The following is a 49,379-nucleotide window of genomic DNA, read 5'->3' on the forward strand; positions in this document are numbered from 1 at the left end:
AGGGCATGAGGCTCTCCTCACCACGCTTGAGAACCGCTATATAGCAGAAGGAAGAAGTCAGTAGTCAGTAGTCATTAGTCATCAGGAAGAAGGAAGAAGGAAGAGTTAATAAAATCAAAGATTTCACCGCAATGCGCACCTTACCATTCTTCGGGTGCGCAATGCGCACCCTACTACTTAAAAACTCAAAACCATCAACCCGTATTCCGCATCCCCGCGGCAATACCATTAATCGTCAACAGAGCTCCCCGCAACAATTCACCCTTGCTGTAACGCGAGTGAATCACCCCCGGAACGCTGCCAGTACCGTGCTGCCGCAAGCGTTTTAGCAGCGAAACCTGCAACAAACCCAAAGGCACAATCGTGGCATTTCGCAACTGCACGGATCGCTGAAGCGACGGATCGCCGTCCAACAAACTCTGGTGTCCGGTAATAGTTAAAACCAAATCCCGAATCAAGTAAAATTCGGCAGCCATTTGCTCGAACAAAGCCTGAAAACGCTCCTTGTCAGCAGGCAAAGCCAACTCCCGCACGTAGTGTTCTGCAATCTGCAAATCTACCTTCGATAAAGTCATTTCCACCTTGGAAATTACCATTTTAAAAAACGGCCATTTCAAGTAGAAATACTGCAAAAGTTTTAAATGTTCTTCTGGTTCCTCCAGCAAAAACTCTTGCAAAGCTGTGCCGACACCGTACCAAGAAGGCAGCAAAAAGCGGCTTTGAGTCCAGCTAAACACCCACGGAATTGCCCGCAAACCGCTGATGTCTTTCTTGCCGCCGCGACGGGCGGGGCGAGAACTAATTTGCAACTGGCTGATTTCTTGAATCGGGGTAACGTGGTGGAAGAAATCGACTAAATCCGGCTGTTCGTAGATTAAATGACGGTAGTGCGATCGCGATCTCACCGACAACTCCTCCATAATCTCATTCCAAGGGTCGATGCCGTCAAAACCAGTGTGCAGCAAACTAGCTTGAATTACCGCCGCCGCCACAGTTTCCAAATTGTAAAGCGCCAACTCCGGCAAAGAATATTTAGAAGCCAAAACCTCCCCTTGTTCGGTAATCTTAATTCGCCCGTTGATACTCTTTCCGGGCTGAGCCAAGATCGCCTTGTAAGCAGGCCCGCCGCCGCGCCCTACCGAACCGCCCCGGCCGTGAAAAATCCGCAACTCTACATTGTAGTTTTCCGCAACCACTTGCAAAGCTTTTTGAGCTTTCTGAATTTCCCAATTGCTGCTGAGGAAACCAGAATCTTTGTTGCTGTCCGAATAGCCCAGCATCACCTCTTGCAATCTGACCTTATGAATTGTGGATTGGGAATTTTTTTCGCTTTTTTTCGCTATTTCCTGCGCGTATCCTCCGCTTAGCAAAGCCCCATAAAGCGGCAGTTCAAATATCTGCTGCATTACTTCCGGCGCTTTTTTCAAATCTTCCACTGTTTCAAACAGAGGAACTACTTGAATGCTGCTAATTCCGGTTGCTGGATCGTAAAGTCCTGATTCTTTTGCTAACAGCAAAACCGCCAGCATATCGCTGACATGGTGGGTCATGCTGATCACGTAAGTTTCGCAAATTTCCGGGCCGAATTCCTGGTGCATTTGCCGCAATATGCGGAAGGTATTAATCGTCTCGCAAGTTTTGGGAGAGAAGGGCAATTCTGCGGGAATTAAAGGGCGGCGAGTTTGCAGTTCAGTTGCGAGCCAAATAATGCGATCGCCTTCCGACATCTCGTTATAAGACTTGGGCAAAATTTGCAAGTATTCTGCAATTTCGCTCAAAGCGTCGGAGTGTACTGTTGACTCTTGGCGGATATCTAGGTAAGCCAAGTTAAATCCGTAAATTTCTACTTGACAGAGCAGATTTTCCAAGTCGCGACAGCTCAAACCTGTTTCGACTAAATTGTGCTCGATGAGCTGCAACTCGGCCAAAAATTCAGCGCCCGATCGATAAAGGCCGGTCATTCCGGGATGTTCTGAGAGAGCCTCGCGCTCCCGCTGCAACTCGTCTCCTTTGTAGAGCCGCCAGTTGCGATCGCGCGTATTTTCCAGCCGCTGGAGCACGTAGGCCAGTTTCAAGCGATAGGGTTCTTGGCGGTAGCGGATCGCCCACTGTTCGTAAACCTCGGGAAATTCCGATTTGTCGCGATCGAGAGATTCCAGCAATTCTGGCAATACGTCGCTCCAGTGCAGCGACAAACTCAAAAGTTCGTTCAACCGCTTCACCGCATTAATGTACTTGCACAGCACTAAATGGCGTTGATAGCAAGCAGTTTGCCAAGTAACTTTCGGAGTCACAGAAGGATTGCCATCTCTGTCGGAACCTACCCAAGAACCGAACTTGCAAAAATTGTAACTCGGCGGTTTCAGGTAAGGGTAAGAAGCGTGTAGAGCTTGCTTTAAGCGCTGGTAGAGTTCGGGAATCGCATCAAACAGCACTTCATCGAAGTAGTGCAGGGTGTACTCTACCTCATCTAGCACCGTCGGCTTGAACTGGTGCAGCTCGTCAGTGCGCCACCAGAGGCGAATTTCTTCCATCAGTTGCTCTTGCAGGGCCGCAGCTTCCCAGGAAGACACCGGGTAGGGGCTTTCAGTTTCGGCCCCCAGTACCTGAAATTTCTCGTCAACTTGGTCTAGCTTTTGGAGAATTTTCGCCATCCGCCGCTGCTTGGTGCGGATCGTGTTGCGGACAATTTCCGTGGGGTGAGCGGTGAATACTAAGCGGATGTCTAACTGATCGATCAAGCGCTGGATTTGCTGGCTGGGCACGTTTAAGCGCAGCAGCATCGGGAACAGTTGGTGAAATGTGCCGGCGTCTTTGGCGATCGCCTCGCTGCTGTCTACTTTGCTCAGAGCTGTTTGGGCGGGGCCTTCCCGGTGTCGCGGGCGATCGGGCGCATCCGTTGCTTGTCCCGGCAGCTTAGAAAACATTCGTCCGCCAGCATCGTTGCTGCCAGAATAAGCTAGCTGTTGGTCTCGCTGTTCGTAGTGCTGTTCGACAATGTTGATCAACTGAAAATACAGTGCAAAAGCCCGCGCCGCGCGGATGGCGGCGTTGAGGTCGAGTTTTTCGATTAGCTGTAGGACATTCGACTCGCGAAAGTGGGTGGCTTGTCCCTCGGCGGAATTGACCGATCGCATTTGTTGGAGCAAATCTACCAATTCCTGCCCGCACTCCTGTCGCAGCACCGATTCCCACAAGTCCTCTACTACTTTGAGGCGATTGCGCAGAAACAGGTCGGATTTTGAGTATGGGGCAGAATGGGGAATAGATGTTGCATCAATAGCCTGTTCTGAAGACTGGAGGACTGAACTCATCGGGCTGTTCCTCAATAGCTGCGGGTGTCAAGAAGATTGTATGGTTTAGTTTCACCTAAAACACTTTTGTTTGCAGTCAAATTTGAGACATCTTATACAATTTTCGATTGGCGATTGCAGATTGTCGAAAAGCGGATAACTTATGACAACCAGGGTTTGGAGTAGGGGCGCAGCCTTCCCTGCTGTTTTCAAACTAATCTGAGGTGAAGCGGGCGATCCACAAGGCACTTATAGCCTTTCTCAGAAAGATCAGGTACGCGAACGGCATAGGGCATAGGCCTCCGTGGGCATAGGCCTCCGTGGGCATACCTCACCACGCTTGAGAACCGCTATATGTAGAAGCTAAAAGCAAAGACAAATTTTGTTAGCACGATTTTTACCGATTGTCAAGCTTTTCTGTAAAAAAAATACATTCTAGCTTTCTTGGGCGCTCTCGTCGTGCGATCGAGGAAAGTTGAGCACCGGGAGGCGCGCTCCCCGAAAGACTTCTTCGCTTTCAACGCCGATCGAGCCAACAAAATCAGCAGCAGCTTTGGCCGCCAGCAACCCGCCCAACATGGGTAAGGCAACCAAGCTCAATAAAATATCTGAGGCAACTGGTAACTTTGGACTCTCAGGTGTTTGATTTTTGGGCAAGTCTTGGTTTGGCGACGGCATAAATCTCTCCTGCGTGATTCGGTATCCCCAGTTTACAGCAGAAGTCATTAGTCATTAGTCATTAGTCATTAGTCAGGACTTCTTGCTTCGCTTAACTTTGGCCGATCGTGTGTCAAAATACAGTCGATGTACTATCAAAAAAACTATTCTCCAACGATCGCAGCCGAGGGGATGCAGGAGTCCGCATTCTCCACCAAGAGTTAAACCAGACGAAACGGTTAGGCTCGGTAAATAAAATACTTGTATGTAAAACCTGTAAACTGTGCTATCTCTAGAAAACAAAACCAGCCTTGACGAAAATTAAAGTCCCATGTTGAATGCGAACGGGAGCATATTGCCAGATAATCGATCGCCCGCATCGCAGTGGGCGCAATCCGCTTTAGGGCTTCGGGAAGTGCAGGTACAAGCGCGCTTGCGCGGAAATCACCTGCATATTTTGTGCGAAGCGCCAGCGTGTCCGTCTCAGGAATTGGTGACGGCGAGATTTATGCGGGCGATCGAACAAACTGATTTAACGCGACTGTTGCCCGATCGACCTAAAATTTACCAGTTATTTCTGTGCGGCCGCAAACTGGGTTCCCGACAAAACGACTGGACAGTTCGCCTCGATTGCAACACTAAACAGCAACAGCCACAGCAACCGGAACCAAAACCAAAACCACAAGTTTCAGAAGTGCCGCCAGCGACTCCCCCCGACAGCGAACCGCCAGCAAATCCTAAAGGCGGCGGATTTTTTGCCAAATTTAAGAACGAAAACCGCAAACTCAAACAGACACCCGTGCCGGTAGAAACCCCCGCAAATCTCCAGCAGGTGCGGGAAGAAATGGATTTTGACGCCGCCGACGCAAGTATCCCCATCGCCGAGCGCATTGAATACCCAGAAGTTTTTGAAACTTCCCAGGTGACGATCGACACAACGCCCGTGCGGGAAGCTTTCAGTCCCCCAATTTCGCCCCGCGAGCCGGAAAAAATTCACCAGAAAAAAGCAGTTGGCGGCGGTGTGGCTGTGATTCCATCCCCCAAATCCGGCTCGGGCGACAGCGGTGGCGGTGGCACCCTAGCAGTTTCGCCAGAAACTTTGGCGCGCATGGGCTATCCAGATGCGATCGCCAGCTATCTCAGCGAAATCCTCGGGCCAATGGGAGTTTCCGTAAAAGTCAGCATTCGCGAAAAAGAAGTCAAAAGCAGGGGTGAAACTAGCGCCGATGCGCCGGAAAATCTCAAGCCCAAGCAGAAGGAGCGCAGGCTGCTGGTGCTGTGCGAGTCAGCTTACAGCCCCGATCCCTCCTTGCTGGCAGAACCGATCGCCAGCAGGCTGCGGAAACTGCAACTAGAGGATTTCGCCGCAGCAGTAATCGGCAGCCAAGTTGCAGGCGAAGCAAAACCGGACTGGGTGCTGCGAGTGGATTTGACTGCGCCGGACACAATTCTCAAGGAATGGGCGCGCTGGGGAGATGTACCTGCGATCGCCAAACTGCTGAATCAAAACTTGGCAGCATCGAAAGTCGAAGTGCGGGCCACCCTCAAAGAAGCAACGCTGCACCTGTTTTGCAGTAAAACTGCCAACAAAGGACAAAAATCCAAACGGCAAGAATACCCCGACAAGCAGCAAACCACCGACGCGATCGCCCCAATGCTTGCCTCCTTCGCGCCCCAAGGCATCCGCGCAGCTACAATCTACGGCGTAGAACCCCTCACCGACAGCAAGACAGAGCCCGAGTCACCCGTGTGGATCGACTGGGTAGACTTGGCGGCAGCCCACCACCCCGAGTTAGCTGCGAGCCCCAGAATATTGGCAGCCGCAGGCGACCAATTAGCCTTAACTTTTTTGCTCGACAGGTTCCTCAATCCCAATCTCAACCGCAAGCTGGAAACTGGGGGGATTCGGGCTGTGGCGCTACACAAAGCCAACGTGCTGCACGTCATGACTGAAGCTCTGACTTGCCCTTCTCAGTCGAAGGTAGGGCCGCCGGTGGCTAAATTCTTGCGACAGTTACAAATTCCCGGAGTGGATGGGGTGCGAGTCTACGGACGGCGCGCCGGCCAGAAACTGCCCCTGTGGCGCTACGGAATCGACCTCAGAACGGCGGTTGACCTGGAATCACAGGCCCCAGTACCCGCGAGTTCGCAACTAGCTGTGCTGACCCAGGAATCGGTGCCGGAGTTTGCGGCAACCGAGGAGGGGAATTTTTCGGGTTTGGGCGAGAATCTGGTGTTCGATGCTCCGGCTGTAGACGGCCCGCGCCGCGGCTTCAAAATCAGACTCCCCGGCTACAAGCTGGGCGAGCAGTTAGTTCATGCTGCGGTGCAACCGCTTGTGGCTTCGGGTTTGTTTGTTCCCAACGAGGGTTTGTCAACTTCGGCCCAGGCCCCGGGCGGCGTGAGAGCCGATCGCGCGGCGGGAATGGCCTTGATTTGGCTGATCGCTGGCTGTCTGCTGACTTTCAATACCGATTGGTTCCTAGGTCTATTTCTGAAATCTGCGACGGTCAGTCAAGCTCCTAGCGCCTCGGAAGTTTGCAGTGGCCCAAATTGTCAAAATTCATCCCCCAAGCCTCTGAGCGAGGCTCAAGCCTCTGTAACGAGCCCGGAATCCCCGCAACCGGAACCTGCTTCGGCGGAGGTGAATTTGCCTCAAATTCCCTTGCAGCCATCGCCTGAAGGGAACCGGGAACAGGCTTTTAACGGCTCTGGGTTTACCAAACCGGGAAATACTAGCGTTCCTGTAGCTGATGTTTCTGTTGCTCCCGTGTTCCCGACTTTGAGGAGCGAGCAGCTTGACGAACAGATTGCGCGCTACCAAGAGTACATCCGCCAGCACAAAAAACCGCCGGATATTTTAATTGTGGGGAGTTCGAGGGCGCTGCGGGGCATCGACCCGGCGGTTTTGGAAACGGCTTTGGCGGCTGGGGGCTATCCGGGGCTGAAGGCATACAATTTTGGAGTCAACGGAGCTACTCTGCAAGTGGTAGATTCGATCGTCCGCCGGATTTTGCCGCCGCAACAATTGCCGAAATTGCTAGTTTTGGCGGACGGGGCGAGAGCTCTCAACAGCGGGCGGCCTGATTTGACTTTTAGTGCGATCGCTTCTTCCGAAGGTTACAGGCAATTGGCCCGGGGCAGTTTTCTGATCCGCACCAATCAATTAGAATCCCCAACATCGCCCAGCGGTGTCAACAATCCGGTGGCGACAGCTACTGAATTGGTGCACAATTTGGAACAAAGTCAAGTTAAGATTCAGCAACTGCTGAGTCAAAAGTTGGTTGATGGTTCTGCAACTTACAAAAACCGCGATCGGCTTAAAGGATTTTTGCGATCGCTGGCGAATCCATCAGCCCCTGCTGTAACCGCCAGCCCCCAAACCGCAGCCAGCGACAAACAAACAACTGAAAACGCCCAGCCAATGGCTGAGGGTAAAGCACTCAGCGACTTTCAACCAAACGGCTTTTTGCCGATCGACATCCGCTTCAATCCCGATACTTACTTTCAAAAGCACCCAAAAGTATCTGGCTATTACGACTCCGACTATCAAGATTTTAAATTGGCAGGAGAACAAACTGTAGCACTCAAAAACATGATCGAATTTACCAAAGTTCGCAACATCAATCTGGTGTTTGTGAATATGCCTCTCACGGTCGATTATTTAGACCCAGTGCGGACAGGTTATGAACAAGAATTCCGGCAATATATGCAACAACTCGCAGGTCAAACCGAGCTAATTTTCCGAGATAATAGTTTATTGTGGCCCGAGGCGCGGGAATCTTTTTCTGACCCCAGCCACCTCAACCGTTACGGTGCTGTTGCAGTTTCTAAGCGGTTAGCTCAAGATCCGATGATTCCGTGGCCGGCCGAGAAGTAGAGAGGGTGGGAGAGTGTGAGAGTGGGAGTAATTAACAGCTACTGCTAAGCGAGAGATTGTCTGTTATGTTCGAGGGAGAGAGTGGCAAAATTACGGCTGACGCACGCCGATTTCAGAAACCGGGTTTCTAGGAAAATTTCTCGTAACTCGTTGCAAAATCTCGTAGAAACCCGGTTTCTAGCCCCCACCGCCGATTTCAGAAACCGGGTTTCTAGGAAAATTTCTCGTAACTCGTTGCAAAATCTCGTAGAAACCGGGTTTCTAGCCCCCAGGCGCGTCAGTTTGTAGGGTGTGCACTGTGCACCAGTTGACTTCGTGGCCCATTATTCCCCCAGCGGTTGACTTTTTCTGTGCTATGAGAGCGCACCCTACAAGATGAGCCGGTGCCAAATGTGTACCCTACAAACACTGAACATGAAAAGATTGATATTTCCTAAAAATAGCCAAAATCAACAGATAAAAAATCCTCGAAAAAATCTGCCTTTAATATTTTTTATATTATCTCTAGTATTTTTCCTGTTTAGTTTGTATAAAGGTTTATTTTTATCTCATGCTTTATCAGCGCCGCCGGGGAAAGAACAAACTAGCGAACAGGAAGCTCTGCAACCCTTTGAACAGGTTGTCAAAGATGCCCAAAAGTTGGAGGGACTATTTACCCTTTACCGCAATCCAGCAACTAATAAAGTTTATCTGGAAATTACACCGCAACAACTCACCAAAAAGTTCCTGTGTTTTGTGACATTGGCCTCGGGTTTGGGGGAAGGAGGCATTGTTAGCGGATTGCCGATCGGCGATTTCTTGTTTCAACTGCGGCGAGTCCAGAATAACGTGCAGTTTGTCATCCCAAATATCAATTTTCGCACCAGTCCGGGCGACCCGCAAGCCGGTTCGGTGGAAAGGGCATTTAGCGAGTCGATTCTCTATTCTTTGCCGCTCAAAAGCATTCACCCGCAAAGGCAAACTCTGCTGATCGATTTAGGCGATTTGCTGATGAGCGAAAAGCGCGATTTACCGGGGGTTAAAGCGATTTTGCCGACGATTTTGGGTGCTTCTTACTCGATCGATGAAGACAAGTCTTATTTTAAAGATGTTAAAGCGTTTCCGCTGAATGTAGAAATTGCTTCTATTTACGGCTTTTCCAGCGATAATGACAGTGCCGTTAACTATTTACCTTCGGTTCCCGACAGTCGCGCTTTTAACCTCCGCATTCACTACAGTTTCTCGGAAGTGCCGCTAAATAACGGCTACCGCCCCAGACTTGCAGACGAGCGAGTGGGCTATTTTCTGACAGCATATAAGGATTTTTCTGACAAAACTGGCCGCCAGCCTTTTGTGCGCTACATCAATCGCTGGCATTTGCAAAAGCAAATCCCCACCGCGCCAATGTCGCCTCCGCTGGTGCCGATCGTCTTTTGGATTGAAAACAATGTGCCTCTGGAATACCGAAACGCAATTCGCGAGGGCATTTTGGAGTGGAACAAAGCTTTTGAAAAGGCAGGTTTTACTGATGCGATTCAGGTTAAACAAATGCCGGATAATGCTAAATGGGACCCGGCTGATGTCCGCTACAATACTATTAGGTGGTCGAGTTCTTTTGAGCCTGAGTTTGCCGGCCTCGGCCCGTCTCGCACTAACCCGCTGACTGGGGAAATTTTGGATGCTGATATTTTGTTGGATGCGAATATTGTCCGGCAAATTAAACAGGGATATCGGTCTTTGGTGGAACAAAATAGATCGGTTGCTCGGAGTTTTCAAGGGCGAAACGGCTCTAATACCAATCCCTGTCAGTTCGGGATGTATTCTCGCTATTTGCAGATGCTCGAAAATGCGGATTTAAAAAAAGATGGCGAAAGTTCTTCAGGTGGAATTGCTGGGGATTTGCCGACTTTGGTGGAACGCTATCAACAGCAAAAACGCTCGCCTTTGGATCGGTTGCTTTCGAGTTCGGATATGTGTTTTGGGCTGGAATCAAGTCAGCAATTTGCGATCGGGGCAATGTCGATGTCGCTGTTGGAAAATGCAGCGCCTAACAGTCCAAAAATCGAGAATTATGTTAATGAATATATCCGACATTTGACTGCGCACGAAGTCGGTCATACTCTAGGTTTGAGGCACAATTTTCACGGTAGTACGATGCTGCAACCGGAAGATTTGAACAATACTCAGGTAACTCGCGCGCAAGGTATGGTGGCCTCGGTGATGGATTATGTGCCGATTAATTTGGCACCGCAGGGAACTGTTCAGGGCGACTATTATCCGACGATTGTAGGGCCTTATGACGATTGGGCGATCGAGTACGGTTACAAAGTTATGGGTGGCGTAAACCCCAACAGTGACTTACCAGCGCTGCAACAAATTGCCAGCCGCGCAGGGGAACCACAATTAGCTTACGCGCCGGATGAGGATGCTGTTGACATTCTCGATCCGGCTGCGAATACCTTCGATCTCAGCGGCAATATGTTGAGGTATTCGCAATGGCAATTGGATAATTCTAGGGCGATGTGGAAGCGTTTAGAAAAGCGAATTCCGGTTGGGGAAGATGGTTATAACGAACTGCGGGTGATGTTTGATTCGGTGTTCGGGTATTATTTTCAGCAGGTGATGAATGCTACTTTGTATGTGGGGGGACAGTCGTTTAGTCGGATTCGCCCGGGAGATAGCAATGGGAAATTGCCGTTTGTGCCGATCGAGCTTTCGCAGCAGCGGGAAGCTTTAGCAACATTAGATAAGTACGTTTTTGCCCCGGATGCGTTTAGTTTTGCGCCGGAATTGCTGAACAAATTAGCACCTGCGCGCTGGGATCACTGGGGAAGTCCGGCTTTGGTGTTTCCTCTAGATTACCCGATCGGCGATCGAATTACTTTTATGCAGCGATTTGTGCTGCGAGTGTTGCTATCTCCGGTGCGGCTAACGAGACTGCGCGATGCTGAGTTAAAATCATCGCCGGGAACAGCTTTAAAGTTGCCAGAAGTGTTGGATACCGTGCAAAAAGATGTTTGGCAGGAGGTTTTGCAGCCGACAAATAAAAAGATGGAGATTTCGACTTTTAGGCGATCGCTACAGCGGGAACATTTGGCAATTTTGATCGGAATGGTGCTGCGAAAAACGAATGTTCCAGAAGATGCGCGGAGTTTGGCTTGGTACGAGTTGCGGCAGTTACGGGAGGGTTTGAGCAAGAGTATTCGGAATTTGGACAGGAATGCGGATGCTTATACGCGGGCTCATTTGGAGGAAACGCGCGATCGAATTTCTAAGGTTTTGAATTCGCAGATTCAGTCAAATTAATCTGATCATGGGGGCAGAAGATGTTAAATTTTGTAGGGGCGGGTTCACCAAAAATAATTGCTAATAATCAACAATCTCATAAACCCGCCCCCGCCCATACTTTGAGAGATTCTTTAAACAAGAAGTTGGGCAATTATATCCAATCCGGTAGCATGGGAATTATTAGTAGCCGAAATTAGGAGACGGCAGTGCCGTGTCCCTACCGCGATTAATTGTAGGGACACGGCACTGCCGTCTCCTCTATATCATAAGGAGTGTAACCGGAATTGATATTGCTAGAAGAACCATGTTTTCGTATGATAGTTTTTGACCAAAACACGGAGGAGATTATCCAATGGCAACCGCAAATCAACCCGTAGACCAATGGCGTGAGACGTTGGAGCAAATTCTCCAATATTATGCGGATATTCCTTACACTTATGGGGATGTGATTACCTATTTGGTTGTCAGCCGCGATCGCAATCATTTTATGCTGATACATGAAGGTTGGGAAAATCATCTGCGAGTTCATGGTACTGTGGTTCACGCCGAAATCCGCAATGACAAAATCTGGATTCACTATGATGGCATTGAAGACGGCATCACTGATGAACTCGTCGCTGCTGGTGTGCCCAAAGACTGTATTGTTCTGGCTTTCCATCCACCGGAAGTCCGAGAGTATACTGGATATGCGATCGCATAGTTTCTCGTCTTGACCAAGATTTTAGATAATATCAGCATGAACTTGGAATATACTGTACAAATAATTTGCCAACGCTAAATTTCGGTCATCGCAACGATTTGAGCGATGGTTAATACCAACTGAGGAAACGTTGGAGAAACAATAGTGGCTTCTCCTTTATATCGCAGTGCCTGATATTCACCATCGATTAAGCGGTTGATGGTCACCGTAGACTGTTTTGGAGAACCAATATACTGAACGCCTCCCAACCCTGCATAATCAACGATCCAATACTCCAGGATTCCTAAAGTTTCATACTCATTCAATTTGATGCGGTAATCATCCCGCCAATTCGTACTGACAACTTCGATCGCTAAGGGAGGTGGAATATAGGCAGCAGCAGAGGCAGAACTTTGACGCATTCTGACCCATTCTTCCTTGGCAAACACCACAATGTCGGCTTTACGACTCGATTCACTTTCGCCCGGGGCAGCGTTCAATCTGACTTGTTTACTTTGTCGAGGAACGTAGGGAAGGTTCAAGGATTGGCAATGATCTACCAAGAGACGACATAAACCATCGACGACATCCTCATGTTTGGCTGTGGGTTCACTCAAGGGCATGGCAACTCCATTGACTAGCTCAAATGACCTGCCGGAGTCGTCATCCCAGTTGAGAAATTCCTCGAAGGAAAGGGTTTTTTGGGCGATCGCAATCATTGATATTAACCTTTTGCGTAGGTTGACTCTCTGTTGTCTGTTTCTAGCTTAACGGTTTCGATCTCCATTTTATTGTGCATCAAAGGGGTAACTTAGCAATACGATCGATCCATTCCTCTGCACCAGATACTGCCCAAATCAAGAGTAGTTCTTCGATGACAACTTCCATCGGTATTTTTCGGGAAACAATAATGACACCAGCACTCTGATTGGTAGTAATGAACTCAGCAAATTCCGATGGCATTGTTTTGCGATCGTGGCTAACAAGAACACGTCTTTGCTGTGCTGCAATTGCCAGCACATCTAAATCTTTAACGCCTTCTAACCCAGCAGCAAAGGCAGTTTGAAAGTCGATTGTAGATTCTCGTCGCAGTAATCCTGTGACGATCGCCTGATTCAAGTCAGCATCAGCTTGGTAGCACACATTCACGATCGTACCTGCTTTCTTGCTGCCTTAGCTGCCATCAGTTTGTTGTACAAAGCTGGATCGCTGGTTTGTAGAGGTTGAGGCATGGCATCAAATGCAGCTTCTTCGGCGGCTAGGTAAGCGTCGATTTCAGCGCGGTTGGCTAAATAAAATGCGATCGCCCCATAAACCTGTTCCAGTGTCAGTAGTGGGAAAGACTGAACAATACTTTCGGGCGATAGTCCTTGTTGGAAAGCATAGGCGATCGAGTCAAGAGAAATCCGAGTTCGTTCAACCCAATAGGCATCATTCCGATACTCTATATAAGTTTTAACTGCTACAACTGGCATACATTTTTTGGGATTTTAACTACTTATTATTGTAGACGGATTCGATCGAGTTCGTCTGGAGTGGAATTGCGATCGACGCTTATCGGTTAGCTAGTTGTTGCTTCAAATCGCGGATTGCAGCGCTGGTGTTGCGTTGGTAAGCAATTTCTACACAGCGGGCGATCGCACTTTGTAGATCGAAGTCGGGAAAATAGAGGCTTTGGGTTTGAACTTGATAGTTTGCACCTTGCAGCCGATAAATTAATAGTTGTTGTTTCTTATACAGCCATATTTCAGGAACCCGATAGGGAAGATAATCTTGCACGTCGGAATAACTGGTGACATCAATTTCGATGACTAAATCTGGCGGCGGATCGTTTTGCCAATCAATCCGCTTTTTGCCACAAATGGCTTGCCAGTTGTTAATATAAAAGCAATAGTCTGGTTCAATTCCGCTTTCTTCTGGCACTGTCATGGTGATAGGAGTAAACGCATCGTATTCCCGCCCATCGCTATCTAGGATGGCTTTTACAATGTCAGCAATCAAGTTTGCATCTTTTCCGTGTACGGGTAAAGGTGACATCAGCAATACTTCTCCATTGCGATACTTCAGACGCGGAATTGAGCCATCTCCTCGGCGATCGTACAAACTCTGATAATCTTGCCAGGTTGCAGGTAAGCGCACTACAGAACCCGCAGGCAATTGAATTTTTTCTGGTGATACGAGGGCAAACATGGTCTAAACTCCCTTTTTGCTACGAATCATTGTGAGGTGGATGTAGATCGATAGAATGCAGAACTCCTCGAAGATTGACTACTCCTTCTCGGTTGAGTTGGAGCCGATCGATGGTAGCGCGTCCAGTCGGTGTTAAGCCCAACATTTGAGTCGAATCGCTGCTCCAAGTAAAGTGTTCGCTCCAGTTATCCCGTCGAGGATGATAAAGTGGGACAGAGCCACCTGTAACGGGGTCGATCGCCTCACTATGACTGTATTTGAAATTGTTGCACCCTTGACAAGCGATCGCCAGATTATCCAAATCACTGGTGCCACCTTTGGAGCGAGGGATAATGTGTTCAATGGAGAAGGGATCTGGAGAGAATTTAGCTTGACTGAGACAATACTCGCAGCAACCATTGGCGCGTTGTTTAATGAATTGTCGTTGCTGCTGTGTGAGGCGGGATTCAGACATAATCAACGATATCGGGATGAGGATTGATGCCGAGGGTCTGCATGAGGTCTGTCAGAGGTTGGTTGCGGAAGGTTGCGAGTTGAATTAAGGCTTGAATGCGGGTAACGTTGAGTTGTTCAAGTCGATCGCTCATTTGGATCAGTTGCTTGTGTTCTTCGGGAGTCAGGGTTTCGGCATGACGCTTGGCGATGAGGGCATGGTATTCTTCCCAGGTTTGTGCACTAAAGCCGATGTTAATTTGTTGCAGCAAGTCGGCTTCAGTAGGTTGGGTGGTTGGATGTCTAGGCTGGAGGCGTTCTTGCAGGGTGTTGAGGATGTAGCGATCGGGTTCAACGCCCTGTCGAGATGCTTCAGCACGAATCTGGTGTTCGAGTTCGGGAGAGAGGTTGAGGGTGATGGTGGTCATGGTTATCTTGGCAGCAACATCTATTTATCATTTTAGCGATCGGGCTTTCACCTTATCTCGAACTTCATCGCCTGGGACTTCTCGATTTTACTGCCCGCGTCCTGGTTTGCAATCTACGAAACCTAATGCTTCTGTGTCGAGAAAACTGGCGATCGCCGCTGCGATCGGATATTCAATTTTCGCAGCACGCGCAATTAGAGCAGCTTTAATTCGTTCTGGCAAACGTCCCAAAATAACTTCGGCATCAGGAGAAAGTTGTTCTTGAAGTTTAGCTTGCATGACATTCACCTTTGGGTTGGAATTTGATAGATACATTCAAGCCACTACCCAACTCAGATTTAGCGGTCTAACGTTGCCAATCACCCGCCGCAAATTACCTCAGACTGCCACCGACAGGATCTCGACGGTCGGGTGCATTGGCGTTGTTCGAGTGCGCGCATCTCTTGCCGTATTTTGATGCTACCGCAAAAAAGCGCGTAACTTTTCAAGTTCATCACCCTGTAAACACTTAGCAAAAGAACGGTGGGTCCGAGCATTTGGATGGGGGAGAAAAGCAAAAAATCTTTCACGATTCCCTATCTCAACGAACTCGGATATTGAATTTGCTGTAGAGATATTGAATTGGCTTTGAATCACTTGCTTTGCGCGTGCCCCCAGTACCACTATCACTTTTGCTCTTGCTAGTTCTAAAACTCTCAACAAGTAGGCTTCCACACATTGCTCCTGTGATTCTTCTACACCAGTTTCGGCACGAGACTTACAATGCACTATCTCGGTAAGCGCATAATCAATGCCTGGACTAACGTTCCGTTGAAGTAGCTCAATCGCACGTTGTCTAACCGCTGCCCAAAATCGAGTAGAGCGACTATATTTCCCGTCTTTTAGCAAGGATTTTGTACCATCAACGATCCAGTGCTTACGTCCTCCTCCAAAACGGTAATTGAAATAATCGTGTACTTCGCTACATGACCAATCCCAAGTTGGGTAATCTTCATCAGAGCCAATTGATGGATTTGAACTCAGGAAGAGAATGGGTGCTTGCTCTATCTGTCCACTCCAAGGTTCAGGCACTTGAAATTTTTCTAACCCAATTGCATTTTGAGAGTCAACAATTTTACGACATGGATTTTCAACAGAAAGATCTTCTTGACACTCTCGTGCATGGGGACAATGAACAATTTCACTTAGCAGAGTTTTTTCAGACATTCCCGAAATATATCAACTGATTACGAGTTTACGAAAATCTAGCAGTCGAACTTATAATTGTATCGCAGTTGCGGTACAATACCCAATAGAAGAGAAAAATACCGCAGATCGCTGATGTATTTCACCAAAGGTAGCGAGTAATCCACACATCAATTGCTGGCGATCGATGAGAATTCAACCAAATTGTCATGCGGCTAAAACGGGATGATCGAGTTTGCGGACTGCATACAAAAGCGCAGCTTTAATATCGTCAACTTCCAAGTCTGGCAATTCTTCAATAATTTGCTCAAAACTCAAACCCGCAGCTAGCAACTCTAGGATATCGATGACTCGAATCCGCATTCCCCGGATGCAGGGACGACCGCCACATTGTCTTGGGTTCACTGTGATTCTGTCAAACAGATAAGCAACGGATGCTGGCATTGGTTAAAATTGTTTGAAACCTTTGTCTCTAGCTTACCTCATTTATCGCCCCAAACTCACACCGTGATATAATTCTGCGATCGCAACTTCCACCTCAATACTCTGTAAAGTATTATTTGTAGGTTAGGCGTAGGCAGGAAGTGGCTAATAAACGAGTTGCATGAGTTTTTCTGAGGGAACGGTTTCCATTGCATAGGTATTACCTTGAGCATCGGCAAAATCTACTAGATAAGCGCGATCGTCAAACCTCATCAGAATCGTGCCAACTTGTCCGGGCCGCAGCAAAATTGGCCCAGAGGTTTCTTTGTGGATTGCCTGAATTCCTTCGGTCAAGGCAACAACATCATACTCGTGTAACGTCATTATAGTATCCTCACTTATTAAGCTGACAATATTGCCGTGCCACCTCGATAAAGCGGATCGACTAGGTTGCGATCGTTAGCATGAGTTCTTGAGGATTCAACAGTTGACGTTTGGAGGTATTGAGAAATTCGATGCTAACTGGTTCGTCATTTTCGTCATAACTGACAATCACGCCTCCAGGTTCAGAGATAGCATTGGCTGGAAACGCATCACGGAAGATAAAAATCAGAATGTCTGCTTCTGCATCGTATTTAACTTTCATCGGTATTCTCCTGCCAATATCGCTTAACTTGATTTGTCCAGTACAGAGTTAAAATTCGCCTGGTTTTACCAATTTCAACAAAGGGTACTCTCATGCCAGAAACCGCATTAACTTGCCTCAGAAAACAGTAAAGGTGTGTAAAATACATCTTCTTTGAGGCATTCCGCCCCAAAAGCAAACACAGCTTGGATAGATTCAGGATTAAGCGTTGGGTAGTTTTCTAGAACTTGTTGCTTCGTCCAACCTTCTGAAAATAGCCCTAAAACGAACTCCACAGATATTCGTGTCCCCTTAATTACAGGCTTACCAAGCAGAATTTTAGGATTTGAGTGAATGTGTGCTTTCCAGTTCATGATAGGTTCGCCTCTATGGAATTTTCACCTATTAAATCACTACCACTATTTTACCATAAACAAAACCCGCAAGGTGCGGGCTTCATTTTAATAAGGGCAATTTAACTGATTACTACATCACAACTGCACTAATTAAACCGTGCACATTTTGGACAACAGCAGTAGTAAAGTTATGAGTCGCAGGCAAACTATCAACCACGATTCCAGCGCACAATAGCATCAGATACAGAATAGAGTATTTAAAGAGCGATCGCGCAACCTTCTTATCTTCTGGAGTCTGCAACAGCAACCAAGCTTTTTGGGCAAAAATAACACCCAGGAAAATCGCAGTACCAGCATACACCGGGCCGGCTAAATTCAGCGGATACACTAGCAGCAAAGTGGCAGGAAGCATCAATAATGTGTAAATCCAAATTTGGCGGGCTGTCTCTTCGTCACCTTCAATTACTGGCAACATCGGTACGCCTACTCCCTCGTATTCGTCGCGAATCATCATTGCTAATGCCCAAAAATGCGGCGGTGTCCATAGGAAGATGATCCCAAACAACATCCACGCACCCCAACTCAAATCTCCCGTCACCGCAGCCCAGCCAACTAGCGGCGGAATTGCCCCTGCTGCACCGCCGATGACGATGTTCTGCACGCTGTGGCGCTTCAGCCAGTGCGTGTAAATTAGAACGTAGAAAACGATGCCGGACATCGCTAGTAATGCTGCTAATAAGTTGGCAACAACTGTCAGTAATGTAAAGGATATTGTCGCTAGGGCGATCGCAAAAATCAAAGCATCCCGTTTCTTGACACGCCCGGAAGGAATCGGCCGCCAGCGGGTGCGCTCCATAATATAATCGATGTCGCTATCGTAAATGCAATTAATCGTATTAGCCGACGCGGAAGCTAAAGCGCCTCCAGTAATAGTTGATACCAGCAATAGTGGATCGACTTCTCCTTTGGCGGCCATCCACATTCCTGCTGATGTGGTGATTAGCAGCAGTAAAATAATTCTGGGTTTTGTAAGTTGATAGTAACTTTTCACTACTTGCGAAAAGTTTTCATGGAGGCGGGGGCTGTCGGTGGTAAGGATTTCTTGCATTGTTTATTAATTGTTAGTTATCAATTGTCATTGGTCAATTGGGCTGTAGGGGCGGGTTTTACGATAGATATTTGTTGTAGCTACAACGATTAATAAACCCGCCCTCCACCGAGGGATAAATCAGCCCCTCTTACTTAAGGAATAGATAAATCTGCCTTGTATATAATGTCCGGTTGATTCGTGCTTGTATGGGCGGGGCGGGTTTATGAAACTTTTAGCTTTTAGATCGAGAATAATGGTGAACCCGCCCCTACAATACCTTGCATTATAACAACGATGCTACCGGACATGATATTACTCTCAAGCTGACAAAACTCGATCGCGCCACGACAAAACACTAAACGCTACCAGAGTTCCCAGCAACGCTGCGCCGACTGCTTGGTGGGCGACTGTCAGCGGCTCTACCTGAAGGTGCAGCCGGAAAGTTGCCAATCCCAAAACTAATTGAGCAATCAGACAAACACTCGCCCAATTCCCTAATTTTCGCAAGTTTGAACTTAGTGCTGGTTGCCGCCAAGCCATTACTGCTAATGCTAAAGTTGCTGCGGTAGCGGGTACTATACCGGCGATGTGGCTGTTCATTACCGAGCACAGTTCTGACGAGCCCAAACATTGATGCAGCGCCCATCTGGAGCCGACTAAGGCTCCTAGCAGGCTTTGCAGGTAAACTAGCAGTGCTGCGATCGAACTTACCCATGCTAATTTGCCTGTATTGCCCGTAGCTTCGTAGGGACTCAGCATAAAACCGATCGCTAGCAGGGCACAGAAAAACAGTAAAGCCGTTCCCAAGTGAGCGGTAACAATGTCAAACCGCAGCAGTTGCGTCACCGTGAGGCCGCCCAATACGCCTTGAAAAACTATTAAAAATACTGCGCCGGCGCTGGCAAGGGGCAACCATTTCGGTAGGCGGCTGCGGTAGAATACAGAAAGTCCCAAAAGGGCGATCGCGCTTAAGCCTATTGCTGCTGCGTCCAACCGGTGAAACCACTCCAGAAACACCTGCAAATTCATCTGTGCTGTGGGTATCAATTGACCGTAGCACAGCGGCCAGTCCGGGCAAGCGAGCCCCGCATTCATCACTCGCGTGGCGCTGCCTACAGCCATTAGCAGCCAGGTGGCGATCGCAATTTTCCACACTAGGCCGCGGATAATATCTTTTGGCTGCCACTGCACTTCTGCCGCTGCGTCTGGCTGATTTAAAACTGAGTTTGCCATGAACTTTACCTTAGCCTTTGTTATCGATCGAACTTAATTAAATATTGAGATTTTGCTTTGGCTCATCTTAGCACTCTTGTTCTATCACAACCTGTCATATTTACTACCGTAGCGACAATCTTATCTAATTTGTTTTTCTTGACATATTTTTTAACTTTCCTCGTTATATTACAAAAGATTGCAGTTATTTTACTAAACTTAAAAAAGTTTAATCTTTCACCCCAATCCTTGATGTTTACAACTACGCCACTGTCGATTTTTCGTTTAAAAATGAAGATATAATTAAGAAATAGATTTTAAAAAATAATTGTGATATAGACCGCTATAAAGTGTTTACAAAAAACTCAAGAGCACAGTTCCCGTTAAATAATCTCAACAGTTCGCGATCGCACGGACGATGCCTCATCACCTGAGTTTTTTACTATTTCGGCTGGCTGCAACCTGTGTATTTTCGTCCATCAAACCCGGTTGCTGGATACCCGTGCCTCCAGGACTATCTAAGATTAGTACAAAAAATGTCAAAATATAATTAAATTAGTTTGTCTGCCTTCTGCCTTCTGCCTCCTGCCTTCTGCCTTCTTCCTGAGTGATTGAATCTAAAACCTAAAATATAAAACTGTGCAGCCATGTCCCAAAAAAACGAAACCGCTGTTCTCGTATTATCGCTCCTATTTACGATCGGGCTAGCCGGCGCAGGTATTTGGTGGCTGACAAGCCGCGGCGGCATCACTCCCGGAGGTTTATCACCTCAAAATCAGACGTTTTCCAAATCCCCGACGGGGAATTCCCCGCAGTCAGAGGAGCAAATTCAGCAGCGTCTGAGTGCCGGAAAAAAACTGTTGATTCCAGACAAAGCAACCACAACTAAACAATCAGCAGTACAGGCGATCGCATCTGGCAACTACAACGCAGCTATTTCCGACTTACAAGCTTCGCTGAAAACCAATCGCAACGATCCCGAAGCACTAATTTACCTCAACAACGCCCGTGTCGGCAACCAAAAATCCTACACAATTGCCGCAGCGGTTCCCATTGGCGCCGATATCAATGGTGCTCAAGAAATTCTGCGGGGCGTTGCTCAAGCTCAAAATGAAATTAACCAAAGTGGTGGCATTAGCGGTACTCCATTAAAAGTGCTAATTGCTAACGATGACGACAACCCAGAGATTGCCTCGCAAATTGCCAGTGCTTTAGCAAATAATTCAGAAATCTTAGGAGTAATCGGGCATTTTAGTTCTGATGCAACGCTAGCAGCCAGCAAGATTTACCAGCAAAATCAATTAGTCGCAATTTCTCCGATTAGTACGTCTGTGCAACTGTCAGGAATTGGCAGCAACATATTTCGCACAGTGCCGAGCGATCGGTTTGCTGCGAATGCTCTTTCCCGCTATATGTTGACAAAATTGCAAAAGAAAAAGGCTGCTGTATTTTTCAATTCTGCCAGCAATTATAGTAAATCTTTAAAAAGTGAATTCACGACTGCTCTTTACGGAGATGGCGGACAAGTAGTATCGGAATTTGACTTTGCTAAGGGCAATTTTAATGCTGCCGATAGCTTTAAAATCGCGATCGCCCAGGGAGCAGAAGTGATTATGTTAGCAGCCAATACCGCCACGCTCGATCAAGCTTTGCAAGTAGTGCAAGTAAACGCCAAACGCCTGCCGTTACTCGCAGGAGACGACGTTTATACTGCTAAAATACTGCAAATTGGTGGCGCAGGAGCCACAGATATGGTGTTGGCTGTTCCTTGGCACATTCTCGCAGATCCGCAGTCCAAGTTTCCTCAAACATCCAAAGAACTTTGGAATGCTGAAGTCAGTTGGCGCACAGCTTTAGCCTACGATGCGGCGATCGCACTAATTGTCGGTTTAGGGCGCAATCCGACTCGTACAGGCATTCAACAAGCTTTATCGGCATCGGATTTTTCGGCAACAGGAGCATCGGGGCCGATTCGCTTTTTACCTTCGGGCGATCGCAATCGAGCAGTTCAGTTAGTAATTGTTAAACCAGGAACTCGCACCAGTTACGGTTATGAGTTTGTGCCGATATCCGGTTTGTAAATTGTATTGTAATCGTTCAACTGTTTGATCGTTCGGACTTTAGTCCTCAGAATTGAATGAGGACTAAAGTCCGAACGATCAAACCTAATTATAATTGTATATAAGTTGTAAAATACAAGTAGAAATTATGTTTATTTGTCAAGCTAAAATCTCCAATGATACTTTTATGTCCCAAAAAAATCAAGCTCCGGTTGTGATTTTGTCGCTGTTAATTACGATCGCCCTCGTAGGTGCAGGTATTTGGTGGCTGGCCGGCCGCAGCCGCGCAAATCTCCCGGTTTCACCGACACAAAGCCCAAATTTGCCCTACGCCCCCACGTCCAAACCGAAGCAATAGACTTGTGGCAAAAATAGCTAGGACGATGCTCAAAGCCCATCCCACAAGAAAAAAAAATTTTGTGGGATGGGCTTCTAGCCCGTCCGAAAATTCGCGTTGCACAGACGAAAAAGTGCAGCCAAATTGGATCTAAAGTTGCGAAACTCCGATCGGTCTAACTTGCCTGTTTCTCTCAAAAACAGCCCTCGGTTTCAAAGCAATTCTCAACAACAGCCACAAAGATCGCCATTCTCCGGGCGTTTCCTGCCGCTTCCACTGGCCAGGGCGACAGTACAGCATTTCGATCAAACAGCGGTGTTGACTAATGTTTAGGCGATCGAACGCAATTCGCACCGTCGGAAATTCCGCAACACTGCACCCCGCAGCATCGCGAAAACTCGACTCCAACTGAGATTTATCGCTAACCAACTCAATCTTAGCCACAGGAATCAAACATTCCTCTTCCATAATTTCCAGAGTCGCCGAGTCACAATCAATCAAAGGGTTGATAAAACCGGCTTCGGTGTCGAACTCCAGAACAGCCGGTGCTAGCGATTTCCTCGATTTGACGGCCGCGCTGCGAGCGATTTCTTTCATTTTACCCTGCGATAAACTTGTCTGAACAGCATATTTTTGCAACATCCCTGCTGTGGTAAAACTCTCTTTACTACCTCGATCTTTCACTGCAAAACTCGGCCGCTGTGTCAGAGCAACTTCAGCGCCACTTTCCGAAATTACAGTCGTTATTCCCCAAAAACTTTCACCGCCAATATTCAATTGTACAACCCGGCGCAAATTGAACCATTCGTAAATATCCGGCTTAGGAATATCCACCAAAATCAACAGTGCAATCCCCAACATCAGCAGGTTGTAAACGCTCCAAATCCAGCCCAAACTCATGCCTTTTGACAAATCTGTAGTTTCTGATATTGCCTGCAAGCTGCCAACATTTTTAACTAAATGAATGCTTAAATTATGCCACAAACTAAATGCTGTAGCTGCGAACAAGACAATCAAAGGCCATCCCAAATTCCAATTAAAACTAAAGCGATCGCTCGCAATTCCTTTGGGCGTCACCTTAAACCCTTTCTGAAAGGGATTCAGCATGGCACTCACCACCGTCACCGCTAAAGGAATACACTGCACGAACGAGTAAACATCGGACAGCAAAGCCGATCGCGATTTGCGGTTCAGCCAAGAAAACACCGTAACTTGCACCAAATAATAAGGCAGGAAAAAGTACAGCAATTCGCGCGCATTTGTCCGCAAAGGAAGTACGCCCAGAAACGAATAAGCTAAAGGCATCAACAAAAACAAAACCCTGCTTAAACTGGTAAACCAGTGCAGCAATCCTTCCAAATGAGATAATCTTTGGATGAGTCTGAGGCCGCGAATCGTTAAAGGATTGGAATCAATGAAAAATGCCTGAAGCGTGCCTCGCGCCCAGCGCAGTCTTTGAGTGAGATGAGCCTCTATATTTTCAGCCGCCAAACCAGCACTTAATTTTTCATCTAAATAAACTAAGCGATACCCGGTGGCTGATAGGCGAATTCCGGTAAAATAGTCTTCGCAGACTGAATCTGTGACAAAGCCTCCCACTGTTTCTAGGGCGCTGCGCCTCATCACAAAAGACGTACCAGCACAAATTACGCTATCGGCACCGTCTTTGATATTTTCAATTTGCCTGTAAAATACTTCTTCTTCCGAAGTGAGAATATTTTCTAATCCCAAATTTCGGGCGAGGGGGTCATGGTTGTAAAAGCTTTGCGGTGTTTGGACGAGGGCGATTTCGGGATTTTGAAAAAAGCCAACAGTTCTGGTTAAAAAGTTTTTAGTGGGAATGAAATCTGCATCGAAAACTACAATTAGTTCTGCATTCGTTAGGGCTGTGGCGTGATTGATGTTGCCAGCTTTGGCATAACTATTATCTGGTCGGCTTATATACTCACATCCCAGTTCTTTTGCTAGCAATTTGATGTCAGGGCGCTGCGTCTCGTCGAGCAAATATACTTGTTTGTTGGGATAATCTAAAGCTTGACAGCCGATGACAGTGCGCCGTAAAATAAAAATCGGTTCGTTATAAGTTGGGATAAAAATATCGACTGTTGGGGCGAAGTTTCCCTCTGCAACTGCAACTGCCATGCGATCGGCTTCTCGGCGCCTGTCTTTCACTCTCAGCATTAAATACATTTGAATGCTGGTACTCAACACCATCAGCATTTCTAAGAAAAACAGCCCCAAACTAAAGATACCGTTGAGGGGATTGCTTAAATTGAGAGTGGCAAGAAGTCGCCACAAAACGTAGCGAATAGTTAATGCCAAAACTATCGCAACTACCACAGCGCGCGATCGAGTCTGGGGCTGAGGCGAAATTTTCATGGCAGCTAAAGCAGCCGATACTAGGACAAAAGTCGGCACTAACAAATACATTTTGCTCGCAGCGGGTACTTGCAGCCACACAGGCGGGTTTTGCTGCCAAATGTCGATTGTGGCAAAAATACCGCTGACTGTACCTTCACCGCTAAACCAGGCTCCGGCGATCGCACCTGCGAAAGCAACCGTCCCCAACACGACTAGCGTTGCGGCCGGTATGCGCGAAATCCGCCAAAAAAAGCGGCGTTTCCAGTCTTGAAGGTCAAATCTTGAAGTTGTCATAAAATGTGAAATTCCCAATCGTGTCTGCAACAGTCATAATTTCCTGCTGTCGGCTTTTTAATCCAGTTGAAAATTCCCACACACCCACTTACTATATTTACATTTTTTAACATTCTGACAATTTCATGATACTTCACTTGCTGGCTGGTGGCAAACTGCTGGGCAAGTCCCATTCCGGCAAAGTATAGCAACAGATCCTTGAGATTTTGTGCGATCGAATAACTAGAATAAAATTGGTTCGATCGTTCGGAATGCAAGTCCTCATAAAACTCTGCGGACTAAAGTCCTCACTACAAACCTGGTTCGATCGTTCGGAATGCAAGTCCTCATAAAACTCTGCGGACTAAAGTCCTCACTACAAACCTGGCGTCTTTGCAGTTATTTCAACAAAAAATTATCATGTCTACAAATCAAATAGGATTGCTATATCAAACGATAGCAATCCCTAGCCCTTAACAATTAGACGCTTTTCACATCTAACTAAAGGTAGATTAATTTTATATTAATTTTAAAAAATTAGCGCGATCGCAGCACAAAAATTCAGCCATCAAAAAACTAATCAGAAATTTCTAATTGCGAGATGGCATAGCGGGCGACAGCCAAACCCACTCTCGCCTGTTCTATTTCCGACAATTGGGCCCAAGGTCTTCTAGTCTCCATCATCACTTCCACCCCGGAGGAATCAACCTCTCGCATTGCATAAGCCAAAGGACGCGCCAATACCTGCAAATCTTCCTCAGCCCACTGAGGCAAAATATCTAACACGCACTCAACCATTTGGTCAGCTAAAGATTGATACTTAACAGTTGCATTTTGGACGCTTTGAGCGATGGAAGCCAGAAAATCGTGAGGAACGCGAGCAAATTTCTCCCGCAAAGACTTTTGCAGACCCGTCGCCAGCCAAACTTGTTCTAATTGCGCGAATAAAACTTGGGACTTTTGGGCAATATCGCTGTCACTCAAGGAATCACACAGGGCAAATTCCTGTTCGAGATCCGTCAAATAAGATTCTGATTCAAGCTGTGCCGGATTCCAGGGATAAGCAACATCAGTCTGAACAATTGTGGCGAGCAGTTCCATCTGGGCTTGAGTTTGCAAGTCGCGAAAATATTGAGAATCAGGAGATTGGGTAGCCATGATGTAATACCTAAATGGTTCAAGGAAAATACAGAAGGGGGACTCTGCCAAGTGCGAGTTACCAGTGGTGAGTAACTGTTTTAACTTCAGACTTGAGACTCAACGAGAAAGAACTTTGCTGTCCCGATCGCCGATCGCCTTGATTAACTACACCCCCGCCTTAATTCGTTCCGCAATCAGTCTCACTGTAGCCCGAACTTTTTGGAACCTCAATAGTGAACTCAAAAACCTGACCTTGAGAACTACCAAATTTTAGCTGAGTGCCCGATTGCAGCAGTAGTTCTTGGTGGTGAACTCTCACCCATCCCTCCGGCCCCAAAACTAGAGTCCCGTAGCGAGAAAAATCGCGCAAGAAGTAGCTAGGTTCTTCCCGACTCTCTCTGATGCTGTTGCGGCAGAAAATCTCCGCGTGTTTCTGAGAAACCCACTGTTCTCGAATCACTACGTCGTTTTCTTCCCAGCGTCCGACTCGAACCATCCCGGTGCTAATGGGCCAAACCTGATTCCCCGATTCGCTGGATTTGACATTTGGTTGATCGCGCCCCCGCAAATAAGCACAAGACGGCAAACGTCCCAGCCAGGTAGAAGAATTTAAAGGCAATTCAGTTTTGAGGTCATCTACCGGTTCAGTCAGTTGACCGTCAAACTCCGGGTGCATATACAGTACGGGCAGCGTCCAAGCCGGTTGATTGAACTTGTAAAGTGTCAGTAGCTGCTGTCTGGCGACGGCGACGGCGCGATCGATCGACATCCGCCCGGCCAAAGCTTGGGCAAAAGTTTGGATAAAACTCAGGGCCTCCCGATCGGCGATCGAGTCCCGCATCCCCAACACCGCCGGCACCCCGTGATGAATCAGTACCTCAGCCAAACTGCTACGGGCGATCGCCTGTTGCTGGCCGTTAATTGAATGCAGCCTCTCCACCGCCGGCTGAGCTCCCCAGCAGGCATTAAACACCGCCAGCGTCACGCGGCACCGAACCAAAACCTGAGCCAATTCAGTACCGTTAATCGCCGTGTCCGGCCCCAAAAACAGCAAACCACCGTCGGGGCCTGGTATCCCGTGGCCGGCGTAGAACAGAATATTATAAGCTTGGGTTTCCAGCCGAGAAATTAGTTCCGCCGGAGTAGGTTCGATCAGAGTATCAACGTTAGTCGGAACGCTGATGTCGAAATATTTACCATTGTCATCGGTGTGAAAAGCACTTTCCAGAACGCTAGCCAGGGCGAGTGCTTCTTCTTCCAACTGCAAATGACGATGATTGCGGGAAAATTCCGAATTAGCACCGCGCCCCGGTTCTGCTTGTCCCAAAACGAGCAAAATGTTCAGCGACTCAGCAGGACGCAAGGGCGGCAAAGGCTCAACATTGCTGGTAGTGCGGCTGAAAAGGAGTTGCTGCGACAGAGAAATTGCCGGTTGACCGGCTTGAGGCTGCATAATTTCCCAAGGCAAAGCGATTAAGTACGGTTCGCGCAAATCTATACGCACTCGCAGGGGTAGATTTTGCCCGATCGCGATACCTTTACTTTCCTGAAGACTGCCCTGGATCGGCCCTTCAAACAGCCACTGCCAAAGATTCATCCCCAAATGCTGCATCAGGCGGCTGCTGTAGCTAGCAGGTGGCTGCTGCGGATTCTGCTCACCCCTCTCCACCAACCCCCCTTGACCGAGACGGAGCGGCACAGGGGGCATGGATGAAAGTGACTGTAGCGAGTTAGGGGTTTGTTGTTCAATTTCTGCCAGTATATTCTGGTTGTTTTCTGGCGAGACGAAACTGCCATCGGGATTTAGGGGCAATTCGTGAATTGTCCCTGACGGGGAAAACATTTCCTGCCAAGCTTTCCAGGATTGGGATAGGGCCAGCGGCCACATACAGTCGTGGTGAACGTACCCGCTGGGATAGGGAGCTTGTAGAACCCAAGTGGCAAAATGGTTTGCCCCAGCGGTTCTCAGGCGAGCGATCGCTATACTGAGGCAAGGACTTTCAGGGCGCGCCATTCACAACTCTGGATATAGGATTGATCGAGTTTCTCTATTAGTAGTTTATCGGGTTTGGGGTGCGATCGAGCGCGCGAGATTGCTTTGTGAGTTTTTAATGGATCATCTCAATTTTCGTAAAAAGCCTTTTTTTATAGTGCTGTCCTCGCTCGCGAGCCATGCAAGACTCGCGAGCGAGGACAGCACTCTTAGAAGCAAAACTGAGATGCTCCGGTTTTTCATTTTACCGGGCACTCAAAAATTTCTCTAAATTCGGTACATCCACCCAAGTTCCCGTAGCATTGGACTCCTGGGTCAAATCCATCAACAACTGCGAGTAAACCCCTTCTTTCAGCGACGGTATCAAAGATTTCCCCGCATCAATTGCCTCCACCCATCTATCTACTACTCGAATAAACGCTGCAATTCTGCCGTCTGGATAAACTTGAGGAAACTCCAATTTTTGAGGAATCTTAATTTCAGCTAAAGATTCTCCATGTTGGGAACCCCACAAGCGAAATCCGTGGACGTAATCTTGCTGGTTGTCACTTCCCAACACCAACGTACCCTTACTCCCGTAAATTTCGACCCAATGTCCCCGCCCTTGATAGGTAACAGAACTCAAACAAACTTGACAAGGCGTTCCCCCGGCTAATTCTAACATCAACGTGCAAGAATCATCGGCATCAACGGCTTTTAAATTTCCCGAATCATTAGGATCTGGACGCGCCGCAATTCCTGTAATCAATTGCCCAGAAAGCCTCTGCACAGGGCCGAACAGCCAGCTAATATAATCAAAAACGTGAGAACCTGTTGCGCCCAGAACTCCGCCACCTAACTCTTTTTGCGCGTACCAATTCCAAGGGCGACTCGCATCAGCCCGGCCCGATACTAGCCAATCAATCTTAATTAAACGCTGTTCTCCCACATATCCTGCTGTTAACAATTCGGCTAGCATTTGCCATGCGGGGATGAAGCGAAACTCAAAGTCCATTGTGGCAATCGTTTGGGTTTGAGATTCGCTGTTTGCTAATCGGTAAAGTTCCCTAGCTTCATTTGCTGTCAGGGCTGTCGGTTTTTCTAATAATAAATGTTTGCCTGCTTCCAAGACGGTTTTTGCCATTTCAAAATGCAAAAATGGCGGCGTGGAAATGCTAACGCCCGCTACTTCAGGGATGGCAACTAGATCTGCGATCGAGTTGCAAGCGTAGGGGATATTATGGGTAGAGGCGATCGCCTGAGCTTTCTCTAAATTCCGGTGGTAAACAGCCACAACCTCTGTGCGGTGATGGGCCTGGAATCCGGGAAGGTGTACTTTTTGACCGAAACCTGTACCGACTACTGCAACGCCAATTTTTGACATAATTTAATAATTGGGAATTGGGAATTGGGAATGCTCCCATCTGCCATCTGGGAGCATTTTTGGGGATCTCGCAGGGAACACTCATACAAAAGCTGGCGCACAGATGATTTTATAAAGCTATTGTTGAAGCAACCGATTTTTTTCTAGTCTTGTTAAAAAAATCCGCCCGAAAAAAGGAACTATTACCTATTGCTTTTTCGAGGTTTTCGGGATATATTGTAGATAATGGGAGTGGCGAGTTAAATTTGAATTTTGCCACCACTTCCATTATCTATAATATACCTTAAATAAATCTGAAAGTCAAGCTTTTAGCCCGAAAAAAAAGGATTTTTTTTTGTTTTTCTCGAACAAAAATTATTTCGCCCATGACTAATTCTGTGTTACCTTCTAACTTCTACTTTCTGCCTGGGAGACTGTCCATTCAATTACTTGTTTGCCCAAACTAACGCCGTCAAACAAGTCAATTTCTCTGATCCCTGTAGGGCTGGTGACATTAACTTCGGTAAGATAACCGCCGATGATATCAATGCCGACAAAGTACAGTCCATCCCGTTGCAGCACGGGTGCTAACTGAGCGCAAATTTGATGTTCGCGATCGGTAATTTCGGTTTTTGCGACTCGGCCGCCGACGGCCATGTTGCCGCGAAATTCATTGCCGGTGGGAATGCGGTTGACAGCACCGATGGGCTTGCCGTTCAAGAGGATTATCCGCTTGTCTCCGTCTTTTGCTTCCGGCAGATATGTCTGAACCATCACTGGAACTTGCCCTTGTTGAGTGCTAATTTCTACCAGGGAGTTGAGATTGCGATCGCCCGGTTCCAAGAACAAAATCCCCTCGCCAGCTTTGCCACCCAAGGGTTTAAGAACTGCGGCTCCTTTTTTCTCAACAAATTGCCGAATTACCTGTTTGTTTTGAGAAACAATTGTTTCGGGGATCGCTCCCTCAAATTGCAAAGCATACATTTTTTCATTCGCCGCCCGCAATCCTTTGGGACTGTTAACTACCAAAGTTTTAGCCGGATCGATGCCGTCTAGAAGGTAAGTAGCGTAGAGATAAGGGACGTTGACTGGCGGATCAGTCCGCATAAATACTGCGTCCATTGTTTCTAGTGGTTGCAAGGTAGGCTGTTCCACCTGATACCAAGCCTCAGCAGCCGAAGAGCGTCCATCTACCTGTGTTACTGGGGTCAGCGTTACCCGATCGAGCATTGCCCAGGTTTTGCCGCCGATGACGCTTAATTCGTTGGCTTGAGTCGCCCAGACTTCGTGACCCAACTCTTGAGCGGCCTCCATCAGCGCTACGCTGGTATCGTGTCCTGGAATTAGTCGCGCGAGGGGATCGATGATGAATGCAAATTTCATGGTCAGTGATAATTAAGAATTGGTCGCAGGCAAATTTGGGCAAACTCAAAATTCAACGGCGAATCGCTTATTTTGCTAGCAGCGGATCGAGCTGGCCTTGAGCATCAAGTGCGTGCATTTCGTCGCAGCCGCCTATGTGTTGGTCGTTAATGAATATCTGGGGCAGGCTGCGGCCTCCGTTAGCTCGATCGGTCATTTGATCGCGTGCTGCTGTATCTCCGTCGATCGCGTATTCTGTAAACTCAACCCCTTTTCGCTTCAGCAGTGCTTTGGCACGAATGCAAAACGGGCAGGTTCTCCAAGTGTAAATTTCTACTTTAGGGATCATCGGACGCTCAAACAATAACAATATTTTTTTATTGTAATCTTAACCAATCTTATTTTAATTTTTATATAGTTGCAGCCAGCAAGCGGTCAGGTGATTATTAATACAATTTAACTTAATTTGGCCTAAAAATAAAAAAACACCCGCCCTTGAAGAAACGGAGACATTTTGAAAACAAGCAGCAGCAGGTTGCGCCTGCCTACCGTTGCTGACCTGCGTGCTTGTTTCGTTTTCTGCCGGAACAGATGATTCCTGCCCCTGTCACCAGGAGTGCTACCACTGTACCTGGCTCTGGGATAGATGTTGCTCTCTGCGAGGTGGCGTTTGTATATATTGGAAAGGTCGGCGGGGGCGCCGATATGGGTGGAGGCGATAATACTACCGATGGCGGGGTTGCTGGCGATATAATTATCGGGTCTGGTGTTGGTTCAGGGGATGCAACTAGCGACGGTGGTGGTGTCGGTTCGATTATCGGTGATGTTGGCGGCGGTACTAGCTCGAATACCGGTGGTGGTGTTGGTTCGACTATCGGTGGTGTTGGCGACGTTACTTGGTCAACTATCGGTGGTGGTGTTGGCAGTGATTCAAATACCGGCGCCGGCGCTACTATGTCTAGCGGCGAGGATACCGGTGAGGGATTTACCGAGGACGGCGGTATCGGATCTGGTGAAGGCAGCGGTGATGCTGTTACCGGGTCTGCTACGGCTGCTGGTGATTGCCGGGCCCGGGAAGTGCCAGGCGCGCAGGCACTTGAGAAGTTTCCGGGCCCGCACACATCGACTGCTGCTGAAGCCGGAGGGGCGGCAGCTAGATAGTAGAACCCGGTTGCCATTGTGGCATAGAGTCCAATTGCTAGTTTTGCCAGTGACGTACACATAACTATTTAGTTAAACAGTGGTAAAATCGTAAAATAGAAATAGTGCTAGAGATTAGCGCTGCACGGCGGGCAAGGATTTGAGAGAGCTGTTTGAGAGAGGGGACAATCCATGGATGTTTTCTCTGGCGGACGCCTGTAAAAGATAGTATAGCGCTTGAGGCGATGCCCCAAACACTTTTATTATCTTATTCTCTTTCACCTTGAGGTCGTGTAGCCTGCTTTACACTATGATTAGTGGTTGGCACGCAGTGAAGCAACATCTTTTTTTTTGGCAGCCTCTCAACCAACGGCTTTTACAGCCTTTAACCAAGAGTCTCTTTACCAGTACCGCCGCCTCCTGAAATTAATTATTTAACTCATCGCAAACTAGATCTGCCGTATTCTAGTATTTAATGCACAATCTGACTACTCTTTTATAGTCTCATGCTGCGACGCGATCTGTCCTCAGTATATGTACGTATATTCCCGAATGTCAAATACTTAAAAACAATCTTTAAGTATTTACCGAGGGTAGAGGGCGTATTGAATGAGCTGAGCTAGTCGATCGCGGAGAGTTTCCATTCCGAGACCTTTGGCCGCCGAGATAAATACGGCTTGAGGAAACTCTTCTCGGGCGAGGGCGAGAGTATTTTCATCTACGGCATCGATTTTGTTGAAAACGACAAGGGCGGGCCCGGGAGTTACGGGCATATCTGTCAAAATATTCATCACCGATCGAATTTGGCTCTGCCACGCGGGATGAGAGAGATCCACCAGGTGCAGCAAGGCATCGGCGTCAGTAACTTCTTCGAGGGTAGCCCGAAAAGCGTCGATCAAGGAGGGGGGCAGTTCGCGAATAAATCCCACTGTATCTGTGAGGACGATCGACAGCGGTTCGCCCGCCCCGGCGCCGCTCAGCGTCAGCTTTCGGGTGGTGGGGTCAAGGGTGGCAAATAACTGGTCGGCGGCGTAGACCTCGGAATTGGTGAGCAGGTTGAGCAGAGTCGATTTACCGGCGTTTGTGTAGCCGACGATCGCGACTGAGGGTACGTCCATGTGGTGCCGGTTCTGCCGCAGCCGGAAGCGGTGGGCGAGCAGTTGATTTACTTCTTGCTGCAATCTTGAAATGCGTTTGGCGATCGTCCGGCGTTCGGTTTCGAGTTTGGTTTCCCCGGGGCCTCTGGTACCGATGCCGCCACCTTGTTTCGACATTGCCTGGCCGCGACCTCTGAGCCGGGGCAGGGTGTATTCTAGCTGAGCGAGTTCGACTTGCAATTTACCTTCGCTCGATCGCGCTCTTTGGGCGAAGATGTCGAGAATTACCTCCGTGCGATCGACTACGCGGATACCGATTTGAATTTCCAAGTTCCGTATTTGTGCGGGGGACAGGTCGCGATCGAATACCACGAGGTTAGCGCTAATCGTTTGAGCGGTGAGGGAAATTTCCTGAACTTTGCCTTCACCGACGACTGTCTGCGGATGGGGGCGCGATCGTTTTTGGCGCACTGTTTGCAGTACCTGACCCCCGGCGCTTTCAACCAGCCGCGTGATTTCTGCGAGTCCGTCCTCAAAATCCAACAAATTCATCTGCTGAGTCATTACACCTACCAACAGAACTTTGTCTTGGTCTGCATCAACCTGCTTAGCTACAAACTCTGCTTGAAAGTCTGCTTCGAGTCCTTCCACCAACTCCAGAAAGTCTTGGTCTGCGAGGTCGTCCAAACTTAGAGGTTCTGAGATTTTCCAGGGAAAGTTTTGAGTTTTGATGGGTGATTTTTGAATTAAAGACTCTTCTATTTCATCAGTTTCATCAGTTTCATCAGTTGAAGATTTTTCTAACTGAGCGCTCAACACAGAGAACTCAAAATTTGGCCGGTCTCCCTGGGGTATCAGGTGAGCGAGATAAGTTTGTTGGATGTAACCGGCCGCACCACCGCCGCGGCGCTGAAATCCTCCGCCGGTCAGCGTCAGCCACACGAGGGCATCGAGGCGCTGAATGGCCATGGCGGTGAGGGCTGCTTCGCTGGGGATTTCTGGTTTGAGGTGGGTGGCGATGCAGCGAATGCCGCTGAGGCGACCTCCCCCGTAGCGGGGCAATTCTAGGGGCGCAATTTGGGTTTGGCGGGGCGTACCGACACCGACGCGAATCACTTGTCCGCGGCGGTTGATGTAGGTGCAGATTGGTTTGTCGATTTCGGTGCTGATGGCGGCGACGCGCTGGGCGAATTCTGCCGTGGTGATGCTATCGCCCGGTAGTCGCTGGTGGTACAGCTTTTCGAGTTGCTTGAGCTGGCTGGACTTTAAACCCTGAAGATTGCCGTAGATGGTTTCGATAACTGTTTTCTCCCTCGCGCTCTGTTTATCTCCTATTTTAGTTAACTCTGGGGCGATCGTGTTCTGGTTGGCCGTTGAAATTTACTAATTTTTTTTGCCTCTAGGAGCTCGCGGATTCAGTATTGTCGAGTCACCAGCGCCGTTGTTTGTCGCTCCGGGGCGATGCAGGCTTCACAGCAGCCATCTCAACTTGCAGTTTTTTTTAGTATCTCTAGATACAGGCTAACCGTGAAAAAATCTCGCTTAACAAAACTTAACACGTAATTTGGGGTTTCAAAATCCTCCTTTAGACTTGTGTGTATTTTGAGCCTACAGGCAGATAGCAAAGTAGAAACTAGGTCGCTACGATGATAAGCGAAACATTGTTAAGGAATGTAAAAACATGGAAACTCGTCCTACCAACCTACCTCCTACCGCTAATGCCTACAACGGCAAGGATCGGAACGCCTTTTTGTTTGGATTCAACCCGCAAGCAGAACTTTGGAACGGTCGCTTAGCGATGATCGGTTTCTTAGCTTATTTGCTTTGGGACGCGGCTGGATTTAGCGTTCTCCGCGACATACTGCACTTTCTGCCTACCTACATCGTTAAATAATAACGAGCAGTCTTTCCCGTCTGGCAGCTTCAGGAAATGCCGCAACTGCCAGACAGGCTAAAAGTTACAAATGGCAGCGAGTAGGGTCTGGTCTGTTTGTATCTTTCTTTACTTTTGAATGGCATTAAGAGATTTTTTGCTGTAACTCGATGATTGCGGGTGGGGCGCGGGTGTTGGCGCGGTGAATATTGAGAGCAAAACAGATATTTATAGCGTCAAAACTCTCGCCCTGCTGTATTTGTGGCAATAAATCTCATCGACAAGTTCTGATATTTTATGAAAAATAGGAGCATCAATGATGATTAACTCAAATTTACTCGCAGTAGTAGAATCGACCGTGAGCGATGCAGCCTCAGGAAATTGGCAAAAGCCGCTAGTGATGTTTGTGTGCAATATGCTAGCATTGCTAGTTTTGAGCCGCAGAATTTGGTATCCCCACGTCGGGCCGAAAATGCCTTTGCCTTTCCCATCTTTGTTCAACAATGTTAGCGTACCGGCATTTCTCGCTTGCATGAGCGCCGGTCATTTGCTGGGAGCGTTCACAATTTTGACGATGGGCGTCAGCAAGTATATTTAGGAGCAAATGCGCGGCTGTGGCGGCGATTTTTTGCTGTAATGGGTGGATTTAAATCCGCCGCAAAATTAGGGGTTAAGCGAATAGCACTAACCCCTAATTTTAAGTTTCGAGGGAACTGTGTGGCGGCGATTTTTCACGCTTAATTGACGAGGTTTAAAACAATGGAATCTACTTCGATCGCAAATTCTGACAAAGAAAACCAAACTAACAGCGGCGATACCGAACGCTGGGCTTCATTAATTGGTGGCGGGGCGCTGGTGCTTTTGGGTTTGTCGCAGCGTTCACTCAGAGGTGCTTTGCTGGCGGTTGCGGGTGGCGGTTTGGCGGCGCGCGGGCTGGGGGTTGTGGAGGGTTTGCAGTCGGGCGCAGATGCGAATCAAAGCATTAAAGTTGAAAAGACGGTGACGATCGACAAACCGGCTGATGAATTGTACCGTTACTGGCGCGATTTTGCAAATTTGCCTCGGTTTATGAAGCATCTCAAACACGTGACGGTAATAGATGAAAAGCGTTCTCACTGGATTGCCAGCGCGCCGATCGGCAATAGTGTAGAATGGGATGCAGAGATTGTGGGCGAAGAAGAAAATCGCTTTATTGCTTGGGCGTCTGTGGAAGGGGCGGATGTTGAGAATTCGGGTTTTGTGCGCTTTCAAGCGGCACCAGCGGGACGCGGTACAGAGGTAAAAGTGGTGATTGAATACAGCCCTCCGGGCGGTGCAATAGTTGCGGGCGCTGCTAAACTGTTTGGTGAAGCTCCCGAACAGCAAATTGCTGATGATTTGCGCAGGTTTAAGCAGTTTATGGAAGCTGGGGAAATGGCTACGACGGAAGGTCAATCTTCGGGCCGCAAGTAATAATTGCGATCGTGTCCGCTAAAATAACCGTAATTCCTGTAGGGGCGGGTTTTACCAACTATCTTTCCTTCACATCGACAATATCTATAAACCCGCCCCCACCCAGCTTGCGGGCAATTCAACTGACATGATATAACAATCATCAAGTTTGTAGTGAGGACTGAAGTCCTCTCTCTGGGCATTGAAATCAATTAGGACTAAAGTCTTTACTACAAACCGTTGAGTTTGTGTTACTAAAATATTTTTTTTTGAGATGATTAGCTGATGCCGTCTGAAGTGGTTTTCGGAAATGCGGGCGCTGAAGGTGCAAGTCGCGGCGGTTGGTTTGCGGGTCACTTTATGACGGCGTTCGACGACGCGCGATCGACTTCTGTGTTAGAGGTAAAATGGGGCGTTCACCCTGCGGGAGATTGTAGGACTCAGTGGGCGGTAAATGCGGCAGCAACTACGCTTTCTATCCTGGTAAAAGGGCGGTTTCGCCTGCAATTTCCCGATCAAGAAATCTTGCTTTGTCGCGAAGGAGATTATGCTCTCTGGCTGCCGGGAGTGGCTCATTATTGGTCGGCCGAGGAGGATTCAACGATCGTGACTGTGCGGTGGCCTTCGGTGTCGGGTGATAGTTCTGGAATTAAGAATTAAGTTTAACTTCGGGAACCAAAACGCGGCCGCTATAACCCGCGCGCTGGTGGCGATCGATCGCCTCTGACGCGATAACACCCGCTTTCCCACTCTCTACCAGCGCTACGCAAGCACCGCCAAAACCTCCGCCCGTCAGCCTTGCGCCGAAGACTCCGGGGATTGACTGCAAGATTGCCGCCAGCGCGTCTACTGCCGGTGTCGAAACTTCGTAGTCGTCGCGCTGGCTGGCGTGGGAAGCATTCATTAGCTCGCCGAAACGCTCGGCGGGCAAAGATTTTACGGCTTCGAGCACGCGATTGTTTTCGGTAACGACGTGGCGCGATCGCCTTTTGAGAGGTTCCGGCAATACTTCCACTGCTTTGGGATCGGTGATATCCCTGAGAGCTTTAACGCCCAATCTGCGGGCTGATTCTTCGCACTCAGCGCGCCGCTGGTTGTAGCCGCTTCCGGCTGCTAGGTTGTGGCTTTCACCGCTGTCAACGACTAAAATTTCTGTGCCTGTGGGAAAGGGTATCGGGCGGTATTCGAGGCTGCGGGTATCGAGAAATAGCATAGTTTTGGTGTCTGCTAAACTCGACGCCATTTGATCCATGATGCCGCAGTTCAACCCGGCATATCGAATTTCGGCTAGCTGTCCGATTTGAGCGAGGCGCACGTCGTCTAGGGGAAGGTTGAGCAGGGCGCGCATCCCTCTGAGGGTGGCTATTTCTAAAGCGGCGCTGCTGGACAAACCGGCGCCGATCGGCACATCCGAGGTAATGTAGATATTTAGTGGCGGTATTTTGTATCCTTCTTTTTCTACAAGTCTGATGCAGCCGCAGATATAACTTACGAATTTTTGCGGTATCGTATCGTCGTCTGAAAAATTTATGAGTTCGTCATATTCTGCTGAATAAAAATGGTGTCTGGCGTCGCTGCTGAAGCCGATTTGTACTGTTGTGCGCTGGGGAATTGCAGTCGGAAGTACAAATCCGTCGTTGTAGTCTGTGTGTTCGCCCAGCATATTTACTCTTCCGGGCGCGCTGGCTTGGGTTTTGGGTAATGTACCAAATACTCGTTGGAATTTCATTTTTGGGGAATTGGGAATTGGTAATTGGGAATGGGTAATTGAGAACAAATAAACTTATTTCTTATTAATAATTTATTAAACCCTCTCCCCGATCGGGATCAATTAAAATCAGACGATTCATTACTCCAATCCTCTTGCTTCTAGGTAGAGGTAGCCCTCAAGCGGTCAACTGTCAACTGTCAACTGAAGGTTAATCCTTTTATGATGCCCAAGTTTTTTGCTGAATTCAACCCCTGTTTACAAAAATAAACATGAGTGTAAGTTGGGAAAAAATATGGGGTTGTGATAAAATGACAGGCTAAGATTTCTGCAAGAATTCAAAAAATGCGATCGACCATACCCCGGAAACAGTTTGCTCAACATTGGCTCAAAAGCGAGAAAGCCTTAGATAAGATTGTCAAAGCAGCGAGTTTGGAGGGTTCTCGCGTCCTGGAAATCGGGCCGGGCACGGGGATTCTGACTCGGCGCTTGCTGCCTGCGGCTGAGTCGGTTGTTGCTGTGGAGATCGATCGAGATTTGTGCCTAAAACTAGCCAAGCAACTCGGCAAAACCGACAATTTTTTACTGCTGCAAGGCGATTTCCTGGAAATGGACTTAGAAGCGGAACTCAGGGTGTTTCCCAAATTTCAAAACCCCAATAAAGTTGTTGCCAACATTCCCTATAATATCACTGGGCCGATCCTGCAAAAACTGCTGGGAACGATATCTGCGCCTGCTGCTAAACCCTTTGATGCGATCGTGCTATTAGTGCAGAAAGAAGTAGCCCAAAGGCTTTATGCTAAACCGGGTTCTACAGCTTTTGGCGCTTTGTCGGTGCGGGTGCAGTATTTAGCAGAATGCGAGTTAATTTGCGATGTACCGTCAAAAGACTTTTATCCGCCGCCAAAAGTCGATTCTGCCGTGGTGCGGCTGCTTCCCAGACAGATAGAAACGCCAGCGATTAATCCGCGCTATTTGGAGACTTTAATCAAGTTAGGATTTGGGAGCAAGCGCAAGATGCTGCGAAATAATTTGAAAGGAGCTGTGGATTTAGATAAACTCGTTCAATTGTTAGAAGAGTTACAGATAAATCCTCAATCTCGCGCTGAAGATTTAAGCGTGGCGCAATGGGTAAGCTTGAGCAATAATTTGTTTTCAGAACAGATTGTTTAGGGTTTGGCGACGGTGTGAGTAGGGATTTTTGAATGCTTAAAAAGCTCGCTCTGAAATGCTGATTTGCCCAATTTTGTTAGCTGCAAAAGATGCATTAGGGGGCAAGATTAGCTTGTTTTCTGGGGAAGACTTCACCGTCGAGCCGGAAGTAGGACTTAACGGCATCTGCAATTACATTCTCAGTCTTTCTTCCGAGCAATTATTTGTCACAGCGCCAGTGGCTATAATAGTGGAAGCTAAGAAAGAAGATTTGAAAGGAGGATTGGGTCAATGTGTGGCAGAAATGCTGGCGGCACAAAAGTTCAACGCGGCTAAGCAAATTTCTATTCCGATAATTTATGGATCTATTACAACAGGGAGTATCTGGCGTTTTTTGAAGTTGGAAGGACAAACTGTTACGATCGGTTTGAGGGAATATTCTTTAATGCCGATAGAGCAAATTTTGGGAATTTTAGTTAGCTTTATTAGTTACTAAGTTTGAGGAGTTAAATTTCACGAATTGTGGTACAATCGCCAAGATAAACTCAATCACACTGAATGCAAGCCAACACAGGAGTTTTATATGCACTTACTACGAGTTCAAGTTCCTGATTTTCGGGGTTTAAAGGACATTGACATAACTTTTGAAAAGGATTTTTTTCCTAAAATATTCCCACTGGGTAGTCAAAATGGCGGCGGGAAAAGTACCCTATTGCAGTTGATTTTTGTGTTGTTACACTGTTCTGTTGATGAGGATAAAAAACCGTTTTTAGAAAATCTACTTCAGGGATTTAAAATTCATGAAAGAGACGAAGAAAAAATTTTAGCAATCATTGACATTTGGGATGGAGAAAACATCGTCAATCTTAAATTTTATTGTTACAAGTATTCTATTGAAGCTGGGACAGAACTTGATGATGAAGAGATGAATCACATAGGGATCTCCAAAGAAATCATAGATGTCTGTTCTTTTTCAAAAGTTACAGGTACATTTTCTCAGTATGACCACGACTATGAAATACTAACAATTACAGAGTTAAAATGTCGTTTTAACAATCCCAACAAGGAGCAAGCAGAATTATTTTTAGATAAGGTATCCCGTAAAATTTTTCTAGCAGCTCCGTCCACACAAGTTTTTCTATTTCTTCCGCCGGATTCTAGAAAACTATTATTTAGCAACTCACGTAACGGAGATAATTATTACGGGATACTCGAATCTGCCCGATCCAAATTACCAGGCTTGTTTACCTACGACTTTCTTGCTGTAGAGCTACTTATTAAATCATTTAAAGCCGCTCGCGATCGCGATTTCAGAGAAGCGATACAAACAGGTAGCTACGGGAACAGCTATCAAACTCTAATTAACGACTTAAATCTGCTATTGGGTAATAAAAGGATAAATTTAAATGAAGATTTTTCGGGAGTCAACTTTAAACTGTACAATAATGATGAAACTATAGAACTATATCCAGAGGATTTAAGTCACGGCGAACTCAAAAGACTTAGCATTTTTGCTTGGCTCAAGTCCCATAACATAAAAGATGCTATTATTTTGATGGATGAGGTTGAAATTGCTTTTCATCCAGATTGGCAATATCAAATTATATCAGACCTTAAAGAGTGGGCACCCAGCAATCAATATATTCTGGCAACTCACTCCTACGAATTGTGTCAAGCCCTGACACCGGCTCATGTTAAAGAAATTGAGCCAAAACTGATCAAACAAGAATCCTAATACTAGAAATGAGTCTGAATCCAGAACAGCTAAAACAACACTGCGAGATGATTCTTGAATCTCGCAGAATTAAGAACAAAATTGTAGTGCTATGCGAAGGCCCTATTCCCGATATCGAGGGTATACGATCGCCTCAAGCTTATAAAAACATGGAGCAAATGCCGGATGCAAACTTTTATAATGCTTGCGTTCCGAGATGGTGGAGAGAGAAGCGGCCGCAATTCTTTAATTGTGGCGGCCGCTCAACTGTAATAAATACTTATTTGAATCTTTTAACATTACACGAACATGATACCACTAATTCGTATTTAGATCCAGATCGACTTTTTGCAATGATAGATTTGGACTTGCAACTGCAAGAAATTGATAATTACAGTTTTCCAGATACAGAAGCAATTTTTTGCAATCTTTACGAAAAATCGGAGGTGAAAGCACAAAATGCAGCGCTACACCGGATATGGATTACAGGTTTGATTCATAAAGAAGCATATTTTATCACACCTGAACTTCAATCAATATTTGATGATTATGCTAATTCTCCGATGTATCAGGATAATCCTGTTCAACTCAATAGTATTTATATTGATATGGCTGATAAAATTAGTAGCGATCCAGACTTGAAGAATAACCTTAACATAAAGAGAGCGCTCGATCGCATAAATCATTGTTTAAATTGTGCGGACTTAAATAAATTTGAGGATTCCTGGAAAAATGAGTTTAAAAATACGTCCGATGAAACTCGGAAGAATCAGTTAATTATGGCTTTGCTCACAATTAAAAAAGCTAAGGATTCTTGGGCAAAAATTAAGCCACCAGTTGACTGGAGCGGTAACGATCGCGAATTTAGAGAACAACTCTCACTAAAGATTGGAGAATTTTATTCACAGCAAAGTAGCGATATTAAGTGTCATATTCCTTTTTTTTTCAACACATTGCATGAGTTTGTTTAATCATTCTTGGACGCAACATTATCACGGATTGGGGACAATCACAAAGAAATTCCACCTACAAAACGCGCTTGTGTAGAAACTTTGCATCCACGACTGGATTATTCACCCATCTTGTACCATCCAAACCAGCATTCCCAAAATTTGCTCCAGCGGAACCAAGGCATAATCATTAAGATCCAATGATACAGTTTTTTCCTCCAATTTGAGAAATCGCCACTGCGTACCGTTACTGACACTTCCATAAACAACAGGAATTGGTTTTCCCTTAGCTTCATTAAACTTCTGCATTGCTACCATTTCGGCTATGCACTGTCCAATTCCTGTTTTCAAATCTGCTTTCTTCGCCTCAACAACTGCGACTGCTGGTGCTTCAATTTCTAACATTTCTGAAGAGCGACTAATCAAGAAATCACAAATTCCATTCAGTCCTTGTTTGAAATCAACGGTAAAGTCTTCCCCCGAAAATAAGCTAATCTTCTCCTGCAAAATCTTTCTGACTTCTAGCAGTACCGGAGTAATAATCATTTCCGATCGCGCTTTTTCACTTCCTGTCGCCACAGCTACGGGTAAACTATGCGCCAAAAAATCTGTCAGGGTTGCACTTGGAGCGATCGGAGTTATTGGCGGTAGAAATCGCGGCCCTTCTATTGTCGTCAATCCAAAGGCTGCTTTGACTTTTAGAATAGTCGTAAATTCGCTATAAGACATTGTTTTTTAACGGGGCTAGGGGAATATGGGAGACTTGAGAATACTTTAATTCTATTCATCAGCATCGCTGGGATAACCAAATTGGTCTGGTAATTCAGCAGAGGTAATTTGCAAAATCTCTAGCAACCTCTTGTATTGCACAGGCGTTAGCTTCGGTACGGATCGCCCCGCTTCCCAGTTGCTGACTGTCGCTTCAGTAACTCCAAGTGCTTCTGCTAGCTGCTTTTGAGTCATAAACCGCTGAACTCTCAGTCGCATTAGCGGTGATCGCTCAGCTCTTTCTGAGATTTCCATAGGCTATTTGTTAACTTATATTAAATAATTTAGATTTTGCCTAAAATAATTGACATTTGCCCTAAATTAATTTAGGCTTAAGCCAATAAAGAATAGACAGCACCAGAACCACAACTTGTGCTGTAGGGGAATTGTTGTCTTTTCTTCAATCTGTCATTGTACGCGGTTTTACCGTTACAAAGCATCAAACCTATCCCAAATTGTTTGTCAAAACTATGTTGCAAGATTCCGCATCGAATCAAGTATCGCCGCAAGTTTTAACTAACCAAAGCTTTGAGGCCGATAATCGCGAATCCATCCGTCACGTCATCATCGGTTCGCCGCTGGGTGTACGGCGCACTATCCACCAACTCCACGCCTTGCGCTACGCGGAGGTTGCTCTTTGGACGCATCAGATCGCGATTCCCGACAATCGCATCGTCATTACACCGCAACAGGGAGAAATCATGAGCTTGTTGGTCAAGTTGATTCGGTTGGATTGATGTGTTAATGTGCGATCGCCCTTTCGAGCATTGTAGTCGAAAGTGCGATCGCACATCTCCCCTGCTCACCCGTACTAAATCCGGGATTTTTACATTCTTTATTTCTTAGTCCGCGCACCATCCGGACATTGTTTGTATAGCAGCGGTTTCAACCGCCGATTTATTGGGGAATATTTAACTTATTACAGCGAATTTGTCAACCCCCAAAGCTCGATAAATTGTATCCCTTTGCTGATAATTCCTGCCCAAAGAACTAATCGCATTTTGCAAATCTTCCACAGACTGACAACTGCCGCCAACCGCACCAGCCATTGTGGTAATATGTTCTTCCATCAAAGTGCCGCCGATGTCATTGCAGCCCCATTTCAGCGCTTCTGTCGCTCCTGCTAAACCCAATTTTACCCAGCTTGGCTGATGATTGGGAATCAAATTTCCTAAGAAGATTCTCGATACAGCCGTGAGCAACAATGTATCTGCTAAAATTGGTTGGTCGCGGCCGACTCGACTGCGTAAAGGAGCGGGTGCATCCTGTCCGACAAAGGGGAGTAAAATGAATTCTGTGATGCGCGCTGGATAGTTGTTGTTAATAGCTGTTTGTTGGAGCGATCGCACTTTTTCTAAATGCAGAACCTGCTGTTTTGCGGTCTCAATATGCCCGCAAAGCATCGTGCTAGTTGTCGGCAAACCCAAGCGGTGAGCGGTTCCCACAATTTCCAACCAAGTTGCCGAATCAAGTTTTTCCGGGCAAATCACTCGGCGCACTGCATCGTCGAGAACTTCCGCCGCGGTTCCCGGCATCGAACCGACTCCCGCATCCCGCAAAGCCGAAATTACATAGCTGAAACTCAGATTATCTTGTCTGGCAATAAATTCTATTTCTTGCGGCGAAAAAGCGTGCAAGTGCAACTGCGAAAACTTATCCTTAATAGTTTTCACCAATTGCAGATAATAAGGCAAAGATGCGCCGTTCAGTTTAGCTTGAAGATTTAAGCCACCCTGCATACAAATTTCTGTCGCATCCCGTCGCACTGCATCAGTTGCCTTCTCCTGAATTTGGGCTGCGTCTAACCAAAAAGCGCCTTCATCTCCCTCGTCGCGGCGGAATGCACAGAAACTGCAATGCTGCTCGCAAATATTGGTAAAATTAATATTTCGGTTGATAACGTAGGTGACAGTATCGCCTGATTGTTGGCGGCGCAGCAAGTCAGCGGTTGTTTGAATTAGGGCGATCGCATCTGGATCTCTTTGCTGCAAAAGTACCAATGCCTCTGCGGTAGAGATGTTATAACCTTGTAAAGCGCGATCTAGAATTGCATCCACAGTTTTCTTTTGTTAGCTCAGCTACAGAATTATTGCCTAGAATTAAGGCGTTTTTATATCTTAACAAATCAATCATAAAGGAACGATCATCTAAAATCTCAAGTCCTACAAACCATCCTTTACTTTCTGGGAACTGAAATCATGAGCATCAACCAAGCAAATCACCTGTTGCCAGTGCCGTCTGGGCCTTTGCAAATTCCTGCGGTAGGGACTTTCGCTTCAACTTTTACAGACGCAGACACACCGCCAATTTATTTTTCCCTGGTCATTCCCACCTACAACGAGTGCAAGAATGTCAAGAGTATTGTGCAACAATTGACCCAATTGCTCGATGGCAGCATTCCCGGTAACTACGAATTAATTGTAGTCGATGACAACAGCCCCGATCGCACTTGGGAAGTTGCCCAGTCCATGACAACCGAATATCCGCAATTGCGGGTGATGCGCCGGGAAGACGAGCGGGGACTTTCCACAGCAGTAATTCGCGGGTGGCAGGCCGCTCGGGGCGAGGTTTTGGGCGTCATCGATGCCGACTTGCAGCACCCCCCGGAGACGCTGTTGCAGCTTTTAGCAGAAATTCAGCGGGGAGCCGATTTGGCCGCTGCGAGTCGCCACGTTGCCGAGGGCGGGGTGAGCGACTGGAGTGTGATCCGGCGATTTTTGTCGCGGGGCGCTCAAACTGTTGGATTGATTATACTGCCGGGAGTGGTGGGCCGAGTTTCCGATCCGATGAGTGGCTATTTTATGGTGCGCCGCAGTTGTATTGCCGGCAAAACCATGAATCCTGCGGGTTACAAAATTTTGATTGAAGTGCTCGGCAGGGGCAATATCCGCTGGATTGGAGAAGTTGGTTATGTGTTTCAGGAGCGGAAAGAAGGCGAGAGCAAAGTTACTGGGAAACAGTATATTGAGTATTTGCGGCATTTGCTCATATTGCGGTTTGCCCGCTGGCCGATGGGTAAGTTTCTGCGGTTTGGTATCGTGGGTTTCAGCGGCGTGTTTGTGAATATGGCGGTTTTGTACGTGCTGCGTGAGAGCTTGAATTTGGAGCTGACTCGCAGTCTGATTATTGCTGCTGAATTAGCAATTATTAGTAACTTTTTGTGGAATGATTTGTGGACTTTTGGGGATATTTCTAAGCGGCAGCCGGGAAATCGCCAGCGCTTCAAACGCTTGTTGAAATTTAATACAATTTGTTTGATGGGCTTAATTTTGAATGTACTGCTGGTCAATCTGATGTTTAATGTTTTTGGGATTAATGCTTATTTGGCTAATTTAATTGCGATTGTGGCTGTGACTCTGTGGAATTTCTGGATCAATATGAAGTTGAGCTGGCGGGTGACAGAAGTTGATAGTTGATAGTTGACAGTTGGCAGTTGGCAGTTGGCAGTTGGCAGTTGACAATTGACCGCAAACAGGGGGGGGTTTAAACATTTGCTAGTTGTTAACTATCAACTAGCAACTATCAACTGTCAACTGTCAACTATAATAACTCTTCTTCCCTATGCCTCTGAATGACTGAATTGATGATTAAGAACAAACAACTATTGTTGCTATTGCTCTGGACAGCGATCGCCTGTATTTTGCGTTTTGCGAATTTGGACTTGAAACCGCTGTGGACAGACGAGTTTTCAACTCTAGTGTTTAGTTTGGGCAACAGTTTTCGCGGGGTGCCGCTCGATCGCGCGATCGACTTTTCCACCTTACTACAACCGCTGCAATTTCGTCCCGATGCTGGCATTGCAGATGTCCTCAACCATTTGCTGCTGGAAAGCAACCATCCGCCAGTGTATTTTATGCTCGCCCACTGGTGGATGCGGTTGTTTGGGCCGACTCAGGATAGTTTAGTGTGGATTGGGCGATCGCTCCCGGCGTTATTAGGAGTGATTTCAGTTCCCGCTATCTACTTTTTAGGAAAATTTGCGTTCAATTCAAGTTTAGTCGGTCAATGTGCGGCGGCGATGATGGCAGTTTCTCCCTACGGCATTTATCTCGCTCAAGAAGCTCGCCATTATACTTTAGGAATCTTATTAGTTATTGCCTCTCTTTTTTGCTTGACATTAGCTGCAAAAAAGCTACAACAGCGCGCTCTTATGCCAATTTGGGCGGTGCTACTTTGGATAATTGTTAACTGTTTAGGCATTGCATCTCACTACTTTTTCGCGCTGACTTTGTGTGCGGAAGCCATAGCATTAATTGCTGTAATCTGGCAACAGTTTTATGGGAAGTTGTCAATTTCAGACAGTCAGCAGCCCATTGTTTGGCAATTTCAAATCCTGTGGCGACTCATAGTTGTAGCGCTGGGTACTGTGGCGGGCGGTTTAGTCTGGCTACCGATATTTTTGTCGAATAAATACGGCAGCGAGCTCACGAATTGGCTTGTCAGTGGCGATCGCACATTTGTAGATTGGATAAGTCCGATTTTTCAAGCTTTAGCTGGATGGATTACTATCATCTCTCTACTGCCCGTTGAATCGTCAAATTTGGCTGTGGTGGTGGGATCTGCGATCGGCATGGCAATATTTTTAATCTGGGCGCTTCCCCTGCTGCTAAACGCTCTTAAAACTTCCTTGAAAACACCAGATCCTCGCTTAGGTACTGTTATTTTTGGCGGATTTGCGATCGGAGCAATTTTCCTATTTTTCAGCTTTGCATATATTCTAGGAATTGACCTAACTCGCGGGCCTCGATACAATTTCGTCTACTTTCCGGGGGTAATATTACTATTAGGATCAACCTTAGCATTTATTTATGACACACCTACAACAAAAACTCGATGGTTTAATTTACCTGCGATCGAAGTTTCTGGTAAAAAAGCAGTTATGCTAATTTTAGCAATGGGTTTTGTGAGCGGTATAACAGTAAATTCTAATCTCGGCTATCGCAAATATTACAAGCCAGACCTCTTAATTCCGATTATCCGCGAAGTCTCGAAAGTTCCCGTGTTAATTGCCACTACTCAAAAGACTCATGTAGAAATAGGAGAGTTGATGGGGATAGGATTGGAATGGGAAAGAAGGAAGAAGGGTTCGGCAGCGGATTATGTAACGGATGTAACGGATGTAACGGATGTTAGGAAGAAGCAAGAAGTTAAAGCCTTTGATTCTCCACGGTTTCTTTTAGTTAAGCAGAGAAGAGATGAGCCGGAAATTGTGGCGGGGATACTTGACAAGACACTCAGTCAATTGGAACGTCCACTAGATTTGTGGTTGGTGAATTTTCGCATACCTGTTATTTTAGCTGCACAAAAGTGTCAGCTTGAATCTCGCGATTTACCTGGTGTGGATGGGTATGAATATCAAGTTTATCATTGTTCTCGGTCATAGTTGTAGGGTGTGTCGCTTGCATAAAATCCCTAAAAAAAATCGATCGCGCTTTCGATTAAAATAAGTACGTTAGCCAAGCTTTCGGCAGAAATCGAGCTTTCATTTCAGTACAAATTTCTAGGCAGAAGTAGCCGCTCAAAGTTTGAGTAACTCTCAGTATGCTCAACTTTCTGATTGAATTAAATCGCCAGCAGGAGGATGTCGTTTTATAGCTTTGTCAGCAGCCCGAATATTAAGCACTCTCTCTCGATTTAATACTAATGCTGTAACTGTAGCTCGTCCAATAGGAGTCAAACCAACTATTGATAATCCATCCGCAGACCAAATAAAATGTTCGTTCCAACTATCTTGTCTGGGATTAAACAAGGGTACTTCTACGTCTGACTGAGCATCTATCGCTCTAGTTTTATCAGATTTCTTGCGGTTGCAGTGAAAGCAAGCTAGTGCCAAATTGTCAATATCATTAGTCCCATTTTTAGTTAAGGGAATGATGTGTTCGATAGTAAACTCTACGTACTGCCATTGTTCGGAGGCATGACAATATTCGCACAGACAGTTTGCTCTCTGACGAACTTGATTTTGGATATTTTCAGGGATTTGACGGCGAGGGGACATTTCTATACAGTAGGCTGAATCTGGTTGAGGAAAAGATTGCGGACAGTTCGATTGACAAAACTGAGGTAATCGTCGATTTCTTCGTAAAGATTGAGTTCTTGTTCTTCGTCAGGATTGAGGGGTAAAGTTTGTTGTTTGTCTAACAGTTCTTCTATGCGATTTTTGACGGCTGTGGAGGCTCTAAACATGGGTATGCCTTCCACTAATTCAATGCGAATAGCTCCTTCTATGGGTAGAGTATCACGCAGGTTTTCCAGTTGTGGCAGGATTAGCATAGTTGTGGATTTTATGGTTTTCCGTCTTGATTATATCAATAATTTTCAAGGATAACTCAAGCGATCGCGCTTTCGATGAAAATAAGTACGTTAGCCAAGCTTTCGGCAGGAATCGACCTTTTATTTACCGCTACTCTTGATCAGACGATGACACGGTAGAGAGAGAGGGCGATCGCTTTCCCTGAAACAGTAAGCTACAATCATAAAATCAGGCTAGAGATTGACCGTGGAGCAAAATTATATCCAGCAAAGTCAGAACATCTACAACCTTGCCGAGCCTGAGTATGAACGGTATTATTATGATGAGGATACAGGCGGGTTTGTACTCATCCATCAAAACCATAATACCAATGATTCTGAGCGGTTTATCGCTGAAGTTTTGGCGAGACTTGGGTGGCGAGTGAAGTTATTGAGCGAGCAAGCTGCACCAGGAATCAGAACACCTGATGCTGAAATTGATGGGGAAATCTGGGAGTTTAAAGAACTGAGTCCAGAGGCAGTCAGTATCAAAAATACAGTTCAAAGGGGAGTAGCTGTCGCTAAAAAACGCGCTCGCAATGTAGCTTATCATATAAATAATGAGGCTAATATTGCAGATATCAATAAAGGAATTAAGCTGTTTGACATCTAAATTGCATTGGGTATATAATACTACAGTTATACTTAATTCAAAGTAATGCCAGTTAAA

General features: G+C 46.8%; 48 protein-coding genes. 19 read left to right on the top strand and 29 right to left on the bottom strand.

The window, feature by feature from the left end; all coding sequences use genetic code 11:
- Positions 1-194: 194 nt before the first annotated feature.
- Positions 195-3,314: a phosphoenolpyruvate carboxylase gene (gene ppc, locus QUB68_RS26460; RefSeq protein ID WP_332997901.1), complete on the bottom strand. Its 3,120-nt coding sequence runs from the start codon at positions 3,312-3,314 to the stop codon at positions 195-197.
- A gap of 414 nt (positions 3,315-3,728) precedes the next feature.
- Positions 3,729-4,019, bottom strand: coding sequence for a hypothetical protein (locus tag QUB68_RS26465; RefSeq protein WP_332997902.1), 291 nt, complete (start codon positions 4,017-4,019; stop codon positions 3,729-3,731).
- A 262-nt stretch (positions 4,020-4,281) separates the two neighbouring features.
- Between QUB68_RS26465 and QUB68_RS26470 the strand changes: the two genes are divergently transcribed.
- The 3 genes from QUB68_RS26470 (at position 4,282) to QUB68_RS26480 (ending at position 11,797) form a co-directional block, all read left to right on the top strand.
- Positions 4,282-7,830 (top strand): hypothetical protein, encoded by a 3,549-nt coding sequence (locus QUB68_RS26470; RefSeq protein ID WP_332997903.1) that lies wholly within the window; start codon positions 4,282-4,284, stop codon positions 7,828-7,830.
- A 414-nt stretch (positions 7,831-8,244) separates the two neighbouring features.
- Complete coding sequence (locus QUB68_RS26475) at positions 8,245-11,115, top strand: zinc-dependent metalloprotease (RefSeq protein WP_332997904.1); 2,871 nt, start codon at positions 8,245-8,247, stop codon at positions 11,113-11,115.
- 334 nt (positions 11,116-11,449) lie between these two features.
- Positions 11,450-11,797 carry a XisI protein gene (locus tag QUB68_RS26480; RefSeq protein WP_332997905.1) on the top strand — a complete coding sequence of 116 codons (348 nt, stop codon included), beginning with the start codon at positions 11,450-11,452 and terminating at the stop codon, positions 11,795-11,797.
- Between the two features lie 74 nt (positions 11,798-11,871).
- On the opposite strand, the gene QUB68_RS26485 is transcribed toward QUB68_RS26480, so the two are convergent.
- From QUB68_RS26485 to QUB68_RS26550, 14 genes are all read right to left on the bottom strand, one after another.
- Complete coding sequence (locus QUB68_RS26485) at positions 11,872-12,495, bottom strand: Uma2 family endonuclease (RefSeq protein ID WP_332997906.1); 624 nt, start codon at positions 12,493-12,495, stop codon at positions 11,872-11,874.
- A gap of 79 nt (positions 12,496-12,574) precedes the next feature.
- Positions 12,575-12,925, bottom strand: coding sequence for a DUF5615 family PIN-like protein (locus QUB68_RS26490; RefSeq protein WP_332997907.1), 351 nt, complete (start codon positions 12,923-12,925; stop codon positions 12,575-12,577).
- Positions 12,922-13,251, bottom strand: a complete 330-nt coding sequence (locus QUB68_RS26495) for a DUF433 domain-containing protein (protein ID WP_332997908.1) — start codon at positions 13,249-13,251, stop codon at positions 12,922-12,924. The genes QUB68_RS26490 and QUB68_RS26495 overlap by 4 nt, the downstream gene beginning before the upstream one ends.
- A gap of 79 nt (positions 13,252-13,330) precedes the next feature.
- Positions 13,331-13,966, bottom strand: coding sequence for a Uma2 family endonuclease (locus tag QUB68_RS26500; protein ID WP_332997909.1), 636 nt, complete (start codon positions 13,964-13,966; stop codon positions 13,331-13,333).
- A 19-nt stretch (positions 13,967-13,985) separates the two neighbouring features.
- Complete coding sequence (locus QUB68_RS26505) at positions 13,986-14,420, bottom strand: HNH endonuclease (RefSeq protein WP_332997910.1); 435 nt, start codon at positions 14,418-14,420, stop codon at positions 13,986-13,988.
- Entirely contained in the window at positions 14,413-14,826 is a 414-nt protein-coding gene (locus QUB68_RS26510) for a hypothetical protein (protein WP_332997911.1), read from the bottom strand. The genes QUB68_RS26505 and QUB68_RS26510 overlap by 8 nt, the downstream gene beginning before the upstream one ends.
- Positions 14,827-14,913: 87 nt before the next feature.
- Complete coding sequence (locus tag QUB68_RS26515) at positions 14,914-15,105, bottom strand: hypothetical protein (RefSeq protein WP_332997912.1); 192 nt, start codon at positions 15,103-15,105, stop codon at positions 14,914-14,916.
- A gap of 180 nt (positions 15,106-15,285) precedes the next feature.
- Positions 15,286-16,032, bottom strand: coding sequence for a uracil-DNA glycosylase family protein (locus QUB68_RS26520; RefSeq protein WP_332997913.1), 747 nt, complete (start codon positions 16,030-16,032; stop codon positions 15,286-15,288).
- 186 nt (positions 16,033-16,218) lie between these two features.
- Positions 16,219-16,455 carry a DUF433 domain-containing protein gene (locus QUB68_RS26525; RefSeq protein ID WP_332997914.1) on the bottom strand — a complete coding sequence of 79 codons (237 nt, stop codon included), beginning with the start codon at positions 16,453-16,455 and terminating at the stop codon, positions 16,219-16,221.
- A gap of 144 nt (positions 16,456-16,599) precedes the next feature.
- Positions 16,600-16,818, bottom strand: a complete 219-nt coding sequence (locus QUB68_RS26530; RefSeq protein ID WP_332997915.1) for a DUF4926 domain-containing protein — start codon at positions 16,816-16,818, stop codon at positions 16,600-16,602.
- Between the two features lie 61 nt (positions 16,819-16,879).
- Complete coding sequence (locus QUB68_RS26535) at positions 16,880-17,080, bottom strand: DUF2283 domain-containing protein (RefSeq protein WP_332997916.1); 201 nt, start codon at positions 17,078-17,080, stop codon at positions 16,880-16,882.
- A gap of 107 nt (positions 17,081-17,187) precedes the next feature.
- The gene (locus QUB68_RS26540; protein WP_332997917.1) at positions 17,188-17,433 is read right to left on the bottom strand and encodes a DUF433 domain-containing protein; all 246 of its coding nucleotides are present in this window, start codon (positions 17,431-17,433) and stop codon (positions 17,188-17,190) included.
- 112 nt (positions 17,434-17,545) lie between these two features.
- Complete coding sequence (locus QUB68_RS26545) at positions 17,546-18,523, bottom strand: heme o synthase (protein ID WP_332997918.1); 978 nt, start codon at positions 18,521-18,523, stop codon at positions 17,546-17,548.
- A gap of 300 nt (positions 18,524-18,823) precedes the next feature.
- Positions 18,824-19,738, bottom strand: coding sequence for a COX15/CtaA family protein (locus QUB68_RS26550; RefSeq protein WP_332997919.1), 915 nt, complete (start codon positions 19,736-19,738; stop codon positions 18,824-18,826).
- 626 nt (positions 19,739-20,364) lie between these two features.
- Here QUB68_RS26550 and QUB68_RS26555 point away from each other — a divergent pair.
- Together QUB68_RS26555 and QUB68_RS26560 are read left to right on the top strand one after the other, a co-directional pair.
- On the top strand, positions 20,365-21,798 hold the full coding sequence (locus tag QUB68_RS26555; RefSeq protein ID WP_332997920.1) for an ABC transporter substrate-binding protein: 1,434 nt from the start codon (positions 20,365-20,367) through the stop codon (positions 21,796-21,798).
- A gap of 127 nt (positions 21,799-21,925) precedes the next feature.
- Positions 21,926-22,135, top strand: a complete 210-nt coding sequence (locus QUB68_RS26560) for a hypothetical protein (protein WP_332997921.1) — start codon at positions 21,926-21,928, stop codon at positions 22,133-22,135.
- A 129-nt stretch (positions 22,136-22,264) separates the two neighbouring features.
- On the opposite strand, the gene QUB68_RS26565 is transcribed toward QUB68_RS26560, so the two are convergent.
- From QUB68_RS26565 to grxC, 6 genes are all read right to left on the bottom strand, one after another.
- The gene (locus tag QUB68_RS26565) at positions 22,265-24,769 is read right to left on the bottom strand and encodes a glycosyltransferase family 2 protein (protein ID WP_332997922.1); all 2,505 of its coding nucleotides are present in this window, start codon (positions 24,767-24,769) and stop codon (positions 22,265-22,267) included.
- Between the two features lie 555 nt (positions 24,770-25,324).
- Entirely contained in the window at positions 25,325-25,906 is a 582-nt protein-coding gene (locus QUB68_RS26570) for a hypothetical protein (protein ID WP_332997923.1), read from the bottom strand.
- Between the two features lie 160 nt (positions 25,907-26,066).
- Entirely contained in the window at positions 26,067-27,902 is a 1,836-nt protein-coding gene (locus tag QUB68_RS26575; RefSeq protein WP_332997924.1) for a CHAT domain-containing protein, read from the bottom strand.
- Positions 27,903-28,125: 223 nt separating this feature from the next.
- A complete protein-coding gene (locus tag QUB68_RS26580; protein WP_332997925.1) occupies positions 28,126-29,244 on the bottom strand; it encodes a Gfo/Idh/MocA family protein in 1,119 nt (372 codons plus the stop codon).
- A 387-nt stretch (positions 29,245-29,631) separates the two neighbouring features.
- Positions 29,632-30,606: a glutathione synthase gene (gene gshB, locus QUB68_RS26585; protein WP_332997926.1), complete on the bottom strand. Its 975-nt coding sequence runs from the start codon at positions 30,604-30,606 to the stop codon at positions 29,632-29,634.
- 67 nt (positions 30,607-30,673) lie between these two features.
- Positions 30,674-30,934 carry a glutaredoxin 3 gene (grxC, locus tag QUB68_RS26590; RefSeq protein WP_332997927.1) on the bottom strand — a complete coding sequence of 87 codons (261 nt, stop codon included), beginning with the start codon at positions 30,932-30,934 and terminating at the stop codon, positions 30,674-30,676.
- Between the two features lie 242 nt (positions 30,935-31,176).
- Between grxC and QUB68_RS26595 the strand changes: the two genes are divergently transcribed.
- A complete protein-coding gene (locus QUB68_RS26595; RefSeq protein WP_332997928.1) occupies positions 31,177-31,746 on the top strand; it encodes a hypothetical protein in 570 nt (189 codons plus the stop codon).
- 563 nt (positions 31,747-32,309) lie between these two features.
- Here the strand turns inward: QUB68_RS26595 and hflX are convergent.
- Positions 32,310-33,938 (bottom strand): GTPase HflX, encoded by a 1,629-nt coding sequence (gene hflX, locus QUB68_RS26600; protein WP_332997929.1) that lies wholly within the window; start codon positions 33,936-33,938, stop codon positions 32,310-32,312.
- A gap of 22 nt (positions 33,939-33,960) precedes the next feature.
- On the opposite strand from hflX, the gene QUB68_RS26605 reads away from it, so the two are divergent.
- The 5 genes from QUB68_RS26605 to QUB68_RS26625 all read left to right on the top strand — a co-directional run bounded on the left by QUB68_RS26605 (position 33,961) and on the right by QUB68_RS26625 (position 36,786).
- Positions 33,961-34,098 carry a hypothetical protein gene (locus QUB68_RS26605; protein ID WP_332997930.1) on the top strand — a complete coding sequence of 46 codons (138 nt, stop codon included), beginning with the start codon at positions 33,961-33,963 and terminating at the stop codon, positions 34,096-34,098.
- A 405-nt stretch (positions 34,099-34,503) separates the two neighbouring features.
- Positions 34,504-34,716 (top strand): chlorophyll a/b-binding protein, encoded by a 213-nt coding sequence (locus QUB68_RS26610; RefSeq protein ID WP_106151046.1) that lies wholly within the window; start codon positions 34,504-34,506, stop codon positions 34,714-34,716.
- Between the two features lie 295 nt (positions 34,717-35,011).
- A complete protein-coding gene (locus QUB68_RS26615; protein ID WP_332997931.1) occupies positions 35,012-35,293 on the top strand; it encodes a photosystem I reaction center subunit PsaK in 282 nt (93 codons plus the stop codon).
- 161 nt (positions 35,294-35,454) lie between these two features.
- The gene (locus QUB68_RS26620) at positions 35,455-36,147 is read left to right on the top strand and encodes an SRPBCC family protein (protein WP_332997932.1); all 693 of its coding nucleotides are present in this window, start codon (positions 35,455-35,457) and stop codon (positions 36,145-36,147) included.
- Between the two features lie 264 nt (positions 36,148-36,411).
- The gene (locus tag QUB68_RS26625) at positions 36,412-36,786 is read left to right on the top strand and encodes a signal peptidase I (RefSeq protein WP_332997933.1); all 375 of its coding nucleotides are present in this window, start codon (positions 36,412-36,414) and stop codon (positions 36,784-36,786) included.
- On the opposite strand, the gene galK is transcribed toward QUB68_RS26625, so the two are convergent.
- Positions 36,776-37,855 (bottom strand): galactokinase, encoded by a 1,080-nt coding sequence (gene galK / locus QUB68_RS26630; protein WP_332997934.1) that lies wholly within the window; start codon positions 37,853-37,855, stop codon positions 36,776-36,778. The two genes, QUB68_RS26625 and galK, sit on opposite strands and share 11 nt — an antisense overlap.
- Before the next feature lie 324 nt (positions 37,856-38,179).
- Here galK and rsmA point away from each other — a divergent pair, with 324 nt between their 5' ends.
- The 4 genes from rsmA to QUB68_RS26650 all read left to right on the top strand — a co-directional run bounded on the left by rsmA (position 38,180) and on the right by QUB68_RS26650 (position 41,671).
- Positions 38,180-39,007, top strand: coding sequence for a 16S rRNA (adenine(1518)-N(6)/adenine(1519)-N(6))-dimethyltransferase RsmA (gene rsmA / locus QUB68_RS26635; protein ID WP_332997935.1), 828 nt, complete (start codon positions 38,180-38,182; stop codon positions 39,005-39,007).
- 55 nt (positions 39,008-39,062) lie between these two features.
- Complete coding sequence (locus QUB68_RS26640) at positions 39,063-39,482, top strand: hypothetical protein (RefSeq protein WP_332997937.1); 420 nt, start codon at positions 39,063-39,065, stop codon at positions 39,480-39,482.
- A gap of 87 nt (positions 39,483-39,569) precedes the next feature.
- Entirely contained in the window at positions 39,570-40,721 is a 1,152-nt protein-coding gene (locus QUB68_RS26645; RefSeq protein WP_332997938.1) for an AAA family ATPase, read from the top strand.
- Positions 40,722-40,870: 149 nt separating this feature from the next.
- The gene (locus QUB68_RS26650) at positions 40,871-41,671 is read left to right on the top strand and encodes a hypothetical protein (RefSeq protein ID WP_332997939.1); all 801 of its coding nucleotides are present in this window, start codon (positions 40,871-40,873) and stop codon (positions 41,669-41,671) included.
- Positions 41,672-41,773: 102 nt separating this feature from the next.
- On the opposite strand, the gene QUB68_RS26655 is transcribed toward QUB68_RS26650, so the two are convergent.
- Both QUB68_RS26655 and QUB68_RS26660 read right to left on the bottom strand, forming a co-directional pair.
- On the bottom strand, positions 41,774-42,379 hold the full coding sequence (locus tag QUB68_RS26655) for a hypothetical protein (protein WP_332997940.1): 606 nt from the start codon (positions 42,377-42,379) through the stop codon (positions 41,774-41,776).
- Between the two features lie 51 nt (positions 42,380-42,430).
- Positions 42,431-42,673: a helix-turn-helix domain-containing protein gene (locus QUB68_RS26660; RefSeq protein ID WP_332997941.1), complete on the bottom strand. Its 243-nt coding sequence runs from the start codon at positions 42,671-42,673 to the stop codon at positions 42,431-42,433.
- 215 nt (positions 42,674-42,888) lie between these two features.
- Between QUB68_RS26660 and QUB68_RS26665 the strand changes: the two genes are divergently transcribed.
- Positions 42,889-43,155, top strand: a complete 267-nt coding sequence (locus tag QUB68_RS26665; protein WP_332997942.1) for a hypothetical protein — start codon at positions 42,889-42,891, stop codon at positions 43,153-43,155.
- 174 nt (positions 43,156-43,329) lie between these two features.
- Here QUB68_RS26665 and cofH read toward each other — a convergent pair whose 3' ends face one another.
- Positions 43,330-44,475: a 7,8-didemethyl-8-hydroxy-5-deazariboflavin synthase subunit CofH gene (cofH, locus tag QUB68_RS26670; protein ID WP_332997943.1), complete on the bottom strand. Its 1,146-nt coding sequence runs from the start codon at positions 44,473-44,475 to the stop codon at positions 43,330-43,332.
- A gap of 141 nt (positions 44,476-44,616) precedes the next feature.
- Between cofH and QUB68_RS26675 the strand changes: the two genes are divergently transcribed.
- Positions 44,617-45,834, top strand: a complete 1,218-nt coding sequence (locus QUB68_RS26675; protein ID WP_332997944.1) for a glycosyltransferase — start codon at positions 44,617-44,619, stop codon at positions 45,832-45,834.
- A gap of 167 nt (positions 45,835-46,001) precedes the next feature.
- Positions 46,002-47,801, top strand: a complete 1,800-nt coding sequence (locus QUB68_RS26680; protein ID WP_332997945.1) for a glycosyltransferase family 39 protein — start codon at positions 46,002-46,004, stop codon at positions 47,799-47,801.
- A 162-nt stretch (positions 47,802-47,963) separates the two neighbouring features.
- On the opposite strand, the gene QUB68_RS26685 is transcribed toward QUB68_RS26680, so the two are convergent.
- Together QUB68_RS26685 and QUB68_RS26690 are read right to left on the bottom strand one after the other, a co-directional pair.
- The gene (locus tag QUB68_RS26685) at positions 47,964-48,416 is read right to left on the bottom strand and encodes an HNH endonuclease (protein ID WP_332997946.1); all 453 of its coding nucleotides are present in this window, start codon (positions 48,414-48,416) and stop codon (positions 47,964-47,966) included.
- 2 nt (positions 48,417-48,418) lie between these two features.
- Positions 48,419-48,691 carry a hypothetical protein gene (locus QUB68_RS26690; protein WP_332997947.1) on the bottom strand — a complete coding sequence of 91 codons (273 nt, stop codon included), beginning with the start codon at positions 48,689-48,691 and terminating at the stop codon, positions 48,419-48,421.
- A 226-nt stretch (positions 48,692-48,917) separates the two neighbouring features.
- On the opposite strand from QUB68_RS26690, the gene QUB68_RS26695 reads away from it, so the two are divergent.
- Positions 48,918-49,322 carry a hypothetical protein gene (locus QUB68_RS26695; RefSeq protein ID WP_332997948.1) on the top strand — a complete coding sequence of 135 codons (405 nt, stop codon included), beginning with the start codon at positions 48,918-48,920 and terminating at the stop codon, positions 49,320-49,322.
- Positions 49,323-49,379 lie beyond the last annotated feature (57 nt).

Source organism: Microcoleus sp. A006_D1 (assembly GCF_036702805.1).
Classification (GTDB): domain Bacteria; phylum Cyanobacteriota; class Cyanobacteriia; order Cyanobacteriales; family Microcoleaceae; genus Microcoleus.

Bases quoted from the DNA above. Each gene is read 5' to 3' on its own strand.
- ppc (WP_332997901.1), bottom strand. From the start codon at position 3,314: ATGAGTTCAGTCCTCCAGTCTTCAGAACAGGCTATTGATGCAACATCT.
- QUB68_RS26465 (WP_332997902.1), bottom strand. From the start codon at position 4,019: ATGACTTCTGCTGTAAACTGGGGATACCGAATCACGCAGGAGAGATTT.
- QUB68_RS26470 (WP_332997903.1), top strand. From the start codon at position 4,282: ATGTTGAATGCGAACGGGAGCATATTGCCAGATAATCGATCGCCCGCA.
- QUB68_RS26475 (WP_332997904.1), top strand. From the start codon at position 8,245: ATGAAAAGATTGATATTTCCTAAAAATAGCCAAAATCAACAGATAAAA.
- QUB68_RS26480 (WP_332997905.1), top strand. From the start codon at position 11,450: ATGGCAACCGCAAATCAACCCGTAGACCAATGGCGTGAGACGTTGGAG.
- QUB68_RS26485 (WP_332997906.1), bottom strand. From the start codon at position 12,495: ATGATTGCGATCGCCCAAAAAACCCTTTCCTTCGAGGAATTTCTCAAC.
- QUB68_RS26495 (WP_332997908.1), bottom strand. From the start codon at position 13,251: ATGCCAGTTGTAGCAGTTAAAACTTATATAGAGTATCGGAATGATGCC.
- QUB68_RS26500 (WP_332997909.1), bottom strand. From the start codon at position 13,966: ATGTTTGCCCTCGTATCACCAGAAAAAATTCAATTGCCTGCGGGTTCT.
- QUB68_RS26505 (WP_332997910.1), bottom strand. From the start codon at position 14,420: ATGTCTGAATCCCGCCTCACACAGCAGCAACGACAATTCATTAAACAA.
- QUB68_RS26510 (WP_332997911.1), bottom strand. From the start codon at position 14,826: ATGACCACCATCACCCTCAACCTCTCTCCCGAACTCGAACACCAGATT.
- QUB68_RS26515 (WP_332997912.1), bottom strand. From the start codon at position 15,105: ATGCAAGCTAAACTTCAAGAACAACTTTCTCCTGATGCCGAAGTTATT.
- QUB68_RS26520 (WP_332997913.1), bottom strand. From the start codon at position 16,032: ATGTCTGAAAAAACTCTGCTAAGTGAAATTGTTCATTGTCCCCATGCA.
- QUB68_RS26525 (WP_332997914.1), bottom strand. From the start codon at position 16,455: ATGCCAGCATCCGTTGCTTATCTGTTTGACAGAATCACAGTGAACCCA.
- QUB68_RS26530 (WP_332997915.1), bottom strand. From the start codon at position 16,818: ATGACGTTACACGAGTATGATGTTGTTGCCTTGACCGAAGGAATTCAG.
- QUB68_RS26535 (WP_332997916.1), bottom strand. From the start codon at position 17,080: ATGAAAGTTAAATACGATGCAGAAGCAGACATTCTGATTTTTATCTTC.
- QUB68_RS26540 (WP_332997917.1), bottom strand. From the start codon at position 17,433: ATGAACTGGAAAGCACACATTCACTCAAATCCTAAAATTCTGCTTGGT.
- QUB68_RS26545 (WP_332997918.1), bottom strand. From the start codon at position 18,523: ATGCAAGAAATCCTTACCACCGACAGCCCCCGCCTCCATGAAAACTTT.
- QUB68_RS26550 (WP_332997919.1), bottom strand. From the start codon at position 19,738: ATGGCAAACTCAGTTTTAAATCAGCCAGACGCAGCGGCAGAAGTGCAG.
- QUB68_RS26555 (WP_332997920.1), top strand. From the start codon at position 20,365: ATGTCCCAAAAAAACGAAACCGCTGTTCTCGTATTATCGCTCCTATTT.
- QUB68_RS26560 (WP_332997921.1), top strand. From the start codon at position 21,926: ATGTTTATTTGTCAAGCTAAAATCTCCAATGATACTTTTATGTCCCAA.
- QUB68_RS26565 (WP_332997922.1), bottom strand. From the start codon at position 24,769: ATGACAACTTCAAGATTTGACCTTCAAGACTGGAAACGCCGCTTTTTT.
- QUB68_RS26570 (WP_332997923.1), bottom strand. From the start codon at position 25,906: ATGGCTACCCAATCTCCTGATTCTCAATATTTTCGCGACTTGCAAACT.
- QUB68_RS26575 (WP_332997924.1), bottom strand. From the start codon at position 27,902: ATGGCGCGCCCTGAAAGTCCTTGCCTCAGTATAGCGATCGCTCGCCTG.
- QUB68_RS26580 (WP_332997925.1), bottom strand. From the start codon at position 29,244: ATGTCAAAAATTGGCGTTGCAGTAGTCGGTACAGGTTTCGGTCAAAAA.
- gshB (WP_332997926.1), bottom strand. From the start codon at position 30,606: ATGAAATTTGCATTCATCATCGATCCCCTCGCGCGACTAATTCCAGGA.
- grxC (WP_332997927.1), bottom strand. From the start codon at position 30,934: ATGATCCCTAAAGTAGAAATTTACACTTGGAGAACCTGCCCGTTTTGC.
- QUB68_RS26595 (WP_332997928.1), top strand. From the start codon at position 31,177: ATGATTCCTGCCCCTGTCACCAGGAGTGCTACCACTGTACCTGGCTCT.
- QUB68_RS26610 (WP_106151046.1), top strand. From the start codon at position 34,504: ATGGAAACTCGTCCTACCAACCTACCTCCTACCGCTAATGCCTACAAC.
- QUB68_RS26615 (WP_332997931.1), top strand. From the start codon at position 35,012: ATGATGATTAACTCAAATTTACTCGCAGTAGTAGAATCGACCGTGAGC.
- QUB68_RS26620 (WP_332997932.1), top strand. From the start codon at position 35,455: ATGGAATCTACTTCGATCGCAAATTCTGACAAAGAAAACCAAACTAAC.
- QUB68_RS26625 (WP_332997933.1), top strand. From the start codon at position 36,412: ATGCCGTCTGAAGTGGTTTTCGGAAATGCGGGCGCTGAAGGTGCAAGT.
- galK (WP_332997934.1), bottom strand. From the start codon at position 37,855: ATGAAATTCCAACGAGTATTTGGTACATTACCCAAAACCCAAGCCAGC.
- rsmA (WP_332997935.1), top strand. From the start codon at position 38,180: ATGCGATCGACCATACCCCGGAAACAGTTTGCTCAACATTGGCTCAAA.
- QUB68_RS26640 (WP_332997937.1), top strand. From the start codon at position 39,063: ATGCTGATTTGCCCAATTTTGTTAGCTGCAAAAGATGCATTAGGGGGC.
- QUB68_RS26645 (WP_332997938.1), top strand. From the start codon at position 39,570: ATGCACTTACTACGAGTTCAAGTTCCTGATTTTCGGGGTTTAAAGGAC.
- QUB68_RS26650 (WP_332997939.1), top strand. From the start codon at position 40,871: ATGGAGCAAATGCCGGATGCAAACTTTTATAATGCTTGCGTTCCGAGA.
- QUB68_RS26655 (WP_332997940.1), bottom strand. From the start codon at position 42,379: ATGTCTTATAGCGAATTTACGACTATTCTAAAAGTCAAAGCAGCCTTT.
- QUB68_RS26660 (WP_332997941.1), bottom strand. From the start codon at position 42,673: ATGGAAATCTCAGAAAGAGCTGAGCGATCACCGCTAATGCGACTGAGA.
- QUB68_RS26665 (WP_332997942.1), top strand. From the start codon at position 42,889: ATGTTGCAAGATTCCGCATCGAATCAAGTATCGCCGCAAGTTTTAACT.
- QUB68_RS26675 (WP_332997944.1), top strand. From the start codon at position 44,617: ATGAGCATCAACCAAGCAAATCACCTGTTGCCAGTGCCGTCTGGGCCT.
- QUB68_RS26680 (WP_332997945.1), top strand. From the start codon at position 46,002: ATGATTAAGAACAAACAACTATTGTTGCTATTGCTCTGGACAGCGATC.
- QUB68_RS26685 (WP_332997946.1), bottom strand. From the start codon at position 48,416: ATGTCCCCTCGCCGTCAAATCCCTGAAAATATCCAAAATCAAGTTCGT.
- QUB68_RS26690 (WP_332997947.1), bottom strand. From the start codon at position 48,691: ATGCTAATCCTGCCACAACTGGAAAACCTGCGTGATACTCTACCCATA.